This window comes from Alteromonas sp. KUL17 (assembly GCF_006538305.1).
GTDB lineage: Bacteria > Pseudomonadota > Gammaproteobacteria > Enterobacterales > Alteromonadaceae > Alteromonas > Alteromonas macleodii.
The window spans coordinates 1-57,671 of record NZ_BJKJ01000001.1; the positions used below are offsets into that span (position 1 = coordinate 1).

Genomic DNA, 57,671 nt, shown 5'->3' on the forward strand with positions numbered 1-57,671 from the left:
CCAACAATGGTGATGGCACATGGACGTTGGCTGATAACGCAGTTGCTACGCTAGCAGAAGGTAGCTACCCAACATCGGTAAGTGCAACAGACGCCGCGGGCAATACGGTGACCAATACAGGTACGGTAATAATTGATGTCACCGCGCCTACGGTTGCGATTAACGATCTAACCACCAACGACACCACGCCTGAGCTTACCGGTACGGTGAACGACCCGAATGCGGTTGTGGTGGTGACCATTGACGGCAACGATTACACCGCTACCAACAATGGTGACGGCACGTGGACACTGGCTGATAATATCGTCGCCCTGCTTGCGGAAGGCAATTACACGGCTGTGGTTACCGCCACAGATGCGGTAGGCAATCTTGCTACTGACACGGGTACAGTTGTTATCGATACCACTATTGATGGAAACAATAACGGTCAGACAGTAACGTTCGACAGTATCTCAAACGACTCTGGGGTGGCTGGAGACTTTATTACTAGCGACAGCACGCTTATTTTCAATGGAACGGTTGATCTTGGTGACAATACTACCCTAACCGTTACCGTTGATGGCACGTCCTATACCTTTGGCACTGACCCTGAACTTACCATTGATGGCAGCGGTAATTGGAGCCTTGATTTAACAGGCACAACGCTACCAGCAGGTACCTACGCGGTGGTGGCAACCGTCACCGACGAAGCAGGTAATTCGGCAAGTACAGCAAGTCAGAATGTTGTTGTACAGGCCCTTGATGCTATAAACGACGGTAACACCGTTGATATGGGCGAACCTGTGGTTACTGTAAATCCACCGGAAACCACCAGCGACGTGCAGGTGATTGGCTTAGCAGAATCTACAGGTGGCGTGGATGCAAGCGCCTCCTTTACCGTTTCCCCTAACCATGTAGGTGAAGTGCTGGTAGAGGTTGACCAAATAGCACTAGTGGCTGTTGCCGATGCCTACATTGTTGAAGTGTATAACGAGAGCGGCCAACTCGTTTACAAAGGAGTAAGCGCAAACTCACAACTTGCCGATGTCGGTGGCCTAGACATTTTTGATGTTACCGGCGATGAGACTATTTCGTTCTCGTTAGCAGGCCTTGATGCTGGCAACTACAGTGTGGTGGTCCGCAATGATGAGAACTTACTTGAAGACTTGTTAGACAACGACAATAGTAACGATGTTAATCTTGAAGAACTTGGTTCAGCTGGTGTTGTACTTGGGCCAGACAATCAAGCTGTTGTTCTTGATACTATTGAAACAACGTTAAATACCGGCGTTTTAGGTATCCCAATTGGTACGGTTGGTACGCAGGTAAGGGGAGTATTAGAAGTACTTCTAGATACAACCACAGTAATTGGCGCTGGACAGCTTGTTAATTTACTTACCGCGCCTCTTGATGCAATTGGTTTAACTGGCTTCCTTGATGACATTCTAAGTGTCATTGCCGATGCATTGCTCAGCAATACATTAACCTTATTGCAAGACACTGATATCACCACCACATTGACCGAATACACTTATACGGGTGACTTAGTAGCCCAAGGCAACCTAATCGACGGTGATATTAGTGGTGTAGGCGCCGACACTATCTTAAACGGGGCCCAAGTAACGCTTGTTACCAACGCCTCTGGTGATAGTGTGGCTGTTCCTGCTACTGGTACCGTTACTATTCAAGGTGACTATGGCGTACTGGAAATTGCTGCAGACGGCACTTACACCTATACCGCCGATGGCGATCGTAGTGCAATTGGCCAAGACGAAGTGTTTAACTACACCTTATCAGATGGTGAAACTTCTGACGTTGCGGCGCTTACCATCACCATATCTGGGAGCGACTTCCCGCCAGTAGTAGCTCAAACCGATAACAATGACATGGAGTTTGGCGCACAAACGGCCATTGTGAATGCACCCGTTACCGACAGTGACTTCCACGTGCTTGGCTTAACCGAAGGCTCACCAGCAGCGGGCTCGCCAGAGGCTAGCACAACGCTTACCGTTGATGCTGGTTTCTTTGGCGAAGTGGTTGTAGAAGTTAGCCAAACAGCGTTAGTCGCCGTCGCTGATGCGTATCGTGTTGATATTATAGATGCCGATGGCAACGTGGTCGCCTCAGCTATGACGCCGGACAATCCGTTAATAGGTGATGTAGCTGGCGTAAACCTAATCGGAGTAACCGGTGACGATACGCTGGTTGCAAAATTCTCTGGGCTACCTGCCGGTGATTACACCGTGGTTGTACGCAATGATGAAAGTGCCCTTGAGACACTATTCGATCAAGATAGCGACGGATCAATTACGCTAACAGAATTAGGTGATGGCGGCGTAGTACTGGGTGAAGAAAACCAAGAGGTGGTGCTAACTGCTGTTGAGGACGCACTAAACGGCACTGAAGCCAGTATATTAAATGGACTTGGTTTAGGTACAGTTGTACGCAACTTCATTTTGGAACCAGCTTTAGGTGCAGCAGATAGCATAGGCGCTGGCGACTTGGTCAGCACTATAACTAATGGTCTTAACGCTCTTGGGTTGGGCCTTCTAGCCGATAGTGTGTTGGATGCGGTCGCGGCAGCATTGCTGAGTAATACACTTACCTTGCTTCAGTCTACCGATATAACTTCAACACTAACGGAGTATCAGTTTGAAGGTAGCACGACAACATCGGGTAATGTTATCGATGCCGCTAATACTGGCGATGTTGCTGATAGTATTGCGGAGGGCGGTGTAGTGACGCAAGTTACCCATACCAATGGTGAGTCGGTGACTGTATTGGGCACTGGGCTATCGGGCATTACTATTGAAGGTGATTATGGCGACCTCACCATATTTGAAGACGGCAGCTACACCTACGTAGCTAACGGTGTACGCGACGGCTTGGGTAGTACAGATAGCTTTAGCTACACCATTTCAGATGGCAGGAATACCTCTACCGCCAATCTTAACTTTAATTTGTCAGGGCAAGGGGTATCGGCAGACTCGGCCCGCGCTGAACTCATTTATGATTTTGCTAGTAGCACTGGTTATGCTGAAGCCGAGGCGCTTGAATACACTTGGCTGATTGGCGCTCTTGGTGTTGTTATTCCTACCACCGTAGATACCCAAAGCAACACGTTTACAGTGGCAACTGATACCACTATGGATCTTAACTTAACAGTGGATGGAGGCGATCTATTATCATTAGGCTCAGGTCTCGATCTATTCATTGAACGAAATAACAACGGCACGTGGGAAGTTGTAGAGACATTTTCCAGCGATCAGTTAATAGGCCTATTAGGCCTCGACGGTAATGGTGTATTTACTTCTTATGGCCTAACGGAAGGTGAGTACCGAGTGACAATGAACGTAGACACAGGAGCAGTCAGTGCTCTAGGTGGCGTTAGTGTCGATTTAAGCTCAACAGTACACTTTTTAGATCAATTTGTTGTTGAAGAAATACAAATCGCCACAGGCAACCTGTTCGAAAACGATGTTCTGTTTGGCCCAACATACGACGTAACCGTATCTACCGATGGAATTAACTTCCAAGACGCTTCAGGCGGCATTACGTTGGTGGGCGAGTATGGCACGCTGCAAATTGACGAAACTGGCGCGTACACTTATACCCCGGACAACACTCAAGCGGTGTTTGGTGGCACCTTAACGGATACCTTTACTTATCGTATAGAGTATCCAGACGGTACTGTCGAGCAGGCAGAGTTTAACGTGTTTGTGACGGCATCTGGTGAAGGTGTACCTGAGGTCGTGACAACCACTTCATCTGAGTCTGTAAGCGCGTCAGACAGCAGCGGCACCGTTGTTACTGATGAGCCTACAGCACCTGACATCATTGACTTAACAGGGCAAACACTTCAAATGGTTGACCTGAACGCAGAAGCCAGACTGGCAACACCAGAAAGCGAGCCGACGGCCCCTCTCATGAGCACTGAGCCAGTAGAAAGCATAGCGCCTGTAGAGGATACACCTGAAACTATTACGCTACCTGAAGAGGAAGTGAGTACGCTCGGTACCACCGTAGGTGATGATTTTGGCGGTGGTGACACTATCGACTTATCAGGCACTACATTAGACACGGTTGATATCGGCAGCCCTATTTCAACTGCTCCAGAAGAAACGAGCCCGCTTACACCAGAAAGCACCTTGCCTGACGACACAATCACGCTACCAGAGGAAGGCGATATTGTCTCAGCTGGCCCGGTGACAGAGGTAACGGAGGATGTTGTAGATATCGGTCTTCCACCTGAAGATTTGATTCTGCCTTCGACAGAACCTGCGCCTACAGATTCGGGAAGCGAAAGCGTGACGTCTGGTACAGGTGGCGAAGTGGTGGGCGAAACTTCTACGGAAAACAGTGGTGATGTGACAACAGCTTCTCCGACGGAGTCTGAAGTGCTGAAAACAGCAATAGATAAACTTCCACCAACGGATATCTAGTCTGGTCACGAAGTTAGCCTTAAGCCCTCGCATTTAACGAGGGCTTTTTTTGGAGCCTAGTATCACAAGCTATTTAATGCCAATCCGCATAGATAAGCCATTTTAGCCGCATAAGCGCGTTGTTATAAAACACTGCACCTTGTTGATTAATCAAAGGGTTTCGTATTTTTTGGAACTACGTATAATAAAGCTTCCTACGCATTAGGTCCCCATAGTTTAATGGATAAAACAAGGCCCTCCTAAGGCTTAGATGTTGGTTCGATTCCAGCTGGGGACGCCATTCTGGCTAGCTGAAACTCAAAATTAAGTAAAACTTCTTATACACTTGTTCCCCTGTCGTCATTTTTATTTCTTCTACTTTGGTTGTAATTTAATCGAATTAGACAATACTCTTTAAAACAGGAGAGCAATATGACTTTCGATTTCCCCCCAACCGAAGAAACCGGCGACGATGCTGAAACACCTAATGATTCAGTATTCACGGAAGAAGAATGGGTTGCCATTGAGGCATTGTCTGAGCCCGGCGCTATTTTCTAAACGATGAAATTTTAAAAATAATCCCCATCTCAATTACAATTGCCGATGCGAAGCCTAGCGTTACTGCCCCGCAGTATGAATGCTTTACAATAGACCATCAGGTACAAAATAACGTATAAAGAGCAATATAGTAGTTAGTGTGGGGGTTAACATGAGCCAATTTGAACACGACGATATCGATTCGTTTTTTGCAGAGATGCAAGATGTAAAACCTATCGCTTCAGATGATAAGGCTGTTTTACACGACCCTGAGAAGGCGCTCGCCGAAAAACAAAAAGAGCAGCTATAAAGTTAAGCGTTCGCGAGAAACTCGCTAATCCACTGAGCATGGAAGGTGTAAAGCCAGTACCTCCTGATGACTTTATACATTTCCAGCAGCCAGGTATACAAGACGGCGTATTTAAAAAGCTTCGCCTTGGCAAATATCCGTTGGAAACCAATGTCACATTATCAGGAAAAACCCTAGAACAAAGCCGGGACCTGATTTATAGCACTATTAAGTCAAGCCACGAACGCGGGGTTCGTGCCCTGCTCATAAAACATGGAACGGGTGAAAATAGTAAGCCATTTCCTGCGCTGAAAAAAAGCTACGTAAATCATTGGCTACGTGAACTTGATGAGGTGATTGCCTATCATACAGCACAGCCTATGCACGGCGGATTTGGCGCCACCTATGTGTTGCTGAAAAAGCACCCTCAGCAAAAACTAATAAACAGAGAAAAAAATAAGAAGGGATAAAGTGAGAGACAAGTTTTACGGGCTACGGCAGAGCATTGGGTTCGTCTCGTTTTAAGCTTTTTAATAGCCCCAATGATTAACGCCCGTATCAAGCAACTTGATACGGGCGTTAGAATTTTTCTTTCAGACTACTTAACTGAAGACTGCACACTTAGCGTTGTTGGAGCTTCGGCAGACTTCGCAGATGTGCTAAAAACAGCAGTTACGAACATCAGCACTACAGCTACAGCCACTCCGGTTAAGCCAAACCCTTTAGAAGAACGATTCATCGGTCGTCTCTTATTATTTAAACCAGCTGGCACATGCCTTTCACTGGTACAACCCTAACTCAACTCCTGTAACCTAATTGCATTCCTTGCTTGCACTACAATAGATCAGTGACAAACTGATGACAAGGGCAAAAATCAGATTTTTGACACTTTGCCAAAGCTTTGACGCCTATTTATGGTATGTGCATTTATTAAACAGTATTTTTCTAGTGACTAAAACAGGGGTTTCCCCCCTGTTTTAGTCAAAATAAGCATGTTTTATTACCCAACAAATTTACGGGCATTTCTAAAGATACGCATCCACGCACCGTCTTCTTGCCAATCGTCTGGACGCCACGAGTTTGCCACGGCTCTGAATACACGTTCAGGGTGCGGCATCATAATAGTGCTTCGCCCGTCCTGTGAAGTTAAGCCTGTGATCCCCTGCGGTGAACCATTCGGGTTTGCCGGATATTGCATGGTCGGCTTGCCGTAGTTGTCTACATAACGCATCGCCACCTGCGCGCCTACTTGTGACAGCGCGTTGTCATTGGCAAATTCAGCCTGACCTTCACCGTGCGACACAGCAATAGGCATACGCGAACCTGCCATGCCATCAAGCAGCACAGACTTAGACTCCATCACTTCGACCATTGCAACACGGGCTTCAAATCGAGCTGACTGGTTGGTGACAAAATGTGGCCAGTGCTCAGTACCAGGGATCAGTGATTTAAGGTTAGATAGCATCTGACAGCCGTTACACACACCTAAGCTGAACGTATCGTTACGGTTAAAGAAGCCTTCGAATTGATCGCGAGCCATGCTGTTGAACAATATAGATTTCGCCCAGCCTTCACCTGCACCTAATACATCGCCGTAAGAGAAACCGCCACAAGCAGCAAGACCGGCAAACTGTTCAAGGGCAATGCGCCCCGCCAACACATCACTCATGTGCACATCGATAGCATCAAAGCCTGCACGGGTAAATGCAGCCGCCATTTCTAGATGTGAGTTTACGCCCTGCTCTCTTAATATCGCCACTTTTGGCTTAACGCCTTTGGCAATATAGGGCGCTGCTACGTCTTCGTTTACATCATAAGACAACGCAGCATGCAAACCTGGGTCGGCAGCATCTTGCTTTGCCGCGTGTTCTTGTTCAGCACATTCAGGGTTATCACGCAGTTTCTGCATTTCAAACGTGGTTTGTGCCCACATTGTACGCATTGATACGCGGCTATCTGCAAGTACCGCAACGCCACCGCGACTAAACTCAATCATGTCGGTGCTATTAAGCGTACCGATATCGTGAGTCAATTCAGTTAAACCGAATTCAGTCAGTACAGCGTTAACGGCATCCATATCGCTTTCAAGCACTTGGATTACGCCACCTAGTTCTTCATTGAACAATACGGCAATGTCGTTTCCAACTAGGCTATCAAGGTTAATGCTTACACCTGTTTTACCAGCAAAGGCCATTTCAGCAACGGTGGTAAACAGGCCACCGTCTGAACGGTCGTGATAAGCACACGCCAAGCCTTTTTCAATTAACGTCTGCATTGCGTCAAAGAAGGCTTTAAGGCGAGTTGCAGAGACCACATCTGCTGGGCTATTACCAAGCTGAGTATAGACTTGTGCCAGGCAGCTCGCGCCCAAGCGATTTTTACCTTCGCCCAAATCGAGTAGCAGCAAGCGACTTGCGCCTTTGTCTGTACGTAGCTGAGGCGTTAGGGTTTTGCGAATATCTTTTACTGCGCCAAAGGCAGAGATAACGAGTGATAGCGGAGAAGTCACCGCTTTATCTTCACCGTTTTCATTCCATGCGGTTTTCATCGACATAGAATCTTTACCCACAGGAATGGTTAGGCCAAGCTCTGGGCAAAGCTCCTCACCCACTGCTTTAACCGCTTCATAAAGACCCGCATCTTCACCTGGATGTCCAGCTGCTGCCATCCAGTTTGCTGACAGTTTAATGCGCTTAATATCGCCGATGTTTGCTGCGGCAATATTGGTTAACGCTTCACCCACAGCAAGACGTGCAGACGCGCCGTGCGATAGTAACGCGACAGGCGTACGCTCACCCATCGACATCGCTTCACCGTGGTAGGTGTCAAACGCTGTTGCAGTAACCGCCACATCTGCCACTGGCACCTGCCATGGGCCTACCATTTGATCGCGACTTACAAGGCCGGTAACCGAACGGTCGCCAATGGTGATAAGGAAGGTTTTCTCTGCCACGGTAGGCAAAGATAAAATGCGATTTGCTGCATCACTTAAGGTAATGCCTGCCTCGTCTAGTGCTGGCGAGCTAACCTTGGTCGAGCTTACGTCGCGGTGCATTTTAGGCGGCTTGCCTAAAAGTACATCAAGAGGCATATCGATAGGTTTGTTGTCAAACTGGCTGTCGTTCAGGTTGAGGTGCTGCTCGGCAGTGGCTTCACCAACCACAGCAAACGGCGCGCGTTCGCGGGCACAAATTGCTTCGAACACTGGCATATTTTCAGGCGCGACAGATAAAACATAGCGCTCTTGGGATTCGTTACACCATAGCTCTAAAGGTGTCATACCAGGCTCATCAGACAATACTTTTCTAAGTTCAAAGTTACCGCCGCGGCCACCGTCATTAACCAGTTCAGGCAGTGCATTTGAAAGACCACCTGCGCCCACATCGTGGATAAACTGGATAGGGTTGTTATCCCCCAACTGCCAACATGCATCAATCACTTCCTGACAGCGACGCTCCATTTCAGGGTTGTCTCGCTGTACTGAAGCGAAGTCTAAATCTTCGTTTGACTGGCCAGATGCCATTGATGAGGCTGCACCGCCGCCAAGACCAATGTTCATTGCAGGGCCGCCAAGCACAATAAGCTTAGCGCCTACCGTAATTTCGCCTTTTTCAATATGCTCGCGACGAATATTACCTAAACCACCAGCTAACATAATAGGTTTGTGATAGCCGCGCACTTCAACACCGTTGAAGCTATTGACTTCTTGTTCAAAGGTACGGAAATAACCCAGTAGCGCAGGACGACCAAATTCGTTGTTAAACGCTGCGCCACCTAGTGGGCCTTCAAGCATAATATCAAGGGCGCTTACAATGCGCTGTGGCTTGCCGTATTCGAATTCCCACGGCTGTTCAGCACCAGGAATACGTAAGTTAGATACGGTAAAACCAACCAAACCCGCTTTAGGTTTTGAACCACGACCAGTAGCACCTTCATCACGGATTTCACCACCAGAGCCTGTTGCCGCACCTGGGAAAGGTGAAATTGCCGTTGGGTGATTATGGGTTTCTACCTTCATCAAAATATCAATGTTTTCATGATGGTATTCGTATTGGTGTGACTGCGGGTTCGGGAAGAAACGACCTGCTTGCCACCCTTCCATTACCGCTGCGTTGTCTTTGTAAGCTGAATACACGTGATCAGGTAACAACTCGTAGGTGTTTTTGATCATTTTAAACAGCGACTTCTCTTGGTCCTCGCCATCAATGGTCCAGCTAGCGTTAAAAATTTTGTGGCGACAGTGTTCAGAGTTTGCTTGCGCAAACATGTAAAGTTCAACGTCAGTCGGGTTTCTGCCTAGCTTAGTAAAGCTATCAAACAGGTAGTCAATCTCATCATCAGCTAAAGCAAGGCCTAACGACACATTTGCATTAACTAGCGCGTCTTTGCCTTCGCCTAATACATCTACACTGGTAAAAGTATTAGCTTCGGTGTGAGCAAATAACACCGCCGCATCTTCAGTGTTCGTAAACACTGACTCTGTCATTCTGTCGTGTAAGAAGCTGGCAACAAACGCAAAATTATCTTCGCTCAGAGCGTTGTCTGTTTCGATATAAAACGCGCATCCACGCTCTATGCGATTAATACTTTTTAAACTACAGTTGTGAGCGATGTCGGTGGCTTTAGAAGACCAGGGAGAGATAGTGCCGGGGCGAGGAGTGATGAGGAAGAAGGTTCCAGAAGGGGTTTGTGCTTGCCTCGCGGGGCCGTAAGTGAGCAGCTTCTCGAGTATCTCTATTTGCTGCTTAGACAAGTCACCTTGGGAATCGACTAGGTGAACATATTCGCTATATAGGTTTTTAACCCTAACGCCGGATTGACCCAGCTTTGCAATCAGTTTAGTTTGGTTAAACTCTGATAGTGCAGGAGCGCCTCGAAGGACCAACATATTGATTTACCTGGTTTGTTAGAAACAACGACCACCAATGCGACGCGTTGCCTCTTGGATTGATGAGTATTTCGGCGCGGATTATAGAGTAATTATGCGCAGTAAGTAACCTCATAACGCGCTTACATGAACTTTTTTTTAAACTTAGATGGTTTAATGACAACAAGTAAAGGTCTATGCAGTCACAAGACTATAAAAAACGATTAAAACTACAATTAATAATCATATTATCTATTGCTGTTATGAGTTGTGGCGTTCCTTCTGTTCCCACTGCCCTTTCTTCATTGTTGGAACGAGAGTCGATCCGCGTGGGAACTGTTTATGGTGCAGGAACATTTTATAACGGCGCAGAGGGGCCGCAAGGTTTTGAATATGAACTGCTGGCAGGATTTGCCGATTACCTTGGCGTGACGCTCGACCTTTACCCCTTCTACAGCTATGAAGTCATGTTAGAACAGTTAGAAGAAGGTAATCTGGACATTGTCGCGACAGGCGATGCGGTAACGCCTTCACTTAAAAGTCGTTTTGCTTACGGTCCAGCCTATCAACACGTTCAACAAGAGCTCGTCTTCCAAGCAGGGACATCGAGACCTAGAGACTTATTAGAACTTGATGCCCCTATTGTTACTGTGGCAGGTAGCAGCCAAGCTCACTTACTGTCTAGTTTATTAGGCCAGGTAACCGACCAAGCAAGTGATAGTGAAAGCCCAATAATAAAAACCCAACTTGTTACCACCGAAGATTCTGACTCCGAAGAACTGTTACAACAAGTTGCCAATGGCGACATTGCTTATACGGTAGCAGACAGTAACCGTCTAGCCCTTCAACGCAGGCGATATCCTAACTTAGCCGTGGCAAAAACCCTTAATGAAGATATGCCGATGGCGTGGGCGCTCCCATTACATCAAGATGACTCAGTGAAAGCAGCGCTGATTGAATATTTTGGTACTGTACATCAGTCAGGCTGGTTTACGGTGTTAGAAGACAAGTACTTTGGCCATATTCGCCAGTTTGATTACGTCGACAGTCGTGCGTTTAATTATGCCGCCGAGACAGCACTTGCCCAATACAAACCCTTATTTCAACAGTATGCAGGTGAATTAGACTGGCGACTGCTTGCGGCCATGAGTTATCAAGAAAGTCACTGGGACAGTGACGCTATTTCAAGAACTGGCGTTCGCGGTCTAATGATGCTCACCATGGATACGGCAAGTGACTGGAACGTAGATGACAGAACCGATCCTGAACAAAGCATTCGCGGAGGCTCTCGTTATTTTGCCAGTTTGCTCAATCGCATACCTGCGCGAATTAGCGAGCCAGATAGAACCTGGATGGCTATGGCGTCGTATAATATAGGTATGGGCCATTTAGAAGACGCACGCATTCTTACCGAGCAACAAGGTGGCAATCCAGACCTTTGGGTAGATGTAAAGCGTCGCTTGCCACAGCTTAGGCAAAAGAAATATTACCGTACTACTCGCTATGGCTATGCAAGAGGCGATGAAGCGTTACAGTATGTGGAAAATATTCGTCGTTATTATGACAGCTTAGTATGGTTGGACGAACAAGGAAAAATTTGACGCAGTTCACCTTGCTTCTCTCTTGAAAACTGTCATTTCGATGTCATCTTTGTACTGTACCCTAAAAAGAAGTTAGTCAGACACTGACTTACTTTCTCAGTAATAATTATTTTCTCAACGATGACAAGCTCTAGAAGAGCTGCAGCTCTTAAATGACAACATCTCTCGAATAACGTGAGACTTGTTCAAATAAAGAGAGCTGCGCACGAAGGAAGAAAAGTGGTCACGAAAAACATAAAGTGGCCACAACGCGAGAAAGGAGAACAAATGAAAAAAAATCGATTTATGAAAAAAGGAATAAAATTGAAAAACAACAACAGACGCAGACTTATGCTTAAGCGTTGTCACCAAAAAGTACTTCAGCGCCGCAAGCTATTTGTTACCAGCGATATGTTCACTCAGTTAACCCGTACGCCTGGCTAAGCCACCTCTATGCCATCTGGTTCACAATGATTGACCATGTAACCGGTATATACCAAATGGGCGAAAACACGAATAAGCACAACTTCAGGCAACGCTATAAATTAGTTTGAAGCATCCCCCTCTAGCAGTCTTTTCGCCTTTTTGGCAGCCTTTATTTCTTTCCTGCGCTTGCGAAAAAAATCTGACAATTTGTTAGCACATTCATCAGCTAATACGCCAGATACAACCTCAAGTTGATGATTAAGCGCAGGATGTTGCAATAGGTTCATGACCGAGCCCGCAGCGCCTGTCTTCGCATCCTTTGCGCCAAACACCACCCGCTTTACCCGTGCATGTACCAGCATACCTGCGCACATAGAGCAGGGCTCTAATGTCACATACAACGTAGCATCAATAAGTCGGTAGTTTTGCACCGCAGCTGCTGCTTCTTTAACAGCGCGTAGCTCTGCATGCGCAGATGGGTCATTATCCGTTATCGGCGTATTGAAGCCTTCACCGATAAGCTCACCGTTTAATACTACGCAGGCGCCGACTGGCACCTCACCAATCGACTCAGCCTTATCGGCAAGCGTTAACGCATGCCTCATCCACATTATGTCTTCTTCTGTCGCGATGTCTTCCATTGCGATTTCAGTCAACGGCTCCTTCACAGCCTCTTTTTCTTGCGTTTGCTTGTTTGCAAGGTCGAAATTTGGTGTTGGACGGTTGCTATTTTGGTCACTCATTCGTCAATTTTGCTACTTTACTTGGTGAAATTCATTAACATTTATTTTGTATTAGCTTAGGTAAACATTCTAACTTCTTAGAAAGTAATGACTTTTGTCACTTGGCAACCTACTTGCAATCTCTCATTATAACACTGCTAGTGTGATGGACTTAACAGGTTACATTTTTTACTAAAAAGTATGTTAGATAACCGCTATAGTACCTGAAGCGAAGCAGTAATTTTACCGATAAGTATTTAACTAAATACGGGGTGAATTAGGCAACAGGCCAAATTTTCACCTACACTGTTTTAAAGCCATTTGTGAGGGATACCACCGTGAATATGACCGCGATTGCAATAGTAGCCATTTGTGCCTGGGCCTTAGTTACCATTGTCGAAAGTGCAAAAGACAAAAGTAAGAAGAAACTTAGCAGCAAAGAAACCGATGCTTATAAAGCCGAAATTGCAGAGCTTAAGGAACGAGTTTCTGTGCTTGAGAAGATAGTGACAGACGAGCGCTACGACCTAAAAAAGCAATTTGCAGACTTAGAAAGCGACCGCGTAGCGTAAGCTTGAACTCACGTAATTCAACACACGTTCCATGGCAAGCGCGCTAGATTAAACAACGCTAAGTTTAACTGCGTGCTAGCTCCCTTCTAATAGTTTTCGCTCTGCTCGCTCTACACGCCGGGGTTTACCCGCAATCACTAGCACGTCATGGGCTTGCAAAATAGCGTCTTGGTCTGGGTCTTTAACTTCATTTCCATCCCGCCTTAGGCCCTTAATCGCTACTCGCATTCTCGAGAAATCGATATCTTTTATGGCTTTGCCAATACAGGAAGCGTGTTCGGACAACACCACAGCATGGATAAACTCTAACTTGTCTTCTGTGCCGTAAGTGATCTCTGTTGTTTCTCCCGGGTAAAAGCCGTGCATATGATCATAGCGACCTTTTCTCTCAGCTCGCACCCGTTTCAAAATGCGAGACATCGGCACGCCGGCGTAATGCAGCACCTGCGATACCAACATCAAGCTCCCCTCTTGCAGCTCTGGCACGACTTGATTGGCACCCGCGCTGTATAGGCTTTCAAGCTGGTAGTCTCGTTTGGTACGCACCATAACATCTGTAGTGCTCGTAATGCTTCGGGTCTGCGTTATCACCTGCTTGGCCTTATCGACTTGATCAAACGTAACAAGCACAAGCTTGGCACCTTCTACATTGGCAGTAATCAATATATCTTTTTGACTCGCATCACCGAAGATGACGGGCTCTCCCGCGTTTCGACTCTCGTGTACTCTGACAGGATCCATATCTATGGCAACAAAATGAATGCCTTCCATTTTCAGCATGCGAGCTACCGACTGTCCAACGCGGCCAAACCCACAAATAATGACGTGGTTGGTTAACGGCTCTGCATTACTAAAGCTCACATTGTCATCGAACGAGATATCCTTGTTAACAATACGCCTTGCTATAGTGACGCTGTTATTCATAAGCCACGGGGTTAACGCCATACTGATTACACCCATACACACAATCAGCGATGACTGCTCTGACGTTAACACGCCGTGTGTCGTAGCAAGCGCAGCAATTACAAAACTAAACTCGCCAATCTGACAAAGTTTAACCCCAGCAGACCAGCCATCTATTGCATCGGTTTTAACTAATAGAGATGCGCCTCTTACTAAAATGACTTTAACTATCATCAAAGCAAAAACGCCAAAAACAATCTCAAACAGGCTGTTCCACAGTACAGTGAGTTCTAACTGCATACCCACGGTAACAAAAAATAACCCCATTAAAATATCTCGAAACGGACGAATGTCGGCTTCAAGTTGATACTTGTATTGGCTTTCCCCCAACATCATACCCGCCAAGAAAGCGCCTAGCGCCATGGACAGCCCGAAGTAATAAGTTAGCCCTCCTGCCAATAGGGCAATCAATATAGTGGTCAGAACAAACAGCTCGTCAGTCCTTGTTCTTGCTACCTCTCTAAACACCCAAGGTAGTAACCACTTACCCACTGACATTAGAAACGCAATGACAAACACACCTTTAAGCAACGCCTCGCCTAAAGCTAGCGCAATACTTACTTCACCGGTCTGGGCTAAAAGAGGAATAGCAATTAGGAACGGAACCACCGCTAAGTCTTGAAAGAGTAAGATACTCACCGCTAATTGTGTACGCCTGTTATTAAGAATGCCCATTTCGGTAGCTTGCTTAATTACAATAGCGGTTGAGCTTAACGCCAGCGTACCACCAATAATGATGGACGCACTCATTGGAATGCCGAGAAACAGAGGAACACAGGTAAACACTGCCGTGGTAAACACCATTTGCCCTAATCCTACACCGAATACTAAAGAGCGCATTGCCAACAATTTGGGTAACGAGAACTCAAGACCAAGTGAAAAGAGCAAAAACACTATGCCCACTTCAGCAAGCAGGTGCATTTCTTCTGGGTGGGCAAACACAGATAATAGTTGCGGACCCGCGAGTACGCCGGCAAACAGATAAGCAAGAATAGGAGGGAGATGAATGCGTTTAAATAATGCGACCGCACATACCGATATAAACATCAATATCACGATATTTAAAAAGCTCGTCCCCACACTACCTCCTAAAGCTACATAAACTTCCATTTGTAAAACAAGCGCGATAAATCACGCGATTTTACGTTTTAAACTAAAGACTAGTGCCTGAAACACTTTGTTGGCATCTAGTTTGCAAAATCCCCTGTGTAAATGCAGATCCGGCAAGTTTTGCCGCTGTGATCGCCATAAATTCCGCGAAAATGCAGATGTGGCCACAGAAACGTCAGGGCTTTGACACTTGTTTCTTTGCATATCAACGCATTTTGTATAGGGGCACTACTGTGGATTTTTCAACGTCAGTCTACGATAGCACACAACATAACAATTTTTACCCTGCTGAGAGCACAGGTAAATCACTCTCTTTTAGTGAATTATCAGGCTTTATCACGCAGCTACTTTCTACTCTTGAACTACAAGAGTTAGGTGGCGTGTATTTTCAGCAGCTAAACACGTTGTTACCTATTGTCGGGTTTAGCTTGTCTGACTTTGACTCGCGTTGGGTGTACGGTAATGCAAAGATATCGTCAACACTCATTGATTTACCACTACAAGGTGCCAATGCCGTTAATGGCGATCAAGCTCATGTCTATTACTACATTAGTTCACCCTTGTCGTTATCGCAACGGGAGAGTCTATTCCAACTGCATGATTTATTTGGAAAACAAGTAAAGCACGCTCTTTCATTGATGCGTGTGCAACAGATGGCGACTAAAGATGTGTTAACTGGCTTAGGTAACCGAGCGGGCTTTGAGCAGTCAATGACAAGACAACTCGGCTGGGCGCAAAGACACGATGATCCTTTCGCACTTTTGGTGATCGACTTAGACAACTTTAAGTATGTGAATGATAATTTTGGTCATGGCGAAGGTGACAAAGTACTTGTCCATGTTGCATCACATTTATCTAACGTCCTGCGAGACGAAGACGAAGCATTTCGCTATGGCGGCGATGAGTTTTGTTGTTTGCTAGACTGTCAGTCGCAACAGCAGCTAGCTTGTGCAGCCCAGCGTATTCAAATGAGTATCAATAGCTCTAGCTACTTATCTCGCTTAGGCGTATCAACCAGCCTTGGCGGCGCGATTTATCGCGACGGCGATACGATGAGTAGCCTATTTGACCGTGCTGACAACGCCCTGTATCGCGTGAAAAATTCTGGAAAAAATAGCTATCACGCAGCGTAACGTCGCGATTCGAATTTATCAGGATGGCGGCAAAGCAATGCCGCTTTTGCACATTATTGCCATGGATACCATAAGCAAGAGTATCTAGCCCTTTCAAAAAACGGCACTTTTAGTGCTACATAGATTCAGTCGAGACTAAAGGTTATTTCTATATCTGGCGCTTTGGGCTGCAGATAAACACAACGTCCTTCAACAATCAGTGCGACAGGCTCGTCGTTAATCAAGATTGCCGGCACGCCGTTTCGCTCCCATCTTGGCACGCGCCATACCTTAAACCATTCTTTCAGCAACTTAGATACGTTCGCATTTTCTGGCTTTACTTTAAGGTTGCGAGCATTGGTTTGCAGAGAAACGGTATCTTCTTCTCGCGCCTTTGGTACTGCAATTCGAATATGGCCTCTAAGCCAAGGAAGCGCGATATCTTGGTTGGGCGCTAATTCTAGGTTTTGCGGTACTTCATGAGTAGCGTTCACCACCCAATAAAGGTCTTGGTCAAACCGTATTACCCTGCCCCATTTAAAGTTCACTTCAGGGGTTGCGTCGTGCTTTGCCTTTAGCATTGCGAGAACTTGGTCTGTCTGTGCTTTTGACGGCGACAGTTGGCCTTGAGCTCGAAACCACGCGCGGATGACCATAGCCTGCCAAGGTAAAGACAATGTAGCGAGTTTTAGCCCGTCTAGTCTTAGTTCTGTGCGTTTACAATCTTTAAAATATTGCTGGGCCGAATCGCTAACTAATGCACTTTGCTCGGCACAAAGCTCTGCGCTGCGCCCCACGGTTTTGGTTAACTTAGGCCATCGCGCCAGCAAGTGAGGTATAATTTCGTTCCTTAAGAAGTTCCTATCAAAGCTATTTTGCTGATTAGATTCATCCTCAACCCACTGCAACATTTCTTCTTCGGCATAAGCCACAATCTCGGCTTTCTCTAGTGCTAGCATAGGGCGCATTATCAAGGTGTCACCTCGGTACTGAACTTCTCCCATACCCGCTAAGCCCTGAGGACCAGCACCGCGTTTAAGCTGAAGCAATACGGTTTCAAGCTGATCTTCGGCATGTTGTCCCAATAACAGTACACCGCCTATTTGGTCACACACTTCTAACAATGCGTTGTATCGAACCTTACGCGCTTCTGCTTCCAGGCTTTTTCTCGACCCCGTATCAACATCAACTCGATACAAATGAAATGCTACGTCTTCAAGACGACACTGTAATTCGCAGTGCTTTGCCCACTGTTCGGCATTATCACTTAAACCGTGATGTACATGTACAGCATGAATTGGGCTATCAAACTGCTCCCTATATGCAATAACGGCTTGGAGCAGAACGGTCGAATCCACACCACCGCTGTAAGCAACGACGAGTGGCGTTTGAAGTGGTAGCTCTACATCAGTGAGAGATGTCGCTATGCGGTTGACGATATGTTCGATTGTTGGGGATTGTAGAGGGGTCACAGACCGGTAATACCTTATTCTTTCAACGCTATATTTTACTGAGGTTTAACTTTGTATTTGGCTAAGCACTAGCTTTCTAATAACACACTTTCTAATAACACAAGGGGGTTGGTTACCTTTGGTAAACAACCCCCTTATTCGTATACGACATTACATGACCGACATGAATTAAGCCGCCGCTCGCTAGTTTTTATAGCAAGCGTTTAAACTGATAGAACGCAGCTGTACATAACGGCTAAATTCACTTTTCATGCTAGTTTTCTTAATGAACTTATAATGAGCTTAGCAATAACCGAACGACATCAAACGCTGGTAACGCTCTTCCATCAATTTAGTCTTATCTAGCTCTTTAAGCTGGTTAAGCTGCTGCTTAATGACGGCCTTCAAATTAGCCGCCATGCCATTATGATCGCGATGCGCACCACCTAGAGGCTCTTCAACAATATTGTTAATCAGGCCTAGCTCTTTAATTTGTGGCGCACTTACGCCCATCGCTTCAGCAGCGAGTGGTGCTTTTTCTGCGCTTTTCCACAAAATAGACGCACAACCTTCTGGTGAAATAACCGAGTACGTAGAATATTGAAGCATATTAACGCGATCGCCAACACCAATCGCGAGTGCACCACCTGAACCACCTTCACCGATTACGGTACACACGATTGGAACAGTAAGCTCAGCCATCTCGAATAGGTTCTTCGCGATTGCCTCACTCTGGCCGCGCTCTTCAGCGCCAACACCAGGATACGCTCCCGGCGTATCGATAAAGGTGATGATAGGCATATTGAAGCGCTCGGCCATCTTCATAAGACGCAAGGCTTTACGGTAGCCTTCTGGTTTAGGCATACCGAAGTTACGCTTAATTTTTCGTTAGTGTCACGCCCTTTTTGATGACCAATAATCATCACCGGCTGATCATCTAGCATTGCTGGGCCACCAACAATCGCTTTATCGTCAGCAAAGGCACGGTCGCCAGCAAGCTCGTCGAATTCGGTAAAAATACGAGGAATGTAATCTAACGTGTACGGACGCATTGGGTGACGTGCAAGTTGAGAAACTTGCCATGCGCCAAGATCAGAAAAGATCTTTTTAGTCAGCTCTGCGCTTTTACCGCGAAGCTTATTGATTTCTTCTTCGATACCAACGTCAAACTCGCCACCTTGATTCACCAACCTAAGCTCTTCAATTTTTGCTTCTAGTTCGGCTATTGGCTGTTCAAAGTCCAAAAACTGTATACTCATTTCATGTCCTATTCGTACTACGCTCGTCTATGCAAACGCGAGATGTCCAATCTATCGAACTCTTACCCTTAATGGTAGAGAATTGAAACGGCTTTGTCTCCCAAACATTGTTTGAGATCGTGCAAAAGTTGGTCTTCAGGGGTAACGTACCATCTTGCACCACACGCTAAGATTACTTCAGCGTCTGGATGGGTTACCGCTAACTGAACAGGACAACTTCCACCGTTAAATGCCTGCAGGATAGATTGCATCTGACTCATTTTCTTCGGTTCAAGCAGCTGGGTATCAATATTAAGTGCCAGCGCTCTCGCGTTTTTCTCTCGTGCCTGAACAATGTCCATTACATCACGGGCGGTGATTGTATTGCCCCCAGAGAAATCATCAAAGCTGACCTGTCCCTTTATAAGCAATATTCTGTCAGTTTCTAACACACTTTCGAACTGTTCGTACATATCGGGGAAGAAACGTACGTCTATTCTGGCACTCTTATCATCCAGTGTCACTATGGCCCAGCGACGACCCCGCTTGTTCGTCATAACACGCACGCCAAGCACCAGTCCTACTGCACTGGCCATTTGGTCTTTGTTGGTTGGTTTTAAATCAACTAATCGACCGTCGGTGTAGTAACGCAGTTCTTCCGCGTACTGATTGATGGGGTGGCCGGTTAAGTACAAGCCTAGCGTGTCTTTTTCACCTTCTAGCCATACTTTTTCAGGCCACTCAGGGACATCGGCAAACGCTTGCTTCACGTCTTCTGGCTCGGTAGTCAGTAGGCCAAACATGTCTGACTGACCAAAAGACTCGGCTTTTGCATGCTGTCCAGCGGCGGCAAGGGCTTCGGGTAAACTCGCCATAAGGCTAGCGCGATGGGGACCTAAGTTGTCCATTGCCCCCGCTAATACTAGCTTTTCTAGCACTCGCTTGTTTACCCGTTTAATGTCTATCTTGGCGCAGAAATCAAAAAGATCTTTAAATGCCCCTTGGGTCTCCCGCGCTTCAATAATCGCTTCAATTGGGCCTTCACCTACCCCTTTAATCGCACCGATACCGTAAACAATGCGCCCTTCGCTATCGACGGTAAATTTGTATTTACCTGCATTTAAATCTGGCGGTAGTATTTCGATGCCCATGCGCTCACATTCATCGACAAGCGTCACGATTTTATCGGTGTTATCCATATCCGCCGACATTACCGCAGCCATGAATTCCGCAGGATAATGCACTTTCAGCCACAGGGTTTGGTAAGACACCAAGGCATAAGCGGCAGAGTGAGATTTGTTAAACCCGTAACCCGCGAACTTTTCTACCAAGTCGAAGATTTTCATCGCAAGGTCCGGGTCAATATTATTGCCCTTCGCACCTTCGGCGAACGTGCCGCGCTGCTTGGCCATCTCTTCAGGCTTTTTCTTACCCATCGCACGACGAAGCAAGTCAGCGCCGCCCAGCGAGTAGCCCGCCATTTCCTGGGCTATCTGCATTACCTGTTCCTGATACAAGATAATGCCATAGGTAGGCTCTAGAATTTCTTTCAAGCACTCGTGCTGATATTCAGCATCGGGGTAGGAAATTTCTTCACGTCCGTGCTTACGGTCAATAAAGTTATCTACCATGCCTGATTGCAGCGGGCCCGGACGGAACAGGGCCACCAGTGCGATAATATCTTCGAAGCAGTCAGGTTTAAGGCGCTTAATTAGCTCTTTCATACCGCGAGATTCCAGCTGGAATACCGCAGTTGTCTCGGCGTTTTGAAGGGTTCTGAAACTCTTAGGATCTTCAAGAGGAATAGCGCTGATATCGACATCAACGTTCTTCCCTTCTTTGATCATATCTATTGCCCACTGAATAATAGTCAGCGTACGAAGACCTAAGAAGTCGAATTTTACCAAGCCCGCCGTTTCAACGTCGTTTTGTCGAACTGGGTTACGGGGTTTTTACCTTCGTCATCACAATACAAAGGCGAGAAATCTGTGATTGTGGTTGGCGCAATAACAACACCACCGGCGTGCTTACCGGCATTTCGGGTAACCCCTTCAAGTATTCGCGCCATATCGATAAGGTCTTTCACTTCCTCATCGCTTTCATAAACTTCTGGTAGCTGTGGCTCTGCTTTAAACGCCTTTTCAAGCGTCATGCCTGGATCTGGTGGAATCAGCTTTGAGATTCTGTCTACGAAGCCGTATGGGTGACCAAGTACGCGGCCTACGTCGCGCACTACCGCTTTTGCCGCCATAGTACCAAACGTAATGATCTGCGATACCGCCTGACGCCCATAAAGCTCAGCAACGTGGTCGATTACCTCGTCTCGTCTATCCATACAGAAGTCGACGTCGAAGTCGGGCATGGATACACGCTCTGGGTTCAAGAAACGTTCGAATAGCAAGTCGAATTCAAGCGGGTCTAGGTCGGTAATTTTTAGGGCATAAGCCACTAATGAGCCCGCACCAGAACCCCGCCCTGGCCCTACCGGAATTCCGTTATCCTTACTCCACTGAATGAACTCCATTACAATAAGGAAGTAGCCTGGGAAACCCATTTGGTTGATAACTTCAAGCTCAATGCGAAGTCGGTCATCGTACTCTGGACGTTTCGCTTTGCGCACTTCTTCATCTGGGAATAGAAATTCTAGTCGTTCTTCCAACCCCTCTTCAGACACCTTAACCAAGAAGTCTTCGGTGGTCATGCCGCCGGTTGGAAATTGCGGCAAGAAGTACTCGTTTAACCGTACGGTAACGTTACAGCGCTTGGCAATTTCAACCGTATTTTCTATGGCTTCAGGAATGTCGCTAAATAACTCAACCATTTCCTCAGCAGTGCGCAGATATTGCTGGTCGCTGTATCGTTTAGGGCGGCGGTTATCATCAAGCGTGTAGCCATCATGAATACATACACGAATTTCGTGAGCATCAAAGCCTTCACGATCAATAAAGCACACTTCATTGGTGGCTACCACGGGTAAATCACGCTGCTCAGCTAGCTCAACGGCAAGGTGCAAGTAATCCTCTTCACCCTGTCTACCGGTTCTAATAAGCTCTAAATAAAAGCGGTCGGGAAAATGAGTTTTATAAAACTCGAGGGCACTGTCGAGAATTTTGGCGTTGTTTTTCATTAAACCCACACCAACATCACCATGCTGTGCACCCGATAATACAATCACACCTTCACTGTGCTCTGCCAACCATTCTTGATCAATGACCGCTCGGTGTGAGAGATGCCCGCGAAGATAGGCCTTGGATATAAGAATAGTAATATTCTTATATCCCTCATTGTTCATTGCAATAAGGGTTAGTCTGAAAGGTTCATCGCCAAAGACTTCATTAGTAACCCAAAAATCAGTGCCGATGATGGGCTTAATACCTAAGTTATGTGCCTCGGAATAAAACTTTACCAAGCCACACATATTCATTTGGTCGGTGATCGCCACGGCAGGCATGCCAAGCGCGGCCACTTTACCTAGAATAGGTTTAACCTTATTCAGGCCGTCCATCATCGAAAAGTCGCTGTGAACACGTAAATGAATAAATGGCGATGACATGATGTTATTTCTCTTCGAGTAGCGCTTTTACAGGTTTAAAACTTTTTCGATAGCAATCTAAGATGCCATATTCAGCGATGGCTTCAAAGTGTGCTTTTGTGGGGTAACCTTTGTGCCCGGCAAAGTTATATTGCGGGTAGGCCTCGTGAAGCGAAATCATATCGTTGTCTCGCTCTACTTTGGCAATAATGGAAGCCGCTGAAATTTCTGCGTGCAGGCTATCGCCTTTCACTACCGCTTCAGACTCAAAATTCCACGCAGGAACCCGGTTACCGTCTACGCGCACAAAGTCAGGCCTTACTGGCAGGCCTTCCACTGCGCGGATCATGGCGAGCATGGTAGCGTGCAGTATATTAAGCTTATCTATTTCTTCAGGGCTAGCTCTACCTATATTCCAGTAGAGTGCTTTTTCACGAATTTCTTGGGCAAGCGCTACGCGCTTTTTTTCACTCAGTTTTTTAGAGTCCGTTAGCCCTTCAATGGGATTTTCAGGGTCGAGAATGACCGCGGCGGTGACCACATCACCGACTAACGGGCCACGACCTACTTCATCAACGCCGGCAATTAACTTATGCAAACAATTCCTCCACGACAGCTTTTGCTGCTGTTTTATCAGCGTTGCATTTTAGCGTATGGTGGAGGTCGGTGAAACGGGAAATAAGGGCTGAATTATCACTTTCGAAGAAGTTGAGTAGCTGATTGCTCATATTCTCTGCATTTACTTCTTCTTGTAGTAATTCAGGAATAATAGCTTCATTAGCCAATAGATTTGGCAACGTGAAGAAAGGCGCTTTATACAAACGCTGCATAATTTTATACGTGAGTGGTGCAAGTAAATAAGCGGCCACCATGGGGCGCTTGCATAACATGGCCTCTAAGGTAGCCGTGCCTGAAGCAAGCAAGATAACATCGCTAGCTATCATCGCATCTCGCGATGTGCCTTGCGTTACCTGAATGGGTAAACGTTCCTCTGCATTATTGGCTTCCAGCAAGAGTGCTTTTATTTGTGCAAGACGATGTTCGTTAGCAGCAGGGATAAGAAATTGAATGTCGCTGCGTTTAGCATGAATAGCTTCTATGGTCTCCAGAAATACTGGAAGTAGCGTTTCTACTTCGCCTCTGCGTGAGCCTGGAAGTACAGCCAATACGGAAGCACCACTATCAACACCAAATGCCTGTCTTGCCACACTTTGGTCGGGCTCAATTGCTATAGCGTCAGCCATTGTGTGTCCCACAAAGGTATAGGGAACATGGTATTTATCGTAAACCTGCTGCTCGAAAGGAAATAAACCCAACACACGATTAGTCGCTTTCGCTATTTTATGGATGCGCTTTTCACGCCACGCCCACACAGTAGGACTCACATAGTGCATGGTTTTGATACCGCGTGCTTTAAGCGCTTTTTCTACTCTTAGATTAAAATCAGGCGCATCAATACCCACAAAAATATCTGGCGGATTTTGCTCGAAGTGAGCAAGAAGTTGCTTTTTAACTTTCAAGATGGCAGGTAGATGGGAGAGAACTTCAACAAGTCCCATAACCGACAAGGTTTCCATATCGAACAGACTATGAAAACCCGCGTTTATCATATTTGGACCGCCAATACCTTCGATAACCGCATCAGGGTATTGGCGTTTTAACTCTGCAACCATTCCGGCGGCAAGCACGTCACCAGAGGGCTCTCCGGCAACCATGCCGATACGGATAGGCGTAGACATAATTAGCGAATAATGCCTCGCTCAGAGTCTTGTAAGAACTTCACCATAAGGGCCACACCAGGGAACTCCTGTGCGGGTTCGGCAAGTTTTTCAATGGCTTCGTCTACGGTATTGCCTTCACGGTATATTGCTTTGTAAGCGCGTTTAATGGCCATAACTTCTTCTTTACTGAAGCCACGACGCTTAAGTCCTTCAGAATTAATACCCTGAGGAATATTTTTCTGACCGCTGACCATAACAAAGGGAGGCACGTCGCGCAGAATAATGCCGCCAGCCCCCAAGAACGAATGAGCACCAATCTTACAAAACTGGTGAATACCTGCGGCACCGCCAACAATGACGTGGTCGTCCATGTGAACATGGCCAGCAATCGCAACACTGTTTGCAATAATAATGTCGTTGCCAAGAACACAATCATGGGCAACGTGAGAGTTGGCCATAAATAAACAGCGAGAACCGATTATGGTAATGCTGTTGTCTTGAATAGTGCCTCGGTGAACGGTTACCCCTTCCCTAAACTCGTTATCGTCACCGATGACAAGTTCAGTAGGCTCGCCCGCATACTTCTTATCTTGGCAGTCTTCACCAATTGAAGAAAACTGATAAAATTTATTGTTTTTACCGATACGCGTTGGGCCGCGTACCACCACATGTGATTTCAGAATACAGCCATCGCCTATGGTGACGTTGTCGTCTACCACACAAAATGGGCCAATGGTGACATTTTCACCAATCGTTGCACTTTCTGAAATTACCGCAGTTGGATGGATCACGTTAAGCTATCTCTCTCATCGCACACATAAACTCTGCAACACAAGCGATATCGCCATCAACGCTTGCAGTGCCTTTAAATTTCCAAATCCCTCTGCGCTCTTTAACTAGAGCAACATCAAACTCAAGCCTGTCGCCTGGAACAACAGGACGCTTAAAGCGTGCGTTATCAATCCCTGCATACAAGTATAACTTATCATTGTTACCCATTGTCTTAAATCCTAAAACACCGGCAGCTTGTGCCATTGCTTCAAGAATTAATACCCCTGGGAAAATTGGCTGTTCAGGGAAGTGCCCCATGAAACACGGCTCATTGATAGTGATATTCTTATAAGCCTTTACAGACTCACCCAGAACATAGTCTGTTACACGATCAACAAGTAGGAATGGATACCGATGAGGTAACAGTTCCAATATTTCCTGAATTTCGATGGTATTAAGTGAATTGGCCAAAAACTTTCTCCTGTATACAAGCATGACCTACAACTATTTTATACCAATACAGATGATTGATTGGCATTCTGGTCAAACTCGCCGTAAAAACTAAAAACGGCGGCAACCATACGCTGTTAAGCGCAAAAAACAAATCAGACCAACACCTTTGGGGAGTTGGTCTGATAAATTTTACAACTGACTAGCGCAGTTATTAGTTAGTTTTGCTTACTTGCTGAAGAACTTGCTCAGATAAATCGTGCTCTTCTTTTGCAAACGCAACTGCACCAGAGTTAAGTACTAGGTCATAACCTTGCTTTGCTGCAACAGAGTCAATAGCTTGCTTGATTAGGCCAAGAAGCTTGTTGCGCTCTTCGTTGCTGCGACGTTGAATGTTTTGCTGTAAAGGTTGACCTTTTTTAGCTAGCTCTTCACGCACTGACAAGATTTTTTGTTCTAGTTCTTTCTTCTCTGCATCGCTCATAGTCGCCGCGTCGCGCTGAAGACGTTCTGCGTAGAACTGACCATCACGCTGCAGTTGATTCACTTCTTCAAGCTGATCTTTAAATTCAGCCTGAATAGCGTTTTGAATTTCAGCCGCTTGAGGCATCGCTTGGAAAATACCTTGCACATCGACAACTGCAACTTTCTGCTCTGCCATTACAGATGTACTAACTAAAGCGCTACCCAGCATTGCTCCTGCAACGATATGTTTAACCAACTGTTTCAAAGGGAACTCCTTTTGTAAATCTTATTATAGAGCGCGCCTAAAAACACGCTCGCTTTAATGTCTTAGAAAGTTTGACCAATGTTGAAAGTGAAGAATCTCGCATCGTCACCATCACGTTGCTGTATCGCTTTCGAGAAGCTGAATACCATCGGTCCCATTGGCGATATCCACTGGACTGATATACCTGCCGAGCTACGATACAGGCTCCAGTCAGAATAGTCCAATAGCTCGCCATTTTGCGATGATGCTATGTCAAACTGACGGTAATAGTCATAGTCGAACTCAGTATCCCACACGTTACCCACATCCACAAACAAACTTGTGCGAACTGAGTTATCCATTTCTTCTTCAACAAACGGTGTAGGAACTATAAGTTCTATACCACCAAGGGCCATCGCGTTACCACCTAGGCTTCGCGTTGACCAAGATAGCTGCGCATCAGCTGGATCGCCTGGGAACACTTCACCGTCAGGCCCAACAATGGTACCCGTATTGCCTAAGAATATACCGCGAGGACCTACCGTGTTGTTTTCAAAGCCACGTAGTGAGTCTGAACCACCCGCAGTAAAGTTCTCTGTAAACGGTAATATTTGTTCATTGCCGTTAATATCACCATAACCATTACCGTAGCCAAGACGTACACGCGCTAGGAAAGACCAACGCTGGTTACGAGATAATGGGAAGTACCACTTACCGTCAAATACGGTCTTGAAGTAGTTAACGTCTGAGTTTGGCGTGGTAATACTGAATGACGCTCGCTGAGATGAACCGGCGGTTGGGAACAAACCGCGGTTAAGCGTACTTCTGCTCCAACTAATGCTAGCCAAATAGCTATCGTATTTAATCGCTGCGTCTGGGTCTTCACCGTTAGTAAACTGATTATAGAACTGTTCAGTCTGCTCATAGTAGCCACGGTTGAATAGCTCAACATTGCTGTAGGTCAAACCGAAGTTGATACGGTTGAACTCGTTAATCGGATAACCAATGTTCGCACCAATAGACCAACGTTTTGAGTTGTACTGGATTACGTTAAAGTCAGAGCCGTCGAATTCACTGTAGCCTATGCTTCCACCCAAGCTGATACCATCAATGGTAAAGTAAGGGTCGTTATACGTGATTTGCGCACTACGCTGGTAAGATACCGTACTTAGGTTCAGGCCTACTCGTTTACCTGTACCTAAGAAGTTATCTTGTTGGATACCCGCCTGCAGGCTAAGTTTCGTTCTATCACCGTAACCAATACCTGCGTTGAACGAGCCCGAAGGCTGTTCTTTGACGTTAAAATTAACGTCTACTTTATCTTCCGACCCCGGAATACGTACCGTTTCAAACTCAACTTCTTCCATATAGGTAAGACGAGAAAGCTGGTTCTTAGAAGACTCCAGTAAGTTATTCGAAAGCCACGTGCCTTCCATCTGACTCACGTTCTGACGTAGTACGTTATCTGCTGTTACCACGTTGCCGTTAAACTTAATACGGTTGACGTATATACGCTTACCTGGGTCAACAGACAGCGTGAGCTTAACCGTTTTGTCTTCGTCATTAATTTCAGGAACCGTAGTTACTGTTGGGTAAGCGTACCCGAAGCGACCAAGATACTTACTGATAAATTCTTCTGTATACGTTACTTCGGCTTGGTTATAGAGTTCACCCGTAGTAAGCGGAAGCACGCGTTCAATATACTCTTCGTGTCCGAGTACGTCGCCTACCAATTCCACTTCAGAAATGGTGTATTGCTCACCTTCTGTTACGTTCATGGCAATGTAGATACCTGATTTTTCAGGTGTCATCGAAACCTGCGTAGAGTCAACATTAAAGCGAAGGTAGCCACGGTTTAAGTAATGGTTACGCAGCGTTTCCATGTCCCCTTGCAACGTTTGCTGCTGGTAGCGAGTTTCCGATAGAAAATCCCACCAAGGCGTGTCGTATTGTAGCTCAAAAGCCTCCATCAGCTCTTCGTCTGAGAAGATCTCGTTACCTACAATATTAATTTGTTCAATTTCAGCCGCGTCGCCTTCTTCGAAAAGTAATTTCAAGTCAACACGATTACGCGGTAGCGGCGTTATGATAGCCGTTACATCAGCATTATATTTACCGATGCTGTAAAAGAAGTCTTTCAGGCCATTCTCAATAGAGGTTAGTACGGTCTTATCAAGCGGCTCACCAATGCGAACCCCGTTTCCGTCCAAGCTTTCCTGAAGTTGCTCATCTTTAATGTCATCATTGCCATCAAAAATAATATTACTGATAGTTGGACGTTCAGACACACGCACAACAAGCGTATTGCCATCGCGAAGAATTTCAACATTTTCAAAGTGAGTTGAAGAGTACAACGAGCGAATAAGCTGCGTTACCCTGAATGTATTAAGCTCGTCGCCAACTTGAACGGGCAAGTAGGTTAAGGCTGCACCAAGTGCAACTCGTTGCAAACCTTCTACGCGAATGTCTTCAACGACAAATTCACTGTCTTGCGCCGCAGCATTGGCAAAGCTAGCACTGGAAAGAATGGCTCCGGCTGCTACTAACTGTTTTAACTTCATCTATTTTTCTTTTCCTGGCCGCGTTTTGTATTAGCTGTTTTGTACTTCCTGATTTGTATCAGGTTATGCGAGCGATATCGTTAAAAATTGCGATACCCATGATCATAAACAGAAGCACGCCACCTATTCTGTAACCCCATTCCTGCACCGCTTCAGGCACAGGTTTGCCTGTGATCCACTCCACGATAAAAAACATGAGGTGACCACCGTCAAGCATGGGCAAGGGTAATAAATTTATTATGCCTAAATTTACGCTTATTAAGGCAAGAAAACTCAAAAAGTACGCAAGTCCATACCCAGCACTTGTTCCCGCACCTTGAGCAATTGAGATAGGCCCACTCAAATTCTTCACTGACACGTCGCCCGTGATGAGCTTACCTATCATTTCGACACTGAGTGTCATAAGACGCCATGTTTTATCTAGCGCCTTCCCAATAGCCTCTATAATGCCATATTGATGCGTAAACACATACCCTTCTGGCCAAGGCTCAAATGTTGGGCTTACACCGAGATATCCACTTTGCCCTTGTGGTGTATCGCGGCGCGCTATCGTGGCATCTAACGTCAGCTCTTGTCCATCCCTTTGTATATCAAGCGAGATATTCTCGCCGGGACTTTCAACAATAACGTCAACTAATCGCTCCCACGATGACAACTTAGCGCCATTTAATGCAAGAAGCTCATCACCGGGTTTTAAACCCGCTTGCTGAGCAGCGCTTCCTTCACCTACAAACCCAACGGTTAACGTTGCATCTGGACGATAAGGGGTTAACCCTAAGCTGCTTAAAGGAGACTCGCTATCTGGGTCAAAGTTCCAAGAACCCAGTGTAAAAGTCAGTTCTTTTTCAACATTTGACGAATTTTTAACCGTAACATTGGTTTTTTCGGCGCCAATGTTTGAGACTATTTCCAGGTTTACCGCTTCCCAATCAGGCGTATTCCTGTCGCCAACTTTAATAATTTCATCACTAGGTTGTACACCAGCAATGGCTGCGATGCTCTCTGGTTCAACGCTTTTAACCACAGGTTTAACGGTTTCCAAGCCTACTAAATACATCAACCACAGTGCGAAGAACGCAAAAATAAAATTAACGCCAGGGCCAGCAGCAATAACCGCCATGCGCTGTAATACGGGTTTATTGTTAAACGCTTTGTCTTCTAGCTCAGGCGGTACGTCATCAATGCGTCCATCGAGCATGCGCACGTATCCACCTAATGGGATCATAGCGATGACATATTCTGTGCCTGATTTACTTGTTTTACGCCATATAGGCTTTCCAAAACCAATTGAGAAACGCTCTACCTGCACACCGCATTTACGAGCCACATAAAAGTGCCCCCATTCATGTACAGCAACCAAAATACCTAAGGCTACAATGAATGCACCAAGGCTCCATAAAAATGCTAGCATTGGAATTTACCTCGAATAATCTCGTTAGCTTTTGCTCTTGCAAGGCTGTCTTGCTCTAGTATTTGCTGAATAGAATTCACCGACACATTGGGCATAGCATTAAGCGTGGCGTCATTTACTTTAGCAATATCGCAAAACTGAATCTTGCCTTCTAGAAAGGCGTCGACAGCCACTTCATTTGATGCGTTCACTCGCGTTGTTGCACATTGCCCTTCTTTACACGCATCAATAGCCAGTTTCAAATTCGGATAACGTTCAATGCAAGGGGTTTGAAAACTGAAATTAGCTATATCTGAAAAGTCGAGCGGCGTCACACCCGCTTCGATTCGCTCAGGATGCGCCAAACCATAAGCAATAGGGGTACGCATGTCAGGGTTGCCCATTTGTGCGATCACCGACCCATCAACATATTGCACCATAGAATGAATAATACTTTGCGGGTGAATAACCACATCAATATCATCTGCAGCAGCACCGAACAGCCAACAGGCTTCAATAAACTCCAGCCCCTTGTTCATCATAGTTGCAGAGTCGATTGTAATTTTTCTGCCCATCGACCAGTTAGGGTGTGTACTGGCTTCATCAATTGTAATTGACGAGAAGCTATCAAGCGGCCTTTCTCTAAACGGACCACCAGAACCCGTTAAGAGAATTTTACGAATGCCGGATGCAGCAAAGTTACCGTATTCATAATCGTGCGGGAGGCACTGGAATATGGCGTTGTGTTCGCTGTCGATAGGAAGAATTTCAGCGCCGCTTTGGTTCGCAGCCTCGATAAATAAAGCACCAGACATGACTAACGCTTCTTTATTCGCAAGCAAAACCCGTTTACCCGCTTTTACTGCTGCCAGTGTAGGTAAAAGCCCTGCTGCACCCACAATAGCTGCCATTACAGCATCAACTTCAGGCGCGCTGGATACTTCTTCCAGCGCCTTAGCACCAGCGAGAATTTCTGCATCCACACCGTACTGGGATGCTAACTCACAGGCTAGTTTGTAGTTAGCGTCATCAGCAATTACCACATAGCGCGGCGCGCATTTCTGGGCCTGCTCCATAAGCAAGTCAAGCTGTGAGTTGCCAGTAATAGCAAATACGCGATATTTGTCTGGGTGGCGATTTATTACATCAAGTGTATTGCAACCAATGGAGCCTGTGGCCCCTAACACTGTTACTGTTTGCATTACGCCATCCAGGTTACATAGCAGAACGCAAAAACAGGGAATGCCGCGGTTAAGCTGTCGATTCTATCAAGCACACCACCGTGTCCAGGGAGAATTTTGCCGCTGTCTTTAATGCCCGCACAACGCTTAAGCATGCTTTCGTTTAAATCGCCAAGGGCGGAAACAGCCACCGTAATACCGCCAATAGCAAGGTGAAGCCAAATACGCGAAGGCTCTACCTGATAGTGAAGGGCCGCAAAAGCGATAATAGCGAATGAAGCTGCAATACCGCCTAACAAGCCTTCTAAACTTTTACCTGGCGATACGTTAGGGCGTAACTTGTGGCGTCCGAATTTTACGCCAACAAAGAATGCACCAATATCTGCAGCCCAAACAATCCCCAGCACATAGAAGATGAGTGAAGCGCCGTAGAAAGGATCAACATCGTGCAAGCTCGTGCGAAGCGCAACAACCGCTACCCATGTGGGTATAAGCGTAAGTGCCCCAAATAGGGTTCTAACGCTGCGACTGTCTTTCCAGAACTTGGAATATTTGGGATAGGCTAGCACCATAAATAAAGACGCTATCCACCATAATACGGCAACCGTTAATATGGCACGGTATAAACCATGCAATTGGCCTTGATACCAAATCGTGCTGGCATCAACAACAAGAGACAAGGCTATACATATGGCAAAGGCACCTGCCATATAAATGAGCTTTTTAGGACGTTCACATACGCCCGACATATTCGCCCATTCATAAGCGCCAATGCCGACAACACCAGCAATGGCTATTTCAAACCAAAAAATAGGAAGAAAAAGAATAGCGTAAAGCGCCAGTGGCGCGAGGATTAATGCAGTTATTATTCGTTGTTTTAGCATAATTTGCCCTTGGCTTTCGTTACCAGGGCTAGCCTGATAATTGCCTGTATGGTGTTAACCATCGGCTGTGACTACTTGTTCACCGGTTAGACCAAAGCGACGTTGGCGAACATTAAAATCGTCTACGGCTAGTTGAAACACGTCTTCGTTAAAGTCGGGCCATAGTACGTCAGTAAAGTACAATTCAGCATAGGCACACTGCCACAGCAAGAAATTGCTAATACGGTGCTCGCCACCTGTGCGAATGAGAAGGTCTAACTCAGGAAGGTTAGCCGTTGAAATATGCGCGTTAAGTGCGTCTTCAGAGATGTTTTCAACATCAAGTTCACCGCTTTTCACTTGCGTTGCAAGTTGCTTAGCCGCGTTTACAATGTCCCATCTACCGCCATAATTTGCGGCGATATTTAAGACTAAATCTTTGTTGTCTTTGGTCATGTCTTCAGCTTTGCGAATTTTTTCGACTAGCTTAGCGTCAAACGCTTCAACATCACCAATAACCTGCAAACGTACACCATTTTTGTGTAACCGTTTTGCTTCACTATTGAGGACAAGATTGAACAGCTCCATCAAGACACTGACTTCTTCCTCAGGACGCTTCCAGTTTTCACTTGAAAACGCGAATAGCGTAAGTGATTCAATGCCGTTTTGACGTGCAAAGCGCACAACAGAACGAACAGACTCTACCCCGGCTTTGTGGCCAAAGGTACGAATTTTCCCTTTCCTTTGCGCCCATCGACCATTGCCATCCATAATGATTGCAACGTGCTTCGGGCCAGCAGTCACTGCCGGCGCCTCAGCTTTCGTCGATTTGGCTGCGCTTAAACGCTTTCCAATCATAATACTTACTTATACTTCCATTAGTTCTTTTTCTTTGTCAGCAAGCATGCTGTCAACTTTCTTAATGAAATCGTTAGTAATAGATTGAATGTTCTCTTCAGCAGCGCGGCTTTCATCTTCACTGATCTCTTTTTCTTTAAGAAGATCTTTGATGTCACCGTTAGCGTCGCGACGGATGTTGCGGATAGCTACACGACCACCTTCTGCTTCGTTGCGAACAACGCGAATAAGGTCTTTACGACGCTCTTCCGTTAGAGGAGGTAAAGGAATACGAATTGAACCACCTGCACTCATTGGGTTTAAACCTAGGTCAGACTGCATAATGGCCTTTTCTACCGCTTGAATGGCGCTTTTATCAAACACAGTTAACGCTAGAGTACGGCTGTCTTCTGCAACTACGTTAGCCACTTGCTTTAGCGGCGTGTCTACGCCGTAATAAGGTACCATGATGCCATCTAGAAGGCTTGGATGCGCACGACCAGTGCGGATTTTGCTGAATTGGCCCTTTAGAGAAACTAGGCTTTTTTCCATGCGCTCTTGCGCATCTAATTCAATTTCATCAATCACGATTTGTATCCTATTGTTCTTAATTAATCGTTGTCAGCGTGGCGAATAACAGTACCTTCTTTTTCGCCCATCACAACACGTTTTAGGCAACCTGGCTTATTCATGTTGAATACGCGAATTGGCAAGCTGTGATCGCGCGCCAAAGTAAACGCTGACAAGTCCATCACTTTAAGTTCTTTTTCTAGTACTTCTTGGTAAGTCAGTTCTTCATACAGCGTAGCTTCTGGGTTTTTAACCGGATCATCACTATATACACCATCCACTTTGGTCGCTTTTAATACCGCATCGGCTTCAATTTCGATGCCGCGTAAGCAAGCCGCTGAGTCTGTAGTGAAGAAAGGATTGCCCGTACCCGCAGAGAAGATAACAACGCGGCCTGACTTAAGAAGGCTAATGGCTTCTGCCCAGTTGTAGGCATCGCACACGCCATTAAGTGGGATAGCTGACATCATACGAGCATTTACAAATGCACGATGAAGCGCGTCGCGCATGGCTAAGCCATTCATAACGGTAGCTAACATTCCCATGTGATCGCCAACAACGCGGTTCATTCCCGCTTTTGCTAAGCCTTCGCCACGGAACAAGTTACCACCACCGATAACAAGACCAACTTGAACACCAAGTTCAACCAGCTCTTTAATCTCTTGTGCCATTCTATCTAGCACTTTAGGGTCTATGCCAAAGCCTTCCGCCCCCATTAGGGCTTCACCACTAAGCTTTAACAAAATGCGTCGGTATGCTGATTTTGGTGTGATACTCATAGTTTGAATTGTCCTCGTAAACCCGTTTTGTCCTATGTCTTTCGTTAAATCACTGGTGTAAAAAACATAGGACAAACCGCTTTCGTTTGTCAGGCAGGCGCGTACGTATTTCGCCTAGCTTCACACTTACGCATTACATTGGCAACACTAAAGATGTTCAGCTATAAAAAAGCACCTCCTAAGAGGTGCTTTGTAGTTTATCTAACTATTGCTTAATGCAAAAGATAAACACTCAATTATTTCTTAGCAGCAGCCATTTGAGCAGCTACTTCAGCAGCGAAGTCTTCAGTCTTCTTCTCGATACCTTCACCAACTTCGAAACGTACGAAATTGATTACGTCTGCGCTGTTGTTCTTAAGAAGCTCAGCAACAGAGATTGAAGGATCTTTAACGAAAGGCTGACCAGTCAAGCTCACTTCGCCAGTGAACTTCTTCATGCGGCCTGCAACCATTTTCTCAGCGATATCAGCTGGCTTACCAGACTGGATAGCGATTTCGATTTGGATTTCTTTCTCTTTCTCAACAACTTCTGCTGGAACGTTTTCAGGCTTAACGAACTGCGGGCTTGCAGCTGCAACGTGCATTGCAACGTCTTTCGCTAGCTCTTCGTCACCGCCAGTAAGGATAGAGATAACACCAATACGGCCGCCGTGTACATACGCGCCTAGTGTATCGCCTTCAACGTTGATAACGCGACGAGGAGAGATGTTTTCGCCGATTTTAGCAACAAGTGCATCACGCGCTTCGCTAACTTTAACGCCGTTCATGTCTGCGTCGTTAAGCGCTTCGATGTCGTTGATGTTGTTAGCAGCTGCTACTTCTAGAAGCTCGTTACCAAATTTAAGGAAACCTTCGTCACGTGCTACGAAGTCAGTTTCACAGTTAAGTTCAAGCATAGTCGCGCGACCTGCTTCAACCTTAGTAAGGATTACACCTTCAGCTGCGATACGGCCTGCTTTTTTAGCCGCTTTCGCTTGGCCTGATTTACGCATGTTTTCAATGGCTAACTCAATGTCACCATCCGTTTCAACCAGGGCTTTTTTACAATCCAGCATACCTGCGCCAGTACGTTCGCGCAGTTCTTTAACTAGTGCTGCAGTCACTGCCATTTTTCAATTCCTCAGCATTAAATATAAATTCGTTAGGTAAAAGGGGCGATGTCGCCCCTCTCAATACGTTTCGTATTGTAGTACTGCCATATTATTAAGATATGACAGTAAGCAATCAGAATTACTCTGCTGCTTCTACGAAGTCGTCTTGCTCAGCTTGTACTTCAAGGTTGCTTTCGCGACCTGAGTTGATAGCGTTTGCAGCAGCATCCAAGTAAAGTTGGATAGCGCGGATAGCATCATCGTTACCAGGGATGATGTAATCAACACCGTCTGGGTTAGAGTTAGTATCAACAACACCAACAACAGGAATACCTAGGTTACGAGCTTCTGTTACAGCAATGTGCTCGTGATCTGCGTCGATAACAAAGATCGCGTCTGGAAGACCGCCCATGTCTTTGATACCGCCAAGACTGTTTTCAAGCTTGTCCATTTCGCGCTGAAGCATAAGTGCTTCTTTCTTAGTTAGCTTCTCAAACGTACCGTCTTGGCTTTGCTGCTCAAGATCTTTAAGACGCTTGATTGACTGACGTACTGTTTTCCAGTTAGTCAGCATACCACCTAACCAACGCTTGTTTACGTAGTACTGGTCGCACTTAAGAGCAGCATCTTTAACTGCTTCGCCAGCTGCGCGCTTAGTACCAACGAAAAGGATTTTACCTTTCTTAGACGCAACACCTGAAAGGTAGTTAAGTGCGTTGTTGAAAAGTGGAACCGTTTTTTCAAGGTTGATGATATGAACTTTGTTACGAGCGCCGAAGATGAAAGGCTTCATCTTTGGGTTCCAGTAACGAGTTTGGTGACCGAAATGCACACCTGCTTTCAGCATGTCACGCATAGAAACATTAGCCATTTTATTTTCCTCTTGGGGTTAGGCCTCCATATACCCCTTGTATCGATTCAGACCAACCTAAATTGAACTGAACACCCCGATACGAAGTGTCGGTATATGTGTGTTTTAATAAAATAAATTTACCCTCTAAAACGGTGCCAAATGCACGTGGCAAAATGAGCTTTCCGTCAGGGCGCGCGCTTTATACCACAATACCACCTAAGCCTCAAGTTTTGAGGGTAAAAAGCGACAATTTGAAGTATTTAAATTAAAGAAAGTATAGAACCTTTGATAAGGTCGCTTTACACCTCTGACTTTATCAAATAAAAACCAGCAATATCATCACCTTACTAAGAATGACCTGAATAGTGTTATAATGCGTAAGTAATCAAAATTCTTCATCAAACTAGTTTCAAACGATTTGAGAGGCGCTGTGACAGCTATTATCAAAACCCCAGAAGAAATCGAAAAAATGCGCGTAGCCGGTAAATTGGCAGCCGAGGTGCTTACTATGATAGGGCCTTACGTAAAGAAAGGCGTTACCACAGATGAGCTAAATACTATTTGCCACGACTACATCGTAAATGAGCAAAAAGCGGTACCTGCGCCTTTAAACTACGGCCACCCGCCTTTTCCAAAGTCTATCTGTACGTCGGTAAACCACTGTATTTGCCACGGTATTCCTTCTGACAAGAAACTGAAAGACGGCGACATCATTAATATCGACGTGACAGTTATTAAAGATGGCTATCATGGCGATACGTCAAAAATGTTTGTGGTAGGTAAGCCTTCTATTCTTGCAGAACGCCTAATTCGCGTTACCCAAGAATGCTTATACAAAGCTATTGAGCAAGTGAAACCGGGTATGCGTCTTGGCGATATCGGTCATATTTGTCAAACCCATGCTGAAGCGCATAACTATTCAATAGTTCGTGAATACTGCGGCCACGGTATTGGCGCTAGTTTCCACGAAGAACCACAAATTGTTCACTACGGTAAGCCAGGGACGGGTGATGTGTTAGAGCCAGGCATGTGCTTTACCATCGAACCTATGGTAAACGCAGGCAAGCGCTACTCAAAAGTGCTACCAGACCAATGGACTGTGGTAACTAAAGACAGAAGTTTAAGCGCCCAATGGGAACACACCCTATTGGTCACTGAAACCGGCGTTGAGATTCTTACGCTTCGCGAAGAAGAAACCTTGGAACGCATCATTTCTCACGGATAAATCGACTTCGACAATATTGATAACGTTTCGAATAATCGCGTTAAAAATATGATTTCAGAAGATTGAGTCTATCGAATTATGCAAAGCAGCCGTTGAATTTGCGGCTGCTTTTTTATTGGCTCGTTAGGCTCAAATTACAACTATCAAAGTTCGGCATCGTGTGCCCACTCCCCTCATATTTACTGCGCTACACACCTATAACAAAAAACCATAAATATTCACAATTCAACCTAACTTATGCATTAATTTGCTACTGCGAACTACTAGCAATTCATGCTATTGTTCTTAGCGTCTAAAAAGAAGTCTATTTCAAAGGTGTATTTTGACGCTGCAATCACTGATAAAGAATATCGACACAATTAGCTCTGTTGATGAAATCCCCGCCATTAAATCGTGCGTGGAAGCCAGTTATGCCTGGATAACGGAGTCCTTCGACGCTACGCCGGTTAATCAACTCGTTACCGGTCGTGCACAGTTCGTCGATGCGTTGCTTTGTCATCTTTGGCAACTTTATGGCTTAGATACCGTCGACGAATTATCGCTTTGCGCCGTTGGTGGTTACGGCCGTGGTCATCTGCAACCTCATTCAGACATCGATTTACTCATAGTTAGTAAAAAGAAGCTTAAGCCCGATGTACAAGAAAAAATTGGCATGTTCATCACCCTTTTATGGGATATCAAATTAGATGTTGGCCAGTCAGTTCGCACTATCAAAGAAACGGTCAAGCTAGCAAAAGACGATATTACGATTGCGACCAATTTAGTGGAAAGCCGATTACTTTGCGGCAGTGAAGCCACCTTTGATAAATTGTGGGATGAAGTAAACGGTCGAAACTCATGGTCGAGCAAAGCGTTTTTCTCAGCCAAGTATGACGAGCAAAAAAAACGCCACGCCAAATTCAACGGTACCGCTTATAACCTTGAACCTAACATCAAAGAAAACCCCGGGTGTTTGCGTGATATTCAATCTATTGGCTGGGTCGCCAAAAAGCATTTTAAAGAATATGACGGCTGGAATTTAGTAGGCCACGGCTACTTTACAGAACAAGAGCACAGTGAATTAATTGCTTGTCGCATGCACCTTTGGAAAATGCGTTGTGCACTGCATCTGGTTGCAGGCAGAAGCGAAAACCGACTGCTGTTTGATTACCAACCTGACGTTGCAAAAATGATGGGGTATGGTGAAGAAGGTAAATCGTCTGTCGAAAAAATGATGCGGGACTTTTTCCGTACCGTGGCGCGGGTGTCTGAGCTAAACCAAATGCTGCTTCAACGCTTCAAGTACGACATGCTAAATCAAAGTGTTCAGAAAAGCGTGATCATAAACGAAGATTTCGAACTGCTCGATAATATGATTTCGCCACGACACGAAACCGTATTTTCCTCACCCGAAGCAATCTTGGATTTTCTGCATTTGGTGGCTAACACACCAGAAGTACAAGGCCTCAGCACGATTTGTATTCGTCAGCTGCGCAACGCTCACCGCGCTTTTGAAGCAGAATACTATGTAGAGCGCCCACTGTGCCGCGAAAAATTCATGCGCTTAATGAAACAGCCTGAGTTCTTCGATTTTGCATGGGACATCATGCATCAATACGGCATTTTACAAGCTTATCTTCCTGAATGGGATGCCATTGTAGGTATGATGCAGTTCGACTTGTTTCACGCCTACACGGTGGACGAACACACTCATCGATTAGTGAAGCATGTTAACTACTTTTTCTCAAAGGCAAATAAAGACTTCCCGCGCTGCGGCAGAATTTGTAGAAACCTCGATAAACCAGAAGTGCTTTACATCGCTGCTATTTTCCACGATATCGCCAAAGGTAGAAATGGCGATCATTCCACGCTAGGGGCCCAGGATGTAGCAAAGTTCTGTCAGCAACACGATGTTCCCAGTGACGATGCTGAAATGATTGCATGGCTTGTAGAAAACCACCTACTGATGTCAGTGGTAGCCCAACGCCGCGATATTTATGACCCTGACGTTATAAGCGAGTTTGCGGGTGCGGTAAGAAGCCACAATCACCTTAATTTGCTTTATACGCTCACCCTTGCCGATATTCGTGCCACCAATGACAATCTTTGGAACGACTGGAAAGCATCTTTACTTCGCGAATTATATTTAATGACGCAAAAGGCATTGGATAATGGGCTACAGTGTCAAGTAACATTGAACGAGCGAGTAACTACTCACAAACACCAAGCAAGGCAAATTTTGCAAGAGCGCGCTATTGAGCCTGTTGCTATTGATGCATTGTGGGCCCGCCTGGACGACGATTACTTTGTTCGCTTTAAGCCTACTCAAATCGCGTGGCATACTGATGAAATTATTAAAGCTCAGAATGAATGGCTTACACCAGAGCACGATGGTCTGTTAGTAAAAGCAAATGATAACAGTGCGAAAGGTGGCACTGAGGTGTTTGTTTACGGCAAAGATAGAAAAGCATTGTTTGCGCAAGTCGCGTCAGTGCTGGACAGTCGCAACTGTTCAATTCACGACGCCCACGTTACCGTGACCAGAGATGGCTATGTGTTCGATAGCATGCTTATTCTTGAAAATGACGGCAGTCGTATAAGCTCAGAGTCTCGCATTACGTCCATTGAAAATGCTATTTCTGCCCAACTTGAAAAGCCGGGGCGTTCGCACGAAAATAAGCGTAAATTGCCTCGGCAAATGAAACAACTTGACGTGCCTACTAAGGTACGCTTTTTCAATATCAACGATGAAGCCACGCTTATTGAGTTAGAAGCCCTAGACGCTCCGGGCATTTTAGCTAAAATTGGTCACGCATTCGTTGATACTAATATGACGCTTAAGCTTGCGAAAATTGCCACCATTGGTGAGCGAGCTGAAGATATTTTTATCGTCAGCAATGAGGCTGGCAAAGCATTAACCCAAGAACAACAGGTAAACCTTAAAAAGCGTATCCTGTTCAAACTCGACCAACTTGAAGATATCACAATACCATGAATGAATTGAAAGCCATCATTGAAGACGCCTTCGAAAATCGCGATAGCATTAGCCCTTCATCTGCACCTGATGAAGTAAGAGATGCAGTAGCACAAGCTATTGACCTTTTAAACACAGGTAAAGCGCGCGTTGCAGAAAAAATTGCTGGCGAATGGGTAGTACATCAATGGCTTAAAAAAGCTGTTCTACTTTTCTTCCGTCTTCACAACAACGATGTGATTGAAGGCGCCGAAAGTAAGTTTTATGACAAAGTACCGCTTAAGTATACAAACTATACTGCTGAACAGTTTGCGGCTGACGGCGCGCGTATTGTTCCACCAGCAGCGGTACGTACGGGTACATTCGTAGGCAAGAACGCGGTTGTTATGCCTTCTTACGTAAACATTGGTGCGTTCGTTGACGAAGGTACTATGGTTGATACATGGGCGACAGTAGGCTCGTGTGCGCAAATTGGTAAGAATGTTCACCTTTCAGGTGGCGTGGGTATTGGCGGCGTATTAGAACCACTTCAGGCTAACCCCACCATTATTGAAGATAACTGCTTTATCGGCGCGCGATCTGAAATCGTAGAAGGCGTGATTGTTGAAGAAGGTTCTGTTATCTCAATGGGCGTTTACATCGGTCAGAGCACTCGTATTTATGACCGTGAAACCGGTGAAGTTCACTATGGCCGCGTACCAGCAGGTTCAGTAGTCGTGGCGGGCAACCTGCCAAGCGCAGATGGTAAATACAGCCTTTACGCCGCTATCATCGTGAAGAAAGTAGATGCGAAGACCCGCGCGAAAGTAGGTATCAACGCGCTACTTCGCGGCGTAGAATAAGCAGTACTTCTGGCTTATCGCTAACGGCTCGGGTTAATTTCAATTAGCCGAGCCACATGCTGAAAGACTCACAAATTAAAAGAGGCGCTTATGCGCCTCTTTCTTTTCGTAATCAGAACATTTCTAAGAATTAAGCCAACAGCTTGTCTTTAATGGTGTTGACCCACTCAACTACGTCTTTTTCGGGCTCTAGGGTTTCAATCGCGTCAACCTCTAACATATCGGCAACTGCGTTACCTTGTAGCTCGGTAAGCAACGCATGAAACTGTTTACCTGCACCACAGAAACTTTCGCCATAGCTGCTATCGCCTAGGGCTGCCACCGCGAATGGCTTGCCGGTTAGCATAGGCGATTCGTCTTTCAGATCTGAAAACACAAACTCAAGGTTTGGTGGTACATCGCCCTGCCCTGTTGTAGAGGTAATGATCAAAAGTGCGTCAGCATCAGTAAAATCTGCAACCGACGGGTCGCTTTCAAGTGAGCAATCCACGCCCTGTTCAGCTAAGTTCTCTTCCACCTGCTCAGCTACGTGTTGCGCATTGCCGTAAACTGTACCCGCAATAATTTTCAATGTTGCCATTTTTACCTCTTAAACCAATGATCGTCGCCTTTGTCGACAGGCGGAAATTCTTACTATTTTATCAACCTAAACGCAAAACGGCGCTAATTTTTCGAGCCATAGTCGCATTTCACTGTGCATCTGTGAATTAATCGTTACCCACTTTCCAGTGATAGGATGAGAAAAGCCCATTTGAGTACAACTTAAGGCCAAATTGTTAAAATTAAAGTGCTGCTTGGCGAATTTGTTTTGTTTGCCGTCCCCGTGGGTCGTGTCGCCGATAATGGGGTGACGAATATGAACCATGTGCCGACGAAGCTGATGTTTGCGACCGGTACTAGGAGAAAGCTTAACTAGCGAATATCGTGCACTTTGGTATTTGCCCACAGGCTCAGGCACTTCGAATTTTGCCACTGACTGATACATAGTTGATGCAGGTTGTGGCGGCTGCTGCGGGCGCTTATGCTTGTCTGCAATTTTGTCGTAGCGGTATTTTAGGGCGTAATCGATATACCCTGTGTGATGCACAAAACCGCGAACTATAGCGTGATACGTTTTTACTACCTGCTTGTCCATCATCTGCTGACCAAGCTTTGCTGCAATTTCTGAGCTAAAGCTAAACACCAGCACACCTGAAGTGGGTCGGTCTAAACGATGAGCAGGATAGACGTGCAGGCCTATTTGGTCTCTAAGTGTCTGTACTGCGAACACCGTTTCATGTCTATCAATCGGGCTTCTGTGTACTAGTAGGCCAGGCGGCTTCTCAATCGCGATGATATGTTCATCTTGGTACAGCACAGGTAAATGAAGAGCATCAACACGACCTTCCTCACCAACGCTTGCCTTTTCTATTAATAGCTTGTCTGAATGCACAGTTAATTGGCCTTTTAAATCGTTCTGCATAGTGCGTTGTGTTTGCTCACCCAATGTCTCCATTAGCAATATTATCAATAACTTGAAGCTGGGACAGAGTGCGCTGATGCGCCGATGACAGATATATTTCTGCTGCGGGCGCAATTTGCATGGGTGGTAAAGGCATTTCCTGTTTCAACAAAATGCGCATTTTGGGAATAAAAATAAAAGCCAACCAACTCTCAAACGCTAAACAGTCGACCGCAAAAGGAATTGCACTTTCCGTGGCATTTTTAAGTTCTTGCTCAGCAGGCATTTTCTTAGGCCAAACACCCTCTTGTTCCATAACAGTTTCTAACTGCTCCAATGCCCTACCTAGTGCATTGTGACAGGCACTACTCACTTTACTCACAGCAACTCCGCAAAAAAACTTCTATTTCGAAGCGCGCAGTATATCAGGGGCTAAAGATCTACATAAGTCCGCGTGTCTTATCGTTGAAATTCATCTGCTGTGATACCATTATCCATCTTTGTTGGCGGTATCTCATCGACGTGCCCCTTTAAATAGATGTGACAGCCTGGCAAATTTTGATTAAAGCAGTATTTTGGAACGAGTTATGAGCGCTAACAGTATTAATTCTATCAGCGAGTTTTTGTTACATGCAGGCACTGAATACCATGTTTTTGATTTAGGTCGTCGCCTTGAACCCACAGATAGTCAGACTTTTCTAGAAATAGAAAACGGCAGTGCTTACGCGCCCTACCCTCGTCAGCAGCATGCGTGGTTCGGCATCGTCTTTTGGAATAAAAATGCCTCTACGCAACACTACATTTGGTTTGTGAAACTGCCGCTTGATGAGCAAGGCTTAGTGGTTGCCGCAGCAAGAAATCATTTTCTAGAGATTATTGTTGATGCACTAGGTCAGTCTGTTGCTGAAGATACTGAAAACGCGCAAACTTTGCCTGATAATCCTTATTCGTTTGTTCCCAATCAATCACAGCTCGCTCAATTTAACGCACTAGTTAAACGCACCCTAAACCAACCTTTAAGTGAAGAGGCGCAGAAAGTTGAGGCCTACATTCAAGCCCCACAACTGGTTGACTGGCAGCAAATATCCATGCAAAGCGTGGCCGACTTTGTACAAAGCCTCAGCCATCACCCCAAACAAGACGGGTTAACGCAAGCAATTGAAACCAACACTTCACTCTACTCAAAGGTTTTTCTTAACACATTGATGGAAATGAGCGAAAGCGTTTCTCTGCCTGAAAATCTATTAGCGGCGTATTTGGATGAGATAGATAAAAGTGACGACATCAATTTAGCGGCGTTAAGAGGCACGTCAGAGGGTACCTTTAACCCGACCATTAACAACAAACTACTCGAACTATTAAAAAGCGAAAAGTCGCAGAGACTTGATATTTTAAGCGTTATTGCAGCACGTCATTTCGAGCAAATGGAACCACTACTGCTTAGTGCCTTTTTAGAGCAGGCGGCAAACGTTGATGAAAAAGAGGGTCATAAGGGCGCATTATTCGCAGGCTTCTTTTCAGATTTAGTACAAGTCCCGAAGTTACGCAGACAAGTGCTAACACTCCTGCATTCCAAAGCCAACCCTCAGATTCTCAGCAATGCATTTCAACAATTGTTTGCACAAGCGAGAAAGTAAATGACGTTACTTGAGTTAGTGGTGTGGATGGTTATTGGGTTTACTGGCTATCAGTTTTGGCGCATTCGAGCCATTTCTGAGCAAACAAACACTTACCTAAAGCAATACTGCGATAAACACGGTTTACAATTGCTGAGTGTGGCAAGAGCTAAAACACGATTTTCATTCAAATATGGAAAGCCTGACTGGCACAGTGTATTCAACTTTGAGTTTTCGAGTAATGGTGAGGACAGATATACCGGAGAAGTAGAGTTAATAGGTGTAAGGGTTATACGAACAGAGGTGCCACCGCATAGGGTATGAGCTAATATGTCCGAATGCACTTAGGCTTTTAGACCACTCCAAAAATTCAAAAAAAAGGGGAACCTAACGGCTCCCCTTTTTCCTGGAATTTTGAGTATCCTTCTCCGCGATCCTTTGCGACTAAAATCTTCCCGATTAAAATCCGTATACGCCCCTTTCCATCTACTCTCGCGCCTTCCTGTGCGAGCTACACATCCATGCGTAGGTCCCTTTCCTTTTATCCTAATTTACTGTACATCCTTCATACAGTGTTCCTCATCCTGAGGCTGTCCTTGTCAGACTCCGCTGACGTTCCCTTCCCTCATTCCATTATTTGCTGTACATCCTGCTACAGCTTTGCCAATCCCTTAGCATGTCCTTCTTTCGTCCTTGGTTTGCTCGTCCATGCAAACTAGAAATTCCTTAATGGCTATCCTGCCGTTGGCTTCTTGCCTCTAGCTCCATGCTAGCTCTTGTCCGTTTTTCCCTGCTACGTCCTGTATGTGATGTCCTATCACCTACTTCGTCCCTGAATTTCCTTGAATCCTTTAAAATCCGTTTCTAACGTCCTGTTAATGCAGTGTCCTATCTGCTTTCCTTTCCCTTTCCCCACTGCCTTGTGGGAGTCTCATCCTTAAGTTGTCCTAACTTATTCCGTTGATGATCCTTGACTCAATCCGTGACTCGTCGTGTTTCCTTGTGACATGTCCATAGTATGCCTTCCAATTATTACCGCCATATTGAATTACAGAGATTTAAGAAAGATTCTTGTACGACTTTTGACTAATCTTTAAAAACTTCAATATAATCAATAACTTTATACTTTAGTATGAATTAATCTTTCATCATTTAGGTAAGATCACTCACAGCGTTTGTAGGAAATGTCTTACAAACGCTGTAGTAAATTTGGTGTAAAGGTTGGAACTGCAACGTATGACGTTTTGGTAGGAGTATCACAACGAATAAAAAACATCATTTTAGCCTGAACATTACCTCACCGTTCACATGAGAAAGGCTTAGTTGTCCTACAACCTGATAATTGTCATCGTTAAAGAAAGCGCGATGTTTTTCTATAGTCACGAATACCGAAACACCCTCACTTTTTTCATCTTCCTCTACCACGCTATCAATAGCGCCAAGTAAAATATGCCCAAGCCCATGATGTTGATAATCTGGATGCACTGCGATGAAACTCAGCATGTGGAAGTTATCGGCGGGAACTAATGCTCGCACTTTTTCTTCTTTCTCTAGCATTTGCTTTGTACCGAACAAACCTGCCGTTAAAAGCATCCGCAATCTCCAGTGCCAGTAACGTCCTGAACCAAATGCTGCATCGGGCGCGGTCAAGCATGCAACGGCAATAAGCCGCTCATCATCGAACAGGCCAATCATCGGCTGCTCTGCAACCCAAAATGCATTGAGCTCTTCACGGATAGCTGACCGTAAACGGCTTTCATAACCTTCTTTTTCTGCTTGGAAAATGTCAATGAACAATGGGTCATCTACATACGCATTGTAAAGAATAGAGGCGGCAACTTTGAGATCATCTACAGATAGATAGATGGCTTTGACCGTGTCTTGCAAGGGGGCTATTGCATTATTATTAGCATCAGTATTCATCAGGGGCTCCTTGTACGCAAAGTTATACAGCTGCTTTTACCCATTTAAATAAAATGGGAGAAGTGGACACTACCGCACAACTTTTATCATTGCGCCAACCACCCACTTAAACTGATTAAACTTTAGCCTACGCGAAAAAAACCTGCATGTTAACTTTTTATTAACATTTAAAGATAGTAAGTAATGCCTACTTTCGTAATCAATTACCAACTAACGATTATTAGTGCATTAAGCTATAAGCACTGTCACCCCAGCCAACTAAGTTTCCATTTCTGAAAACCAACGGCGTACACTCGTCTTTTGTGGTGATACCATCGCCCATCGTTTTTTGAGTTCGGTAGTAAAGTACGCGATATGTGCCGTCTTGCTTTTCGAACAGTTCGTTGAAATCCGCAACGCCCATTTTTCTCAATACACTTTCGTACGTTGTCCCTGTTTCAAGATTCGCGATGTGTTTACGATTGTTAAACTCTCTGTCTTCCCAATCAGCACCATAGTGACTATCTGAACCGCCACCTACTGATACGACACAACCTGAAAGCAAAACTGAAGATGCCAAAGCTACTGAAAGAAGAACCGTTTTCATGTGAATTCCTTAATTATGTGTGTTGTTTTTTATTCGATACTACGCCTACTTTGTGAACCGACACTGAATAGACATAAATACGCTAACGTAAGAACCACTGCGTTTATGCGTGATAATGTAAGTTATGATTGGTAAACAAGATTAAGGCCAAAAATTAAATCATTGATTTTTATAAAAATTTTAACAACACCATTCTACGAAGACTTTGAAAAATAGTGAAATCAGTAACTTATTAGTGAAATTGACTACGTAGACAGGCTACACTGCTACTATTCATGACTTTGAACCATTTTCGTATTATGAGTAACGCTAACCTGCAGCAACTTCACGTTTTGTGCCTTCAAATGCATAAAGAAGGAAAAACACCGTCCGTAGGCATTTTACGTGCAAAAGCTCCCTTTAAGGTATCGGTAACCGAAGCTATTGAAGCGATTAAGCGATTTAACGCACACAAACCTAAGCTAGAGGTATCTAACGAAGAAAACGTAGCGCAACAAAATCCTGTCGCCACAACTGATGAGCCGGGCAATTTGCATGCACGGGTAGAGACGTTAGAAAAAGAAGTGGCGGAGTTAAAGCGGGCGCTACATAAAATTATTAACGCCTAATAGCTTTTAGTTTTGCAGGCCGGTAATTTTAGGTCTGATTGACGTCAGTCAACGCATTAACGTTATATAGCAGGTGTAAGCTGCTCAATAAACACCGCAAGAGATGGCGCAAGAATTTTGGCAGGCTCTCTGCCAACCTGCTCGAGTGCCACTTCGCCACTTTCGTTGACAACGGTTAAAATAAAATCTTCTTCGTCAGTTAAACCAAAAAACAATGTTGGCGCTTGCCTAAGTCTTTGCTTCATCAACAAATGCCCAATCAAGTTTTGCTGTAATCTTTCAAAATCTTCGGTATTGAAAACTTGAAGCAATTCACAGCGACCTTGCGGGGCGTTAGCCTTTAAATTATCGCTGTAGTAACGAGTAAAATACTCGCAGTAGTCAGGATTTAGCTCTAGCGATAATGCCTCTTCAACATTACTGAAAGACTGCAGAGGCGATTGAAGCGTAGGAGACCATCTTACAAGTTCACCGTCTTGCGCCGTCGTCTCATAGCACGGCGAGGGCCACTCGCTATCAAATGCTATCTTGAGTCCCTCGGCCTCGGCCTGTTCGACATAAGATGATACAAATTTATCTAATTGTGCTGAAATTGTTAGAGCCATTATGACGTTACCTGCGTATTTTTGGGGTACACTATACAACTAAACAGTTAAGTCAATACTGGGGTTAATTCTACTGTGCTGTAAGACCGTGTGTCGCTGTGCAGTTCAGCAATTTAAATCCCGCGTAGATGCATAAAAGGTTCTTATGTCGACGGACAACTCACCTCAAAAAATTACTATCTCTGCACCTGATGACCTCTCTTTGGGTAAACAGGTTGACTATGAATTTGAATATAATCCTGACTTGTTGCAAGGCGTGCCGCGCAGTTTAAGTCGTGATACGTTAAACTTGGCTGGCTCAGGTTTACCTTTTGATGGTATCGACACTTGGACAGGATACGAACTTTCTTGGCTAAATTTAAAGGGTAAACCTAATGTGGCAATTTTAGAATGCCACGTTCCTATTACCTCAAAGAACCTAATCGAATCAAAATCATTTAAGCTATATTTGAATAGCTTCAACCAAACAAAATTCGCTTCAGCAGAGGACTTACGACAAGTGCTTCAAGCGGATTTGTCAGCGTGCGCTGGGGAGCCTGTCGAGGTTAAACTAATTCTTCCAGAGCAGTTTTCTTCGCTACAATTCCAAGAATTTAACGGAACCTTGTTAGATAGTCTGGATGTAGAAATCGATCAATATTCCCCTAATACTCAATATTTGACTGTTGCGAAAAATGAAACAGGAATTCAAGAGACGCTTGTTTCTCATTTACTTAAATCTAATTGTTTAATCACAAGTCAGCCAGATTGGGCTAGTATTCAAATAAGGTATGAAGGAAAAGCTATTGAACACGAAGGGCTTTTGAAATATCTAATTAGCTTTAGGCAACACAACGAGTTTCATGAGCAATGCGTTGAGCGCATTTACAACGACATCATGCAGCATTGTCAGCCAGATAAGTTAACCGTTTGTGCGCGTTACACACGACGAGGGGGTTTAGATATCAACCCTTTCCGTTCAAATTACGAAGCGCCTTATGCTAATCATCGTCAAGCACGTCAGTAATATAACGGTGAAGTACCTACCAACGCTACCTAAGCCGCGGCAGTAATAGCGAATTAGAACAAAGACGAGATTATGGAAGCAAAACAACTACAAACCCTAAAACAAAATAACGCGCTTCTTTGTCAGTTTATTGTGAAACTCTCAGCATTTTATGAGGGCTTCTCGGATAAGATCGATACTGAACTTAAGGTGTTACGAGGCCACCTTTCTGGCACACCTAATTTTAGTCTTGCCGCTGTGAGCATAGAGAAACTCAACAAATCACTTCAGCATCAAGAAATAACGCTTAGAAAATACAGTGTTGATACTGTTTCATCGCTAGAAGATGCAATGAAACAACTACAGAAAATTGTATTTGAAGATACTGAATTAAAAGGGTTAACCACGCAGGAATTGATTAAGCTAAATCAACCTGTAGGTGATATCTTCAGTATTTACAAACTCTATTCTAAAGCCATTGCGCTTCACCGCATTGCGCTCAACAAGGAAATGGTTGGACTTGAGCCATCTGAAACCACAGAAACTAAGTCCACTAACAATGAAAGCACATCGGCTCGTTCGATTAAAGATGATAACCCTCATTACCGTTCTATTTTGGTTGAGCTTAATCACCTTATTGCTTCCTATGCACAAAAAAACCTAACGATCAGCAACTCAATGATATAAAGCAACGTCTTGATAAAGGCATGGATGAAGACCAGCTGCTTAAAAGCTGCGTTGTAATTTTGCGCATGATCGTTCAAGACGCTATGTCAGAGGCGAGCTTAACAGGAAAAGTGATTCAGAGTCTGCACCGTTCATTAGGTGAAGTGAGTAGTGACGTCAGCAATACGATCCAAGGCAGCCAAGCCCAGTTCGAGCAGCGCCAAGCTGGTAATGAGCAACTTAAACGTGACATTATTCACATCGAAGAAGCCGTATCGGAAAGCAGTTCTCTAGAAGCACTTAAAGAGCAGACACAGTTTCGCGTAGAAAAGCTTGTGACTACGTTAAGCGAGCAACAAAGCAACGATCAGCAAGGTCAAGAAGCGCTAATGGCACTGCTCTCCTCTATGCAATCGCGAATAGATACACTTCAGCAGCAAACCAGCGTCTATAAAAAGAAGCTGGCCGAACAAGCAATGCAAAGCCGCACCGACCCCCTCACTCGGCTTCCAAACAGGCAGGCGTATAATGAGAGACTGGAAGCGGCTTTCATTAAATTTAAAGAAAATGGTGACTTGCTTGCGGTCGCCGTTGTGGATATTGATCATTTTAAGTCAATCAACGATAGATTCGGGCACGCAGCAGGCGATAAAACCCTTCAGGTAGTGAGTAAATTCTTAAAACAAAGCTTGTCCGAAAATGATTTTATTGCCAGGTGGGGAGGAGAAGAGTTTGTAATGCTACTGCCTCAGGCGCAGATGGCAGATATAGATAAAAAGCTTAATGAAGTTAGAACTAAACTTGCTGCAATGCCGTTTAAATTCAAGCAAGAAAAAGTAAAAATCACCGCATCTTTTGGCGCAACCTGTTTCAATGACAATGATACTACCGAAACTGTGTTTGAACGCGCCGATGAGTACCTCTATAAAGCAAAACGAAACGGCCGCAACCTCGTAGTCACTGATTTAAGCACTGACTTATAGGAAGTAAAAATATGAAGAAAGTGCAGCTTAACCCTGTTGGCTGGATGAGCCAGCTATCACAAGTAGAAGTTTCTCGTCTTCAAGACGCCACCAACAGCGAGCTCTTTGCTATGTTCAGAAACTGTTGCCTTGCAGTATTGAACAGCGGCGTTGACGAAGACAATTTCGAAGCACTTTTTGCTCCTTATGAAAATTTTGAAATAAAACTCATTCGTCGTGAACGGGGCGTAAAAATAGAACTCGTGAACCCTCCTGAAGTGGCTTTCGTTGACGAAAAACTCGTTCGTGGTGTACACGAACATCTATTTGCGGTCCTTCGCGACCTGCTTTACATGGGTAACAAGTACGCATTTCTTCATCAAACCGCACCGGCTGAAGGTAACGACATCACAGACATGGTGTTTGACATGCTACGCCACGCTAAAGCGCTTGAAGGAAACGATGGCGTAAACACAATTGTCTGTTGGGGCGGCCATTCCATTAATCAAGTTGAGTACAAATACACGAAAGAAGTGGGCTATCAGCTCGGCTTACGTGACATGAATATTTGCACAGGATGTGGGCCTGGAGCGATGAAGGGGCCAATGAAGGGCGCCACCATAGGTCATGCAAAGCAACGCCACAAGACAGGCCGTTACATTGGCATCTCTGAGCCGAGTATTATTGCCGCCGAGCCGCCCAACGCCATTGTCAACGAGCTCATTATCATGCCTGATATTGAAAAGCGTTTAGAGGCGTTTGTTAGACTCGGACATGGCATTATCGTGTTTCCAGGCGGTGTAGGCACTGCCGAAGAATTACTTTATCTGCTTGGCATTTTGATGAATGAACGCAATGCGCAGCAACCTTTTCCTTTCATTCTAACAGGGCCAGCTGGTAGCGAAGAATACTTTGAAGCCATAGACGCCTTTGTTGGTGCAACACTGGGGCCAGAAGCACAGTCAAAATATCAAATCATTGTGGATGACCCAGAAGAAGTAGCACGCACCATGAATAAACACCTTGAAAAAGTGAAGAAGTTCAGAGGTGCGATGGGTGACGCATTCAGCTTTAATTGGTCATTAAAAATTGAACAAGACTTTCAACAGCCCTTTATTCCAACGCATGAGAGTATGGCCGACCTTCAACTGCACTTAGATCAAAGTAAAAGTGATCTAGCGGCCAATTTGCGCAAAGCGTTTTCAGGCATTGTTGCGGGTAACGTAAAAGCAGAAGGCATTGCTCAGATCAAAAAACATGGTCCGTTTGAGCTCACCGGTGATAGTACACTGATGGAGAAGGTTGATACACTACTCGAGTCGTTTGTAAAACAGCATAGAATGAAGCTGCCTGGTAGCGCGTACGAACCATGTTACGTTGTAAAGAACGATAAGAGAAACAGCGAATAACACGAGACCGTGGCAAGACGCATTTGCTTACGTTTACTACTTATGTTTAGTAGTCGTTTTGCGGTACACTATTAGAGAGTATTGTTTAACGAATGAATGTAGTGCACATTTAGCCTATGCTCGGCTCCCGAACAATGTCGGGCTTTGGCTTGCAGTAGCATTCAAGTAAAGAAAAACGAGAAGTAACGGTCATGAATACCAAGGTTATTCGTCTAATTTTAGCTGGCATCGCCCTTTATGCGGTGTTTGTTTTTATGGTTATCGCGTTCTATCCCGATAAGCCTGAGAATATGGATTGGAAAGACCGTGAAGAATATAACCGTGTCCAAATAACCAAGTTAAAGTTAGGCAGTACAAGAGAAGAAGTTTTGGCGTTACTAGGCTCACCTGACATTACAGAAGCCAAGCGGCAGGGTGCCACAGCTATTCAAGTTATGTTTTTTAGAACACAACATGTGCGCGCTGACGGCTTAACCACGCAAGATGAATGTACACCGTTGCTTTTTGAAAACGACAAACTGATTGCATGGGGTGAAGGGGCTTACTCCAGTTACCAAAAAAGTTAGAAGGATGGGGAGTGAGCGACATCATTTCCACGCTTAAACGCCTGGTTCAGTTAGGTAACACTGAACTTTCTGTCGAGCAGCGTATAAACCATTGGTTGAAAATCGCTAAACGGATCCTGACCTTAGTAAACGCCAATCCAGCGCTTGCTGCAGCAACGCTACACATCGATAATGACCTTCCCAAAGATACTCAACATCTTTTATTATTGGCGCTGTTTGGAAAGCTTTGCCGATTAAATGACCACTATTTACAACATGTGCTTGCGTCTTTACTCGCATCCCTCTGGCTTTCAAGTAAAGGAACACCAAGCGACCAAACGGCCAATATCATTCGCTTTTTGCGTAAACACAATCTCTCGATTTGGCTGGATATCATTAAACTTCAAAAAGCGTTTCGGTCAGACAAGCCAATAAACTACGTTGCAGACATTCGGCTTAATATGGTTCAAAGGCTTTGTCTCCTAGCAAATGTTTTCGCTACTAAAACAAAAAAAGCAGATTATCGTGAGGTTTTCACTCAGATTGTTTTACGTCTTCCAGCTCATCATCGTCACCCTATTGCACCACTTATCAACCTATTTAATGGTGTGCTACCTGGCGCAAAGGTTTACGCAAACGGCGTACCGGGCGCGCTAGTCGACATTCAGCAAAATCACGGCTACGTATTTATGCTTAGCCAAGATGATGAAGATGGAAAGTGGCTGCCTCTATCGTCAATACGCTCTCCCATTTCACTATCAATGCCGTTTGAGCACTTTGTTGCTCTTTACACTGATACCGCCACTGCGAGAGTAAATCATGGCGGCACACCATTTTTACCTTCTACATTCGCAATTCAGCATCCCCCTAAAGCTCTTATAACTATTATCGATGAGCTGCAAAAGCGCGATGTAGATATTGAACAACTTTGCGAAAAAATTGAAAGCGTGCCCACGTTTAATCACTTTTTGATGCACACTGCAAGTCAGGACAACCGGCTTCAGCTTCCGGTTAAAAGCATTAAACAGGCGGTTTTGACCTACGGCATTGAACGTGTGGGTGACATGCTTATTCAATTTGCGCTGTTAGAACGGCTAACGCAAAACCAATTTCCACTGATGGGCATGTGCAAGCAATTAACTTTATTGGCTTGTTCATTTGCAAGCTATTTCGCACAACTCGCCGATTCGAAGTTTTCGCCGCAATCTGCCGCATTGACTATGACCTTTGTTTGTACTCCCTTGTTCACGCTACCAGGGTTTAAAGTGTCACGAGCATTACCCGTCGACCTCAGCAAAGCTGTGTCCATTAATAGCGCATTCAAGGTCAAATCTGACACGCATTGGCTAGCAATCGCTTCTGAACTTGCTGGAAGTTGGCATCAAAGCTCGACGTGGCGTGCCGTTATACACCAATGCAGTAAAGTAAGTACGGACGTTCCTAAATCAGTTCAAAAGGAACAAGCAATTCTGGTGTTGAGCTTCGCTCTCGCCATAGCGTGCTTATTTAATCAGGATATTTATTCATTACTTCAGGATATCAATATCAAAACACTTTTAAATATCCTAGGTATTCGACGAGATGATGTGGTAAACGCGCTAGACGCTAATGGGTCACTTTTGTTCTGTCCGCTCGCGCAGTAACGCCATTTACTCCTAAACATCGTACTCGGCTATTTAATTAATCTTTACGAATGGCTATAACTTGCGCCAGGTATCGTATAAAATACGGCAACTTTTGCAGTGCTTAACCCTTTTTCCCTACATTTTCCATTATAATAAGTAAGCAGGCAGAAATTGGCTCATAAACGCCAAGCTACAAATTGAATAAACCTAACGATTTTGACAACAGAATTACCAGAGGATCCCTCCACATGACTCAGCAACGTATTACAGTCATTCGCGGTGACGGCATTGGCCCGGACATTATCGATGCAACCATAAAAATTTTAGATAAGGTTGGCTGTGACTTTGCCTATGACTATGCCGATGCTGGCCTAGTTGCACTGGAAGAACATGGCGAGCTTCTACCTCAAGAAACTTTAGACCTAATCGCAAAAAACAAAGTTGCGCTTAAAGGTCCTTTAACGACCCCCGTTGGTGAAGGTTTTACTTCAATTAACGTTAGTCTTCGCAAGCAGTTCAAACTGTACGCAAACCTTCGTCCTGTGATGTCATTCAAAGGCACAAAAGCACGTTACGAAGACATTGATATCATTACCGTTCGTGAAAACACGCAAGGTATGTACTCTGGTCTTGGCCAAGTTGTATCAGAAGACGGTAACGAAGCTGAAGCAATGAGTAAGATCACTCGTGACGGCGCTGAAAAAATCGTTGTTTTTGCTTATGAATTAGCGCGCCGTGAAGGTCGTAAGAAAGTAACAGCTGTTCACAAAGCTAACATCCTTAAGTCAACATCAGGTCTTTTCCTAAAAGTAGCCCGTGAAGTTGGTGAGCGTTATCCTGACATCGAGTCAGCTGAAATGATCGTTGATAACTGCTGTATGCAGCTTGTGATGAACCCGCATCAGTTTGACGTTATCGTTACGACTAACCTTTTCGGTGACATTCTATCTGACCTATGTGCTGGTCTTGTTGGTGGTCTTGGTATGGCACCAGGTGCAAACATCGGTGAAGATTGTGCAATCTTCGAAGCCGTTCACGGTTCTGCACCAGACATTGCTGGTAAGAACTTAGCTAACCCGACGTCAGTAATCTTGGCAGCAGCGCAAATGCTTGAGTACCTAAACATGGGCGATAAAGCAGAGAAAATTCGCGCAGCACTAAAAGACGTTATCGAGTCTGGCGATCGCACAACGCGTGACCTTGGTGGTGAAGCAGGTACAACCGAGTTCACTCAAGCGCTTCTTGACCGCCTATAAGCATTTTAGCTTACACCTTTCAATTATTTCAAAACGGGCTTAATAGCCCGTTTTTTTATGCCTCTATTAATCACTCCCCTGCTTTAAACTGTACTAAAACTGGACTACCGCTTTTCTCGTTCACCTTTATTATTTCCTTTGTACACGTTGAAGTGTGCTGAGCTTTGTAACTTGGTCACAACAGAAGACAGGAAGTTTTTAAAGAGGCCTGCTCCGCTTGCATCTAGGTTACAAAAGTCAGCGCGCTTTGGTACATGACTTAAACCCATTTACTTAAATATTGCGCCGATAACGCTTTATGGCGCGCTTAGCAACATACAAGGAAAGATGATGAAAAAATTAATCTCAGGTTTACTCGTACTATCTGCACTAGCCATTCAAACGCCAGCGGTTCACGCTCAACCAGCGGATAGCGAAAATGCGCAAGCTAATGAAGGTACAAGCCAACAACAACGTATCGATTTAAACTCGGCGACCGTAGAGCAATTAATTACCCTACCCGGCGTTGGACAATCTAAAGCGAAAGCTATTATTAAATATCGTGAAGAAGTAGGCCCGTTTCTTGAGGTCGCACAATTAACTCAAGTGAAAGGTATCGGTGAAAAGATGCTTAATAAAATTGAAGGCTATGTACAGGTAAGATAGAAGGACTAAAGCGAATAGGCGGTACGCTGGCTCCACACACACAAAATGCGCCGCAAGGGCGCATTTTTAATCGTTTAAAGCTATTTAATTGCCTTAGGCCTGCTGTTCTTTCATCTACACTAAAGGTCAACAAGCCCTAGTAAGACTATTTAACAACAGAAGCTAAGTATTCTTTAAATTCGTCGCCTAACGATGGATGACGTAACGCATATTCAACGTTTGCTTTCATGTACCCCAACTTACTACCGCAATCGTGACTCTTACCTTTCATGTAGTAGGCATCAACTTGTTCAAGTTTCATCAATGCATCAATAGCATCAGTAAGCTGAACTTCACCACCTGCGCCTGGAGGAGTGAACTCTAACAAATCCCAGACTTTTTCTGACAGAACGTATCGGCCTACAACAGCGAGGTCAGAAGGTGCTTCGTCGCGAGGCGGCTTCTCTACCATTTTGTGAATCTTCGCTGACTCACCTGGCGCAATTGCCGCGCCGTCTAGGTCTGCGATACCAAATTTAGAGATATCTTCGTCTGGAACCTGCTCCACCATGACTTGGCTTACTCGGCTGGTGTTAAATTTGGCAACCATGTCTGCAAGGTTATCCTTTTTAGGATTACTTGCTGCATCATCAATAATAACGTCAGGTAACACTACCGCAAATGGCGCATCGCCAATCAGAGGTCGAGCACAAAGTACTGCGTGACCAAGTCCATTCGCAACGCCTTGACGAATATGCATGATAGTTACATCTTTTGGACAGATTGACTGAACTTCTTCTAACAGTTGGCGTTTTACACGCTTTTCTAGCGTGGCTTCTAGCTCAAAAGAGGTATCAAAGTGGTTTTCAATGCTGTTTTTACTCGCGTGCGTTACTAGGATAATTTCTTTTAGTCCTGCAGCAACACATTCGCTTACCACGTATTGGATTAATGGCTTATCAACCACTGGCAACATCTCTTTTGGAATAGCTTTCGTTGCTGGGAGCATTCTCGTCCCAAGGCCCGCTACAGGGATTACCGCTTTTTTAACCTGACTCATAGTTAATGTCCTTTTTTAAAATCCTAAATACACGCCTAAGTCGACTTTCAGCCGTTTGTTATTCCTTAAGCTGAGATATATTCACTGTTGTTCACAAGACTAATGCAATCGATGTTCCAATTACCTTTTTAGAGCGTCTGTGTATTGAAAATGGGCAAAACAGCT

The 57,671-nt window shown here is 45.1% G+C and carries 46 protein-coding genes, 1 tRNA gene and 3 pseudogenes; 22 read left to right on the top strand and 28 right to left on the bottom strand.

The genetic code is table 11. The features are described from left to right. The 4 genes and pseudogenes from KUL49_RS00005 to smrA form a co-directional block, all read left to right on the top strand. Nucleotides 1-4,421 (top strand): BapA/Bap/LapF family large adhesin (locus KUL49_RS00005; protein ID WP_207308445.1); only part of this gene is annotated, 4,421 nt, incomplete at its 5' end. A 205-nt stretch (nucleotides 4,422-4,626) separates the two neighbouring features. Further along, nucleotides 4,627-4,701 (top strand) — tRNA-Arg (locus KUL49_RS00010). Nucleotides 4,702-4,832: 131 nt separating this feature from the next. Next, nucleotides 4,833-4,958, top strand: coding sequence for a hypothetical protein (locus KUL49_RS20975; RefSeq protein ID WP_258312595.1), 126 nt, complete (start codon nucleotides 4,833-4,835; stop codon nucleotides 4,956-4,958). 151 nt (nucleotides 4,959-5,109) lie between these two features. After that, a pseudogene (gene smrA, locus KUL49_RS00015) lies at nucleotides 5,110-5,696 on the top strand (DNA endonuclease SmrA). Nucleotides 5,697-5,824: 128 nt separating this feature from the next. Here smrA and KUL49_RS20730 read toward each other — a convergent pair. Continuing rightward, nucleotides 5,825-5,965: a hypothetical protein gene (locus tag KUL49_RS20730; RefSeq protein WP_162889815.1), complete on the bottom strand. Its 141-nt coding sequence runs from the start codon at nucleotides 5,963-5,965 to the stop codon at nucleotides 5,825-5,827. A gap of 261 nt (nucleotides 5,966-6,226) precedes the next feature. Continuing rightward, nucleotides 6,227-10,114, bottom strand: coding sequence for a phosphoribosylformylglycinamidine synthase (purL, locus tag KUL49_RS00020; RefSeq protein ID WP_131135896.1), 3,888 nt, complete (start codon nucleotides 10,112-10,114; stop codon nucleotides 6,227-6,229). A gap of 176 nt (nucleotides 10,115-10,290) precedes the next feature. Here purL and mltF point away from each other — a divergent pair, with 176 nt between their 5' ends. Continuing rightward, complete coding sequence (gene mltF, locus KUL49_RS00025) at nucleotides 10,291-11,694, top strand: membrane-bound lytic murein transglycosylase MltF (protein WP_069943872.1); 1,404 nt, start codon at nucleotides 10,291-10,293, stop codon at nucleotides 11,692-11,694. Nucleotides 11,695-11,961: 267 nt separating this feature from the next. After that, on the top strand, nucleotides 11,962-12,117 hold the full coding sequence (locus KUL49_RS20735; RefSeq protein WP_014975860.1) for a hypothetical protein: 156 nt from the start codon (nucleotides 11,962-11,964) through the stop codon (nucleotides 12,115-12,117). 101 nt (nucleotides 12,118-12,218) lie between these two features. Here the strand turns inward: KUL49_RS20735 and tadA are convergent, their stop codons facing one another. After that, entirely contained in the window at nucleotides 12,219-12,842 is a 624-nt protein-coding gene (gene tadA, locus KUL49_RS00030) for a tRNA adenosine(34) deaminase TadA (RefSeq protein WP_131135897.1), read from the bottom strand. 323 nt (nucleotides 12,843-13,165) lie between these two features. Here tadA and KUL49_RS00035 point away from each other — a divergent pair, with 323 nt between their 5' ends. Then, nucleotides 13,166-13,393 (top strand): hypothetical protein, encoded by a 228-nt coding sequence (locus KUL49_RS00035; protein ID WP_014975858.1) that lies wholly within the window; start codon nucleotides 13,166-13,168, stop codon nucleotides 13,391-13,393. A gap of 75 nt (nucleotides 13,394-13,468) precedes the next feature. On the opposite strand, the gene KUL49_RS00040 is transcribed toward KUL49_RS00035, so the two are convergent. Next, the gene (locus tag KUL49_RS00040; RefSeq protein WP_131135898.1) at nucleotides 13,469-15,436 is read right to left on the bottom strand and encodes a cation:proton antiporter; all 1,968 of its coding nucleotides are present in this window, start codon (nucleotides 15,434-15,436) and stop codon (nucleotides 13,469-13,471) included. Nucleotides 15,437-15,699: 263 nt separating this feature from the next. Between KUL49_RS00040 and KUL49_RS00045 the strand changes: the two genes are divergently transcribed. Further along, nucleotides 15,700-16,599, top strand: coding sequence for a GGDEF domain-containing protein (locus KUL49_RS00045; RefSeq protein WP_014975856.1), 900 nt, complete (start codon nucleotides 15,700-15,702; stop codon nucleotides 16,597-16,599). Nucleotides 16,600-16,724: 125 nt separating this feature from the next. Here KUL49_RS00045 and tilS read toward each other — a convergent pair whose 3' ends face one another. From tilS to rpsB, 17 genes and pseudogenes are all read right to left on the bottom strand, one after another. Next, entirely contained in the window at nucleotides 16,725-18,050 is a 1,326-nt protein-coding gene (tilS, locus tag KUL49_RS00050) for a tRNA lysidine(34) synthetase TilS (protein ID WP_131135899.1), read from the bottom strand. Nucleotides 18,051-18,332: 282 nt separating this feature from the next. After that, a pseudogene (gene accA / locus KUL49_RS00055) lies at nucleotides 18,333-19,288 on the bottom strand (acetyl-CoA carboxylase carboxyl transferase subunit alpha). Nucleotides 19,289-19,356: 68 nt separating this feature from the next. Next, a pseudogene (gene dnaE, locus KUL49_RS00060) lies at nucleotides 19,357-22,820 on the bottom strand (DNA polymerase III subunit alpha). Between the two features lie 4 nt (nucleotides 22,821-22,824). Beyond that, complete coding sequence (gene rnhB, locus KUL49_RS00065) at nucleotides 22,825-23,397, bottom strand: ribonuclease HII (RefSeq protein ID WP_014948565.1); 573 nt, start codon at nucleotides 23,395-23,397, stop codon at nucleotides 22,825-22,827. Continuing rightward, nucleotides 23,390-24,538, bottom strand: coding sequence for a lipid-A-disaccharide synthase (lpxB, locus tag KUL49_RS00070; protein ID WP_131135900.1), 1,149 nt, complete (start codon nucleotides 24,536-24,538; stop codon nucleotides 23,390-23,392). The genes rnhB and lpxB overlap by 8 nt, the downstream gene beginning before the upstream one ends. A 2-nt stretch (nucleotides 24,539-24,540) precedes the next feature. Continuing rightward, entirely contained in the window at nucleotides 24,541-25,311 is a 771-nt protein-coding gene (gene lpxA / locus KUL49_RS00075; RefSeq protein ID WP_014948563.1) for an acyl-ACP--UDP-N-acetylglucosamine O-acyltransferase, read from the bottom strand. Nucleotide 25,312: 1 nt separating this feature from the next. Then, nucleotides 25,313-25,762, bottom strand: a complete 450-nt coding sequence (fabZ, locus tag KUL49_RS00080; RefSeq protein ID WP_014948562.1) for a 3-hydroxyacyl-ACP dehydratase FabZ — start codon at nucleotides 25,760-25,762, stop codon at nucleotides 25,313-25,315. Between the two features lie 193 nt (nucleotides 25,763-25,955). Beyond that, nucleotides 25,956-26,471 (bottom strand): OmpH family outer membrane protein, encoded by a 516-nt coding sequence (locus KUL49_RS00085; RefSeq protein ID WP_039230508.1) that lies wholly within the window; start codon nucleotides 26,469-26,471, stop codon nucleotides 25,956-25,958. Nucleotides 26,472-26,533: 62 nt separating this feature from the next. After that, the gene (gene bamA / locus KUL49_RS00090; protein ID WP_039230512.1) at nucleotides 26,534-29,011 is read right to left on the bottom strand and encodes an outer membrane protein assembly factor BamA; all 2,478 of its coding nucleotides are present in this window, start codon (nucleotides 29,009-29,011) and stop codon (nucleotides 26,534-26,536) included. A gap of 58 nt (nucleotides 29,012-29,069) precedes the next feature. Then, complete coding sequence (gene rseP / locus KUL49_RS00095) at nucleotides 29,070-30,422, bottom strand: sigma E protease regulator RseP (protein ID WP_131135901.1); 1,353 nt, start codon at nucleotides 30,420-30,422, stop codon at nucleotides 29,070-29,072. Then, the gene (ispC, locus tag KUL49_RS00100; RefSeq protein WP_131135902.1) at nucleotides 30,416-31,603 is read right to left on the bottom strand and encodes a 1-deoxy-D-xylulose-5-phosphate reductoisomerase; all 1,188 of its coding nucleotides are present in this window, start codon (nucleotides 31,601-31,603) and stop codon (nucleotides 30,416-30,418) included. The genes rseP and ispC overlap by 7 nt, the downstream gene beginning before the upstream one ends. After that, nucleotides 31,603-32,466, bottom strand: a complete 864-nt coding sequence (locus tag KUL49_RS00105) for a phosphatidate cytidylyltransferase (RefSeq protein ID WP_131135903.1) — start codon at nucleotides 32,464-32,466, stop codon at nucleotides 31,603-31,605. The genes ispC and KUL49_RS00105 overlap by 1 nt, the downstream gene beginning before the upstream one ends. 54 nt (nucleotides 32,467-32,520) lie before the next feature. Further along, nucleotides 32,521-33,303: a polyprenyl diphosphate synthase gene (gene uppS, locus KUL49_RS00110; RefSeq protein WP_110287659.1), complete on the bottom strand. Its 783-nt coding sequence runs from the start codon at nucleotides 33,301-33,303 to the stop codon at nucleotides 32,521-32,523. A gap of 9 nt (nucleotides 33,304-33,312) precedes the next feature. Beyond that, on the bottom strand, nucleotides 33,313-33,870 hold the full coding sequence (frr, locus tag KUL49_RS00115; RefSeq protein WP_014948555.1) for a ribosome recycling factor: 558 nt from the start codon (nucleotides 33,868-33,870) through the stop codon (nucleotides 33,313-33,315). Between the two features lie 23 nt (nucleotides 33,871-33,893). Continuing rightward, nucleotides 33,894-34,631 (bottom strand): UMP kinase, encoded by a 738-nt coding sequence (gene pyrH / locus KUL49_RS00120; RefSeq protein WP_014948554.1) that lies wholly within the window; start codon nucleotides 34,629-34,631, stop codon nucleotides 33,894-33,896. 236 nt (nucleotides 34,632-34,867) lie between these two features. Next, nucleotides 34,868-35,740: a translation elongation factor Ts gene (gene tsf / locus KUL49_RS00125; RefSeq protein ID WP_014975850.1), complete on the bottom strand. Its 873-nt coding sequence runs from the start codon at nucleotides 35,738-35,740 to the stop codon at nucleotides 34,868-34,870. 121 nt (nucleotides 35,741-35,861) lie between these two features. Next, nucleotides 35,862-36,593 (bottom strand): 30S ribosomal protein S2, encoded by a 732-nt coding sequence (rpsB, locus tag KUL49_RS00130; RefSeq protein WP_014948552.1) that lies wholly within the window; start codon nucleotides 36,591-36,593, stop codon nucleotides 35,862-35,864. Between the two features lie 412 nt (nucleotides 36,594-37,005). Here rpsB and map point away from each other — a divergent pair, with 412 nt between their 5' ends. From map to dapD, 3 genes are all read left to right on the top strand, one after another. Next, nucleotides 37,006-37,800, top strand: coding sequence for a type I methionyl aminopeptidase (gene map, locus KUL49_RS00135; RefSeq protein ID WP_014948551.1), 795 nt, complete (start codon nucleotides 37,006-37,008; stop codon nucleotides 37,798-37,800). A gap of 322 nt (nucleotides 37,801-38,122) precedes the next feature. Further along, on the top strand, nucleotides 38,123-40,774 hold the full coding sequence (glnD, locus tag KUL49_RS00140; RefSeq protein WP_131135904.1) for a [protein-PII] uridylyltransferase: 2,652 nt from the start codon (nucleotides 38,123-38,125) through the stop codon (nucleotides 40,772-40,774). Then, entirely contained in the window at nucleotides 40,771-41,595 is an 825-nt protein-coding gene (gene dapD / locus KUL49_RS00145) for a 2,3,4,5-tetrahydropyridine-2,6-dicarboxylate N-succinyltransferase (RefSeq protein WP_014948549.1), read from the top strand. Before glnD ends, dapD begins: the two co-directional genes overlap by 4 nt. A gap of 130 nt (nucleotides 41,596-41,725) precedes the next feature. On the opposite strand, the gene KUL49_RS00150 is transcribed toward dapD, so the two are convergent. From KUL49_RS00150 to KUL49_RS00160, 3 genes are all read right to left on the bottom strand, one after another. Continuing rightward, on the bottom strand, nucleotides 41,726-42,175 hold the full coding sequence (locus tag KUL49_RS00150) for a flavodoxin domain-containing protein (RefSeq protein ID WP_039223258.1): 450 nt from the start codon (nucleotides 42,173-42,175) through the stop codon (nucleotides 41,726-41,728). Nucleotides 42,176-42,241: 66 nt separating this feature from the next. Further along, on the bottom strand, nucleotides 42,242-43,081 hold the full coding sequence (truC, locus tag KUL49_RS00155) for a tRNA pseudouridine(65) synthase TruC (RefSeq protein ID WP_131135905.1): 840 nt from the start codon (nucleotides 43,079-43,081) through the stop codon (nucleotides 42,242-42,244). After that, the gene (locus KUL49_RS00160; protein WP_242633675.1) at nucleotides 43,074-43,418 is read right to left on the bottom strand and encodes a YqcC family protein; all 345 of its coding nucleotides are present in this window, start codon (nucleotides 43,416-43,418) and stop codon (nucleotides 43,074-43,076) included. The genes truC and KUL49_RS00160 overlap by 8 nt, the downstream gene beginning before the upstream one ends. Nucleotides 43,419-43,623: 205 nt before the next feature. Between KUL49_RS00160 and KUL49_RS00165 the strand changes: the two genes are divergently transcribed. After that, on the top strand, nucleotides 43,624-44,673 hold the full coding sequence (locus KUL49_RS00165; RefSeq protein WP_131135906.1) for a DUF3549 family protein: 1,050 nt from the start codon (nucleotides 43,624-43,626) through the stop codon (nucleotides 44,671-44,673). Then, a complete protein-coding gene (locus KUL49_RS00170; RefSeq protein ID WP_131135907.1) occupies nucleotides 44,674-44,976 on the top strand; it encodes a DUF3301 domain-containing protein in 303 nt (100 codons plus the stop codon). Between the two features lie 951 nt (nucleotides 44,977-45,927). Here KUL49_RS00170 and KUL49_RS00175 read toward each other — a convergent pair. Both KUL49_RS00175 and KUL49_RS00180 read right to left on the bottom strand, forming a co-directional pair. Continuing rightward, on the bottom strand, nucleotides 45,928-46,575 hold the full coding sequence (locus KUL49_RS00175; protein WP_131135908.1) for a GNAT family N-acetyltransferase: 648 nt from the start codon (nucleotides 46,573-46,575) through the stop codon (nucleotides 45,928-45,930). A gap of 220 nt (nucleotides 46,576-46,795) precedes the next feature. Continuing rightward, complete coding sequence (locus KUL49_RS00180; RefSeq protein ID WP_014948542.1) at nucleotides 46,796-47,161, bottom strand: DUF3192 domain-containing protein; 366 nt, start codon at nucleotides 47,159-47,161, stop codon at nucleotides 46,796-46,798. Nucleotides 47,162-47,460: 299 nt separating this feature from the next. On the opposite strand from KUL49_RS00180, the gene KUL49_RS00185 reads away from it, so the two are divergent. After that, on the top strand, nucleotides 47,461-47,769 hold the full coding sequence (locus tag KUL49_RS00185; protein ID WP_242633676.1) for a hypothetical protein: 309 nt from the start codon (nucleotides 47,461-47,463) through the stop codon (nucleotides 47,767-47,769). Nucleotides 47,770-47,831: 62 nt separating this feature from the next. On the opposite strand, the gene syd is transcribed toward KUL49_RS00185, so the two are convergent. After that, entirely contained in the window at nucleotides 47,832-48,374 is a 543-nt protein-coding gene (gene syd / locus KUL49_RS00190) for a SecY-interacting protein (RefSeq protein ID WP_131135910.1), read from the bottom strand. A gap of 145 nt (nucleotides 48,375-48,519) precedes the next feature. Between syd and queF the strand changes: the two genes are divergently transcribed. The 8 genes from queF (at nucleotide 48,520) to KUL49_RS00225 (ending at nucleotide 56,467) form a co-directional block, all read left to right on the top strand. Beyond that, the gene (gene queF / locus KUL49_RS00195) at nucleotides 48,520-49,380 is read left to right on the top strand and encodes an NADPH-dependent 7-cyano-7-deazaguanine reductase QueF (RefSeq protein ID WP_131135911.1); all 861 of its coding nucleotides are present in this window, start codon (nucleotides 48,520-48,522) and stop codon (nucleotides 49,378-49,380) included. A gap of 72 nt (nucleotides 49,381-49,452) precedes the next feature. Continuing rightward, entirely contained in the window at nucleotides 49,453-50,046 is a 594-nt protein-coding gene (locus KUL49_RS20985; RefSeq protein WP_242633677.1) for a hypothetical protein, read from the top strand. 20 nt (nucleotides 50,047-50,066) lie between these two features. After that, on the top strand, nucleotides 50,067-51,008 hold the full coding sequence (locus KUL49_RS20990) for a GGDEF domain-containing protein (protein ID WP_242633678.1): 942 nt from the start codon (nucleotides 50,067-50,069) through the stop codon (nucleotides 51,006-51,008). 11 nt (nucleotides 51,009-51,019) lie between these two features. Beyond that, nucleotides 51,020-52,396, top strand: coding sequence for a nucleotide 5'-monophosphate nucleosidase PpnN (gene ppnN, locus KUL49_RS00205; protein WP_014948537.1), 1,377 nt, complete (start codon nucleotides 51,020-51,022; stop codon nucleotides 52,394-52,396). 191 nt (nucleotides 52,397-52,587) lie between these two features. Then, the gene (locus KUL49_RS00210; RefSeq protein ID WP_014948536.1) at nucleotides 52,588-52,962 is read left to right on the top strand and encodes a DUF3192 domain-containing protein; all 375 of its coding nucleotides are present in this window, start codon (nucleotides 52,588-52,590) and stop codon (nucleotides 52,960-52,962) included. Between the two features lie 11 nt (nucleotides 52,963-52,973). Then, nucleotides 52,974-54,584, top strand: coding sequence for a histidine kinase (locus KUL49_RS00215; protein WP_131135912.1), 1,611 nt, complete (start codon nucleotides 52,974-52,976; stop codon nucleotides 54,582-54,584). Nucleotides 54,585-54,814: 230 nt separating this feature from the next. Continuing rightward, entirely contained in the window at nucleotides 54,815-55,822 is a 1,008-nt protein-coding gene (locus tag KUL49_RS00220; RefSeq protein ID WP_131135913.1) for an isocitrate dehydrogenase, read from the top strand. 330 nt (nucleotides 55,823-56,152) lie between these two features. After that, nucleotides 56,153-56,467, top strand: coding sequence for a helix-hairpin-helix domain-containing protein (locus KUL49_RS00225; RefSeq protein ID WP_014978538.1), 315 nt, complete (start codon nucleotides 56,153-56,155; stop codon nucleotides 56,465-56,467). Nucleotides 56,468-56,612: 145 nt separating this feature from the next. Here KUL49_RS00225 and galU read toward each other — a convergent pair whose 3' ends face one another. Beyond that, entirely contained in the window at nucleotides 56,613-57,506 is an 894-nt protein-coding gene (gene galU, locus KUL49_RS00230) for a UTP--glucose-1-phosphate uridylyltransferase GalU (protein WP_131135914.1), read from the bottom strand. Nucleotides 57,507-57,671: the final 165 nt, after the last annotated feature.

What these genes read in the sequence shown, in the direction of transcription:
- KUL49_RS20975 (WP_258312595.1), top strand. Translation starts at nt 4,833, where the DNA reads ATGACTTTCGATTTCCCCCCAACCGAAGAAACCGGCGACGATGCTGAA.
- KUL49_RS20730 (WP_162889815.1), bottom strand. Translation starts at nt 5,965, where the DNA reads ATGAATCGTTCTTCTAAAGGGTTTGGCTTAACCGGAGTGGCTGTAGCT.
- purL (WP_131135896.1), bottom strand. Translation starts at nt 10,114, where the DNA reads ATGTTGGTCCTTCGAGGCGCTCCTGCACTATCAGAGTTTAACCAAACT.
- mltF (WP_069943872.1), top strand. Translation starts at nt 10,291, where the DNA reads ATGCAGTCACAAGACTATAAAAAACGATTAAAACTACAATTAATAATC.
- KUL49_RS20735 (WP_014975860.1), top strand. Translation starts at nt 11,962, where the DNA reads ATGAAAAAAAATCGATTTATGAAAAAAGGAATAAAATTGAAAAACAAC.
- tadA (WP_131135897.1), bottom strand. Translation starts at nt 12,842, where the DNA reads ATGAGTGACCAAAATAGCAACCGTCCAACACCAAATTTCGACCTTGCA.
- KUL49_RS00035 (WP_014975858.1), top strand. Translation starts at nt 13,166, where the DNA reads ATGACCGCGATTGCAATAGTAGCCATTTGTGCCTGGGCCTTAGTTACC.
- lpxB (WP_131135900.1), bottom strand. Translation starts at nt 24,538, where the DNA reads ATGTCTACGCCTATCCGTATCGGCATGGTTGCCGGAGAGCCCTCTGGT.
- bamA (WP_039230512.1), bottom strand. Translation starts at nt 29,011, where the DNA reads ATGAAGTTAAAACAGTTAGTAGCAGCCGGAGCCATTCTTTCCAGTGCT.
- rseP (WP_131135901.1), bottom strand. Translation starts at nt 30,422, where the DNA reads ATGCTAGCATTTTTATGGAGCCTTGGTGCATTCATTGTAGCCTTAGGT.
- ispC (WP_131135902.1), bottom strand. Translation starts at nt 31,603, where the DNA reads ATGCAAACAGTAACAGTGTTAGGGGCCACAGGCTCCATTGGTTGCAAT.
- KUL49_RS00105 (WP_131135903.1), bottom strand. Translation starts at nt 32,466, where the DNA reads ATGCTAAAACAACGAATAATAACTGCATTAATCCTCGCGCCACTGGCG.
- uppS (WP_110287659.1), bottom strand. Translation starts at nt 33,303, where the DNA reads ATGATTGGAAAGCGTTTAAGCGCAGCCAAATCGACGAAAGCTGAGGCG.
- pyrH (WP_014948554.1), bottom strand. Translation starts at nt 34,631, where the DNA reads ATGAGTATCACACCAAAATCAGCATACCGACGCATTTTGTTAAAGCTT.
- tsf (WP_014975850.1), bottom strand. Translation starts at nt 35,740, where the DNA reads ATGGCAGTGACTGCAGCACTAGTTAAAGAACTGCGCGAACGTACTGGC.
- rpsB (WP_014948552.1), bottom strand. Translation starts at nt 36,593, where the DNA reads ATGGCTAATGTTTCTATGCGTGACATGCTGAAAGCAGGTGTGCATTTC.
- dapD (WP_014948549.1), top strand. Translation starts at nt 40,771, where the DNA reads ATGAATGAATTGAAAGCCATCATTGAAGACGCCTTCGAAAATCGCGAT.
- KUL49_RS00150 (WP_039223258.1), bottom strand. Translation starts at nt 42,175, where the DNA reads ATGGCAACATTGAAAATTATTGCGGGTACAGTTTACGGCAATGCGCAA.
- KUL49_RS00165 (WP_131135906.1), top strand. Translation starts at nt 43,624, where the DNA reads ATGAGCGCTAACAGTATTAATTCTATCAGCGAGTTTTTGTTACATGCA.
- KUL49_RS00170 (WP_131135907.1), top strand. Translation starts at nt 44,674, where the DNA reads ATGACGTTACTTGAGTTAGTGGTGTGGATGGTTATTGGGTTTACTGGC.
- KUL49_RS00175 (WP_131135908.1), bottom strand. Translation starts at nt 46,575, where the DNA reads ATGAATACTGATGCTAATAATAATGCAATAGCCCCCTTGCAAGACACG.
- KUL49_RS00180 (WP_014948542.1), bottom strand. Translation starts at nt 47,161, where the DNA reads ATGAAAACGGTTCTTCTTTCAGTAGCTTTGGCATCTTCAGTTTTGCTT.
- KUL49_RS00185 (WP_242633676.1), top strand. Translation starts at nt 47,461, where the DNA reads ATGAGTAACGCTAACCTGCAGCAACTTCACGTTTTGTGCCTTCAAATG.
- syd (WP_131135910.1), bottom strand. Translation starts at nt 48,374, where the DNA reads ATGGCTCTAACAATTTCAGCACAATTAGATAAATTTGTATCATCTTAT.
- queF (WP_131135911.1), top strand. Translation starts at nt 48,520, where the DNA reads ATGTCGACGGACAACTCACCTCAAAAAATTACTATCTCTGCACCTGAT.
- KUL49_RS20985 (WP_242633677.1), top strand. Translation starts at nt 49,453, where the DNA reads ATGGAAGCAAAACAACTACAAACCCTAAAACAAAATAACGCGCTTCTT.
- KUL49_RS20990 (WP_242633678.1), top strand. Translation starts at nt 50,067, where the DNA reads ATGGATGAAGACCAGCTGCTTAAAAGCTGCGTTGTAATTTTGCGCATG.
- ppnN (WP_014948537.1), top strand. Translation starts at nt 51,020, where the DNA reads ATGAAGAAAGTGCAGCTTAACCCTGTTGGCTGGATGAGCCAGCTATCA.
- KUL49_RS00210 (WP_014948536.1), top strand. Translation starts at nt 52,588, where the DNA reads ATGAATACCAAGGTTATTCGTCTAATTTTAGCTGGCATCGCCCTTTAT.
- KUL49_RS00220 (WP_131135913.1), top strand. Translation starts at nt 54,815, where the DNA reads ATGACTCAGCAACGTATTACAGTCATTCGCGGTGACGGCATTGGCCCG.
- KUL49_RS00225 (WP_014978538.1), top strand. Translation starts at nt 56,153, where the DNA reads ATGAAAAAATTAATCTCAGGTTTACTCGTACTATCTGCACTAGCCATT.
- galU (WP_131135914.1), bottom strand. Translation starts at nt 57,506, where the DNA reads ATGAGTCAGGTTAAAAAAGCGGTAATCCCTGTAGCGGGCCTTGGGACG.